Raw genomic sequence first — 57,671 nt, 5'->3', positions numbered from 1 at the left:
TGTTTTGGTTCTGGGCTCACCTGCTAAGGTCGTCAGAGAACTCTCTCAAGAAGAAATAGAGAAGATAAAGACAAATGCTATGGAGTATGTTGAACTAGCTAGATTGATGAAAACCTAAGTTTGAAATGAAGTGGAGGTTTTATGCCTTACGATAAGGAAACGGTTGATAGAGCTAAAAAACTAGGTGTCTTTGACAGAAAATTTGATGCAGAAGCGTTGAAGACTGATGAAGTGGAAAGAAAAAAACTGGCTGAAAAACTGAAAAAATACACTTCTACAAAAGTATCCGAAATGTCCGCTCAAGGAGAGTTAGAACTCGTTGAGCTACCAATAAGGAGGGAAGAGGTTATAGATGTAGAACTTTCACTGTGGGACAGAATATTAATGTTTCTACTTTCTGTCTTTAATATCATGCCATCCAGTGATTACAAGAAGAGCAAGGCACTAAAGAAAATAGAGCAGAAGCTGAGGCGAAGTAAGCCGTGTATGATAGATCCATCGAAAGGTGGATTATCCGGAGAGTTTGGTAGAATCATACTATCACTATATGAGTATGCAAAGACCTTACGATCCATTTTTGACATATTTCTGGAGAATGAGAATTTCTGGAAAGGCATAGGTGTTCAAAAGTCATCCTGTGAATATCTTTTTGAAAGTATTACAGACCTTCCTAATGTTGTTGAGAGATATAAAGAACTAACCACAAGTTTTGTTAGTAATATTGTTGATAAAGCAAAAAGTATGAAAAGTGCCATTAGAGCAATTGAAGATGAAATAAGTGCTATACTATCTTCTATACCAGAAGATCTGGTAAAGCGTGCAGATGGTATTTTCAATAACATAATTAAACTTAGGGAGTTTGCATACTTTGATTTTGAAACAATTGTAAGGAGGTTTACACAGTTTTCAGAACTCAAAAGAGGTAAAGTCAGTTTTAAGTCTATCTCTCCTCAAGGACTTGTAAATCACATTAAGGATCTTGAGAGTATCTTATTATCGTTGGTTGTGGATGATGTGTACACGACTCAGTATATCAATATAATGTTAGACTACATAAACAACTTCTCGGGAGATAATCAGAAAGCGTCAGAAATCAAAAATAAATTATCTCCTAACTTCTTCCAGACCTTGAATGATAATATCAGCAAAATTAATATAGCTGACCTGGTTGCCTACATCTCAAAGGACCCAAATCACAAACCATTTGTAATCAAGACTAACTATTCATTATTCAAAGAATTCTCAAAAGTAATAAATGAAAAATACAAAAGACTAATAATATCAAAGATGGATGAGAAGAATAACAGACTTATAGATAAATATATGACTGTCATTTTTGGCAAGCCTATTGAAATACAAGAATACGGTATATACTCAACAAATGTTAGTAGCCTTTTCTCAAAGTATGGTCTCCCACCATTTCTATACACTAAACTTCTCGGAATATCGGTCATTTTCATCAAAACTATTTGGGAGCCTGATATAAAAGATAAGGTGAATAATTTGATAGTTGCTGGTTCGTTCTCGGATAAACAACTTCAAAAAACGTTCTCTGAATTATACTCAAAAGTGGAGCCTGTTAGGGCTAAAATGGAAGATTTTGTTAAGGCAGTTGAGCAAGGTGGAGAGTATCATATACTGTTATCTAAGTTCATATCCTCCCCATCACTCCTAGCTAACGAATCAAACAAAAAAGTTATAGAGAGAAAGATAATGATAATAAATGGTGTATGCTTTGAATTCCTTAGTGCTTTTAAAGATATCTTCAAAGGAATGTATAAAATACTCAAGTTCATTTCTGATGATATATATTCACCATTCCCTAAAACTGTCATTAACATACACAGGATAGGAGGACAAAATAACAAAGAATTTGTAGAAGGTGTTGAAAGAGCGGTTGAAAAACTTAACGCATTCTCTTCTCTTATAACCATATTTGTTGAGGAATAGTATGAGTTTTAATATAAATTCAATAAGAGATATATTCAAAGAGGATTATATAGGTATCACGGGGAGTGATAATATTCAAGACTTCCCAACACAAGGTGTATCAGGTTATAACAACAACGAATTCGTTGAAATAGGAAGTATTGATAAGAAAGACCAAAGTTTTAAACCTAAAACCATAATATTCTTTGACAGTGTTGTCAGACTGGACTTTGTATTGATGTTTAGGCCATCGGTAGTCGGGTTTATTACGATAGTTCCAGGCTTAATTAAGGTGGAGAGTAACAAACCAGTTGAATTATCCAAATCAGTTGAGTATGAAGTATTGAGATACCTCATCGCACCTAGAAGTGTCCTTAATGACAGAATTGTAAATGGAAGTGTCATAGAAATAGAGAAAAGTATTAAATACACGATATACCCGATTGAGCCTGAGATAAGCAAGGTAAGCGAGTTGTGGGACAAGTATGTTCTTGAGATTTTATTACAGAACATTGAAATAGAATTTATAACTAAAAAGATAGATGAATACTCTGACAACCAGACAATCTTTGTAAAAGATGGAAATCTTCAAGGACTCAATGTTGATAGCCCAAGTGTATTTGGGCATGTAAAAACATTTGATATACCAACTTTCTTACTGAATGATGATATAATCATCAGAAAATCAGAAACTTCAAAGATATATAAAAATAATAATCTCTACAGTTGTTACATCAATTATGGATACAATAGAAAAACTCTTCTAGGTAAAACTGGAACTTTTAACTTCTCAAGATTGGATATGTTAAGTAGTTCTACAGACGATAAGGAGGTTATTAGTAGGTTTAACTTTATTACGAGATACTTACTAAACATGACATCTGTGTTTTCTGATAGTCCAAGGTTTCCGCAGAACTTGCCAGTGATAGAAATGCTTGAGAAATTCTTGAGAAGTGTATCTGGAGAGATAAACATAATAAGGCACAGGATAGTTAAGAATTTGAATACTACTTATTAACAACATCTATTCTCAACGAGTTTGGATAACTCTTTTCAACTAGTTTTAGATACTCAATGAATGAAGATATTAGATCTCTATCTTCTTCCTTCAACATAACCTCAACAAAACCAACACCATTTGATAGTTTAAAATTACCATCTCTTCGCAGGTTGTTGAAGAAATGTATTATTACAAATTGTAATACTCCAGATATTCCTGCACATACTATATCCTCACCTTTCTTGCCGTATCCACTGTGCCCATTCATCTCTATTCTTACCCTGCCTTTATCATACGCTACCTTTACTTCTACCATACTTCTACTAGAGTTTAGAAAAGTGAATTGCTATTCTTTGGTATGCCAAGATGCTGGTATGCTAACTCAGTCGCAACTCTACCTTTAGGGGTTCTCTTTATAAATCCTTTTAGTATGAGAAAAGGTTCAAAAACATCTTCAATCGTGTCTTCTTCTTCTCCTATGCTTGCGGAAAGTGTCTTAAGTCCAACAGGACCTCCCTGATATTTCTCAACAATCACTGAAAGTATCTTCCTATCTACTTCGTCTAATCCTTCCTCATCAATCCCGAGTTTCAAAAGGTATTCTCTAACCTTGCCTAATTCAATCCTACTTACTCCCTCAACTACTGCAAAATCTCTTATTCTTCTTAATATCCTGTTTAGCACTCTTGGTGTTCCTCTTGAGCGTTTTGCTATTTCTTTTATAGCTTCATTTGATATATCAAGACCAAGTATCCTACAGGTCCTTTCGCATATTTCCCCCATATCTTCGTCCGAGTAGAAATCAACCTTTAGAAGTATTCCAAATCTTGATATTAAAGGAGATGTAAGAAGTCCAGTTCTCGTAGTAGCACCAATCAGTGTAAATTTTGGAATGTTAATCTTAATACTCTTTGCACCAGGTCCTTCACCTATCATTACTGAAACTGAGTAATCTTCCATAGCAGAGTATAAAACTTCTTCATAAGAAGGCTTAAGTCTATGTATCTCGTCAATAAATAGAACATCACCTCTCTGAAGGTTTGTCAGTATTGCAACAACATCACCAACCTTCTGGAAAGAGTTAGAGACAGTGTATACGAAATTTGTCCTAAGTTCGTTTGCGATTATTTTAGCGAGAGTAGTTTTACCAAGACCTGGAGGTCCTGAAATTAACACATGGTCAAGAATATCGTTTCTCTTGATAGAAGAATCTATAAACACCTTGAGATTGTTTTTTATACTCTCCTGCCCTATAAATTCATCAAGGTATCTAGGTCTTATTCCCTCTTCGTAGGTATCCTCACCAACTGCCCTTCTTGGAGATAAGATGTCTTCCATAGATGAATTATAAAGATTAATTAAATACCTAGGGAAATTAACTTGTACTAGTTGATAGCAGGAAGTCTAGTTATATCTATAGGATTTTGAAAAACTATTCCTTCTCCTTCTATATAGTTAGGTTTAGTTCCTTCTATAAGCACAAGAACATTTTTGGATCTTGTAATACTACCAAGAGAATATGCTATCTGGTAGATGGAATACAAAACACCTATACTTCCGTATTCATTTATCTCAATCTCTCTTGATAAGTTTATAATTAGAGTATCATCTACAACTCTATAATCAATAATTCTCACTCTCTTGTTGACGAAGGATACTTCATTATCGGAATTCTTGATCTGTTTTAGAGTTTTGAAAACTTCATACAAACTATCTCCATTCAAATCAACCTGCCTTGATGAAAAGACAAGATTATCTCCAGAAACTCTGTAGTAGTAAATCTTTACTCTCTTAACATCTACCTTACTATCTTCTTCATTGACACTATCCTTCTTTATTGAGACTGAGTTTGTAATCTTCTTCTTTTCAAAACTCTCTTGAGTTTTTTCAACAACATTACTCATTTCTAAAGACTTTGAATTGGTCTTTACATAATTTGTATTACTAACCATTGCGTTCAAGGTTGGGTTGTTAGTCCAAACTTGAGTTATATAATTCTGTTCAGATACTAGTGTTCGGTTGTTTTGGATAATATCATAAACTACATATACAACACCTCCGATGGCTACTAGGGATAAGATTAGTATGAGTATTTTTGATAAGTCTCTCTTCCTTTTACTTTTTGATCTAGACTTTGGTTTGGTTGTTACTTTGTCCTTCTGAGGAGGATATTTAGATTTCTTACTACTTGACATACTCTAATATTTACGGAATGACAACTAAAATCATTAGAATGACCTACATGAGTGAAACAGGATCTCTGTCAATTTCTATATAAACCCCCATCTTGTTTCTTAAGTTTTTATACACGATCTCTTGTGCTCTTGTTAGTATCTGTTCATCTTTACTTTTTACGATTATCTGGTGTCTATAATTCCCTGATATTTTGGTTATAGGTGCTGGGAGTAGTGAAGATACTACTATATCGTCTCTACCGTGTGCTATACCGTCTAGTAGAACCTTTGCTGACTTACCTACTTCAATACAATTTTTCTCAATCTCACTTCTGAAGACAAACCTGGTAATCCGCCAAAACGGTGGATATTTGTAAGTCTCTCTTCTCTGTATTTCGTGAGAATAGAAACTTTCGTAATCCTGTTCTACTGCCGTTCTGATACTGTAATGTTCTGTATCTGATGTCTGAATAATTGCTAAACCTTTCTCATCTCTTCTACCTGCTCTACCAATTGCCTGCATCACTAAAGAGAATGTTCGCTCAGCTGAGTAGAAATCAGGTATTCTCAAAGTAATCTCTGGAAATAGCACACAAACAAGATTAACTTGGGGTATATCAAGTCCTTTGGATATTATCTGCGTTCCGACAATCACATCTATATCACCATCTCTAAGAGACTTGTAAATCTTGTCATAGATACCTTTATCTCTGGTAGTGTCCAAATCAACTCTGATTATGTTCTTGTTGTAGAATAAATTTCTAATAATCTCTTCTGCTTTTTCTGTTCCACTTCCTACATCTACCATCTTGCCTGCTCTACATTTTTTACACACAGCCTCATATTTCTCTTTATGTCCGCAATGATGACATTCAAGAGAGTTTGTGTATTTGTGGTAGGTTAGTGTAATATCGCAATTTGGACACATTGGGATATAGCCACAGTTATTACACTTTATGAAATTACTAAAGCCTCTTCGGTTTATGAACACTATTACCTGCTGATTTTGTTTGATCTTATTAGATACGAGAGATATAACTTCAGGTGCTATAACATTGTTTGGCGATAATTTCTTTGAGTCAATTATCTCAACATCAACTTTTTGATATTTTGAAAACTTTTCCTTGAGTTCTAGTAACTTATATACACCATTCTTCGCAAGATAAAAGTCTTCTACTGGAGGTGTTGCTGAACCTAGTAGTAGGGGGATGTTGAAATACTTACACAACCATTTTGCAACTTCCTTTGTTGAGTATCTTGGTGTAGTTGATGATTTGTATGATGTTTCGTGAAACTCGTCTATTATCACTATTCCAAGGTCTTTAAAAGGTAGTAATATTGATGACCTAGGACCTATTACAAACTTCTTAAGTCCTTTTTTGACACTGATGTATATGTTAAATCTTTCGTTATCCGTGAGCCTACTATGATAGACCGCCAACATATCCTTTGGTATGAAACTAAACTTATCAACGAGTTGGGGGGTAAGAGATATTTCTGGAACAAGTAGGAGTGCTGACTTTCCAATGTTGAGAACATCTCTGACTAATTTCTTATATATTTCAGTCTTACCGCTACCAGCAATACCATATAAAACAAATACTTTATAACTTCCCAAACTATTCTTAACTTCTTCATAAACTTTCGTCTGACTGACTGTAAGTTCTGTATTTTCAACAATAGTTTGTTGAATAAATGTCCTCAATTTAGATAAATTTATTCTACTTGAATTAGGAATCATTGTGAAAAGTGCTTCAGAGAGTGTTGATGTATAGTAGTATGATATAAACTTCGCTAGTTCAAATTGAGTCTCGGTGAATACTTCCTCTTTGTCAATAACTCTGATAACTTTTCCTAACTTCTTATCTTTTGGATCTTCACTAGTATCAATAACAACACCTACTACTTCTCCCCCAGAGAATGGAACTACAACCCTTTGAAATCTATTCAGTTGTTTGGATTTGTCAATACTGAACCAGAATGTATCCTCAATAGGTAAATCAATAATGACTTTAGCAAACATAGGATATTAATTAGCTTTTACAAATCAAGGATATAATATCCGTAGCAGTTTATGATCTTTGTGCCTTTATACTCAAATACTCTACTTTCTCTGTTGTCGTATATATGAACATGTCCGTGTAGTAGATATTTCGGTCTGAACTTTTCAATCAATTCAAGGAATGCCTTGAACCCTGTATGAACCACATCGTTTCTATCATGTATTCCGTAGGGTGGTGCGTGGGAAACTACAACATCAACATAAGAGTTGTATATTATCTTATTCACAAAAAGTCTAAAGTATGTTTTTCTAACTTTCCTAAACATCTCTTTTTGAGTATATTGATGCCTTCCATTGTTGTATCTGTTACATCCTTCAAAACCTAAAAATATTAATTTGTTTAAAACAACTACCTTGTTATCGATCTCCATCCCCGCCAAGGATCTAGTGTAATCATACTTACTTTTAAAATCAAATTTTGACGCACCTATGAGTTCTAAAACACCTTCTTTTCTGCTTTCTATAGCATCATAATTATCGTGATTGCCTTGGACAAACAGTAATGGAACATTGAACTTTGAAACGAGGAATTCCAAGTAATCTCTTGGCAAATCCCCACAGGATATTATAAGATCTGGTTTTATCTTGATAGCATCATCAGAGTTATATAAGTATTTATCAACGACATCGCTTACACAGAGTAGTCTCATTCACATTTATTCCTCTGTTTCTTTTATCTTATCCTTAATGTATTTTTCAAATTCATCTTTAGACATCTTATCTTTAAAAATTTCCCACATTGCCTGTTTTAATTCCTCAACAGAATCAAACTTAGCACCTTTTTGTGCCCCCTCTTCAATGTAATAATACTTCTTACCCATATAACAGACCTCCGATAATGTATACATTTATGGTATATCTTAAATGAATAGTCTGTATATTTCTACTATTTTGTTCAGTTCTTTTACCCTGACTTTATCTATGTAAGTGTAATTTCCGAAGAGATCTTTGATTTCCCCTGATGCAAAAAATCCATCACCTTTAACATACTTGCCGACGATATAACTTTCAATTATACCCTCTCCGAAAATGTATGGCAGATTGCCGTATATACTTTCGGTTCTACCTACAAATACTCTCCCACTAGCAATACCAACTTTTAGGACACTTATATTGTCAAAAACATTCTGTTTATAAGCAGAGTATAGAAAATTGACAAACTGTTTAAGGTTATCACCCCAGTCGGTTCCATCTAGCCCCCAGACTATATACATCTCAGTCCCATCAAATCTAGCAACATACCCTTTACTTTCAATAACCTTAGACTCAATCCTAGCGAAGGTTATCTGTATATCATCCATAACTTTTTCAGAGAACTCTGAAAACAGAGAAGGAACATCAAAGAGTTTTAGCCAAACACAGCCACAGAAGTGCTTACCTAACTCAATATCAACTTTCTTGTCTCCTAGATATATTCTAGGGAAATTGTATGATTGCCTACATTCGGATAAAATACCATCAAGATAAACCGAAATTAAACCTATCTCATCGTTAGAGAGAACAGGAACATAACTCTCAAACATTTCTGGAACTTTTAGGATCTTAATGACATACCTCAACTTCAAAGCTAGATTCCAAACGAAAAGTATTAGGGAAGTGATAAATGAAAAAACCACTACATAGATGACAACCATCAGTGACTTCTTTATGTATAATACGGAAATAAGCACAAAGCCTAATCCTACAAGTACATTGAACAACATCACAATCAAGAAAGACAGTAGAATGCTTACAGAATTACGCCGACTGAATGAAAAGAAACCACTGAGTCTTACCTCAAGTAAGGAAATCTTGACTAGATAGTATGATATAAATGCTATAGGTAGCGAAAATACAATAACATTAAAAAAGTTTGTAATATTTCTTGTTGTCCGATACTCATAAGCAGATATTGATACTACGATCAACACAGAGAGTGCCGCGAAAAAAATAGGGACGAATGACAAAAACCTTGAAATGCTCTGAACATCATTAACATCCAATCTTGAAACATCATATTTTCTTATTCTTCTTATGTAAAGACTGACAATACCGAACAAAGCAAGTAGGAGTATAGCACCGCTGATGAGAATAACATTAACCATTAAGGGAAACTTAAAGGTAATTAAGATTTTGAGTATATACAAGTAAGAGAAGATAGATACTATTATTGATAGAACTGATAGGAAGAATTTTGCAAAAATCATACATTCTCCTTCATCTTATTTTCTAGGAACGAAGCGATCTCATTCAATCTCATCCCTCTTGAACCTTTGACAAGCACTATATCCCCCTCTTTGACGAGGTAACCTAGTATATCCGCTATTTCGTTTATGCTTGAGGTGGATATAACATTATTTTTATCCATCCCCTTTTCAATAAGATAATCATGGACTAGAGAGAAATTCTCGCCATAACACAGAATGTAGTCAATATTCTTATTAAGTATGTGGTCAGCTACCTGTAGATGTAGTTTTTGAGAATGTTCCCCTAACTCAAGCATATCTCCAAGAACTGCTATCTTCTTACCTTTAGATTTAGCACTATCCAAAAGGTCAAGAGCCATCATCATAGAGTCAGGATTTGCGTTATATGAGTCATCTATCACTGTAAACCATCCTCTTATAACATTATTCCTCATCTCTGGCAGGGATAGATTTTTGACTATTGACACTAGGTCAGATATTTTAATTCCGAAAAACTTTGCTATCTCAAAGGCGCAAACCAAATTTTCAATATTATGGGTTCCAGGAACCGATGTATCAAACTCAACATCATCGTATTCAAACACAACTCCATCTATTCCTCTATTCTGTATTACTCTAGCTTCTTTAACATCAAAGTAGTGAATATCAAGTTGGAATCTTTTTGCGTTTACTTCAAGAACATCCAAATATCTTGAATTTTTATTGAGAAATACAACTCCTCCTTGTCGTATGCCTTCAAATAGTTCCGACTTTGCTAGTGCTATATTTCTGACAGTTTTTAAAAATTCTATGTGGGCGTATCCTATATTGGTTATGATGCCAACATCAGGCATAATAATTTTTGAAAGTTTCCTTATCTCACCCTTTCTGTTCATTCCGACTTCCAAGACACCTATGTCTGTATCTTCGTTTATCTTTAGAATAGACAATGGAACACCTACATTGTTGTTATAGCTTTTAGGTGAGAATTCTACCTTATACTTGTATGAAAGCAACTGTGCTATAATGTATTTAGTAGTAGTTTTACCGGAACTACCAGTTATCGCTATGATCTTCTTATCAGGCACAAAATCGTTTCTGTAGGCACTACCTATATCCATCAATGCTCTGTAAGTATCCTTGACTACAATGGCATTAGCACTTTCAAAAAGATTAGTATTGGAATTGAAAAAAGCGTCTTCAACAACAAAAGTTGTTACTTTTTTTGATAGACACTCTTTGACGAAGTTATGACCGTCAAAATTTTTACCTCTCAGTGCTACAAAACATTCACCTTCTTTTATATTTCTTGAGTCAGTAGATATACCGCTTATGAGTTTAGGTCCTTTAGAGTATGCAAGCCTACCTCGTGAAACTTTAGCAAGCCAACTGACGGAAACTTCTATCATACAATATCTATTTTAAAAAAGCATAACCTAGACTTTAAAATTATACTGAAGCCTGTAAGTTTGGAATCTTTGAAAAAGTTTATTTATTATTTTTAAAGTATGAAAAGGGTTTTTATAGTATTATTTGCGATCCTAAATACCTTTTCCTTGTGTTTTTCATCTTTTGTTAATCTTTCTGATGTCAAGAGTGGGCAGAAGGGTATAGGTATAACTAGATGGAATAACAACACTCTCAAAGAATTTTCTTTTGAGGTTATAGGTGTCTTCAAGAATAGTCCTAAATCTGGAGTTATAATAGCAAGGATAGATGATGAAGAGATAAGATCTACTGGTGTTGTTGCGGGGATGAGTGGTAGTCCTGTATATATAGACAATAAACTTGTTGGAGCAGTTGCATTCACTTGGACATTTCTAAAAGAACCTATTGTAGGGATAACTCCGATAGAAGATATGATAACTCTTGAAAACTACCTAAAGAACTACGTATCACTGCCAGGCGATTTGAAATATGTAACACCTATACTTTTAAGTGGTGCTTCTAAAATAACCAAAAGCCTTATTGAAAGCACTATGAAAGATAACTTTTTAATAATTGACTCGTTTTCGTCATTTGGTTTGAAATACGAAACAGCACAAAGAGGGTTTAAACCTGGTGATGCAATAGGTATCAATCTAGTCTCTGGTGATATGGAACTTACTGCCATAGGAACTGTAAGTTATGTTGATGGCGATAAAGTTTTTGCACTAGGGCATCCAGCCTTTCTAGGTGGTAAGACATCAGTTCCTATATCAGAGGTGGATATAGTTACAATCGTTCCTAGACAGAGTCTGTCATTTAAACTGGGTGTTCCAAAACAGATTGTTGGTAGTATGGAGTTTGATGGTAGTAGTGGGATATTTGGAATAGTAGGTAAAACGGCACCTACTATCAAAGTGTTTATTGATGTTGATGGACAATACTCCTATAAATACCAAATTGCTAAAGTAAGCGGTATTTTAAGTTCGCTGGTATCTGCTACCATAACAGAGTCGGTTCTGAAGAGCAAAGGTATCTTTGGAGAAGGTAATGTCAAACTTGACTGTAGAGTCTCATTCAAGTTTGAAGGAGTTGATAAAAAATACAACATTGACTTTAGTGATATTATACCTGTCTATCAGATGGGTTATGGTTATGCTATATCCATTCTTGATGTGAATTCTATACTTGACTTTCTAATCTATAACCCTATTTTTAGTGTTGATATAGAAGAAGTGAGAGTTAGGATTGAAACTGAACCGATAGATGTTGGATTTGTTGCGTTTGTAATTCCGTCAAAGGTAGTAGTTTCTCCCGGTGAGGATATTAGAGTAACCGTAGGTATAAAAAAGTTTAGAGACCAAATAATAACAAGAGACTTTAATCTTAAGATACCGAGTTGGGTTCAGAGTGGAACGAGAATAAACATAGGTGCCATTAACAGAGCATCAAGAACTATACAGAAGTTAAACTTATTCCCCGAAACGATAGTTTTTGACACCTATGAAAAGTTATACAATTTTATATCACAGGATTTGAGGACAGATAAACTTGTTCTGTATGTTGAGATTCCCTCATCTGGATACGCGAGTAGTGGATATACCTACAACCTACTTCCAAACTATCTCTCAACAGTCTTCAACATAAGCCCAAAATCTAAAAATATTATACCCTTCATATTAGAAGAAGAAGTCCTAGAAGACTTTCCGATAGGTGGTTTTGCAACGACATCAATATTCGTTAGGTAATTATTCAGGTTTGAAGCTCAAGGGAAATAATTTGAAAAGCTACAACAGAAACTAATATGATTTAAACAGATGGATGGGAATGGTAATAAACAACCACTTGTTGAGGTTGACATTAGTGTAAAAACTGATGAGTTTGAAGGTCCTCTTGGATTACTACTTACACTCATAACCAAAAATAAACTTGATATAACAAGAGTATCACTAACAAAAATAGTAGATCAGTATATTGAATATTCACGAAACAATAAGCCGGAACTTGTAACATCCGCAGAGTTTGTAAGGATAGCAAGTATTCTACTCTATCTGAAAGCTACGACTCTGTTAGCAAAACCTGTTCCAAAAGATGAAGATATGGAAGCAGAAACGGAGGTGTTGCTATCCCAACTAGAGATAATCAAGGAGTTTAGAGTTTTGAGAGACTTACTAAAGAATAAGCGAGCTATTAGACAGATGATGTTGTCAAAGCAGGTTAAAAGAAGCATTATAAAGCATAAAGACTATACTCTCCAGGATCTGGTAAGACTAGCAGTAAAGTATTTCATAAACATACAGAGAGATAGAAAATACCAACTAAAAAGGGATGAGGTAAATATTTCAGAAAAGATAGATCAGATAAAGAAAATACTGAACTCAAGGTATTCATTTAGCTTCTCTGAGCTTGTTATGTCAGAACCAGTTTTACAACAGATAACATCATTCATCGCAATACTTGAGACAACAAGGTCAGAGATTACAAAGCTGCAACAAGAAAAACACTTTGATGACATTCTTGTGTTGAAAAGGTAAAGTCTATGGAAATACTGGAACATACCAAACTCACACCAGTCGGTAGTGTCAATGGTTTTGATTTTCTGAATTCACTTAACCAATACTCAACAATAATTAAAAAGGATAGTAAGATAATAGATAGTATTAATAACTTCTACTGTAGAAGTGTTAGCAAAACTGAAAGTAAGGTGATACTATCTGGTTTCTATGTAAATCAGAATTTCTATAGATCTGCGGGAGTATTGTTTCTGGACAAAAACCTAGATATAGTTTCAGAAAAAGCTGTGTATGACACATTTTCAGAGTTTGTTTGGAGTGATGGGTATGTTGCGGTAGGGAACTTCTACAAGCCTAGTGATGATGTAATGAATGGTGATGTCTTCATAATCAATACGCTTGAGAGGTTAAAACTTCCTGTGATGCTTATGGGTGAATATGAATTCAGAGGTGGTATTAGATATGATAATAAATACTTCTTCTATGGAGTTGATAAGGATAATTACAGAGGTATATTGGTAAGGTTTGAGAATGAACTTGAACTTCTTGAAATAAACATAAACAACGATCTGTGGGAATTTTCAGGGATTGAGGCATATGAGGGTAGGATTGTGCTGGGAGTGAATATGTGGCAAAAATTTGGTTTCAATGGTTTTCTAATGACTCTAGAAAAAGGAGATTATGAAACAATCCAAATACCAGTTAGGTCTTCTTGGTTTGAGGTTGTGGATGTGAAGAAGGTAGATGAAGATATGTTAGTTTCTGTTTTTGACTTTGATGAGAATGTTGGAGTCCTTCTTGAGTTTGACGGAGGTTTCAAGGTGATTGACAAAGTTTTTAACTCGCAATATATTCTATCCTCCGACAAAGTATTTGTGAAGAACCTTTAAGGTGCTACTTTAAAAGCGGCTACTTCTATTTCAATCAGTGAATCCTTTGGTAATCTACTAACCTCTACGGTAGTTCTTACTGGTTTGTGCTCTCCAAAAAACTCTTTATAAACTTCGTTGAACTGCGGAAACTTTGATATATCCTTTATATAAACTACTACCTTGAAAATATCGTTTTTTGAATATCCTAGTTCCGAGAGAATTTTTGAGATGTTGTTTAGCACATTCCGGGTTTGTTCTTCTACTGAATCGCCATTTGCTATTTGCCCTGATAGAAAAAGAAAACCGTTGGGTAAGATAACAGCGGACGAGTAATGACCAACAGGCTTCACTCCACCAATCTCATCAACAAACTTCATAAAGTGTATTTTAAAGAATCCTTTAGCATTCTTGATATTTGTATCCAAGGACATCTACGGAATAGACGGAGTAGCTAGTCTAAGGTTTCTTGAGTGTTGAACTTTAGATGTGGATTTAGGAATTTTCCAAGAATGATAATTTTCATGTTGTCTTGGTTTCTAATACTAAAACTTTCCTTACATAAAAAACATACCAGACTATCACAACTCCAAGAGGAACTGCGACCATTACAAGACCTAGAAGTATATTTACCTGTATGTATGCGAGGGTAGATGATAGGACGACTACAACAGGTAAAAACCACTTGTCTCTAAACTTAAAAGCAAATATCACCGAAAGGACATCAGCAATGTAAAAATATCTCTCGTGCATTCTAGGAAGAAAGTAAGGCTCAACTAAAGCAAAAAGCAAAAACAACATTACTATACTATTCTCATAGTTGTTTTGAACAATCCTTTTGTAGTTGATCAAGAAATAAACTACCAAGGTTATAGTTATCAGAGAAGTTAGGATTATTCCAATGATAGTGATTGTTGAAGAATACTCTCTACCAAAGTCGCTAGGTATAAAGGTATAGATATTTGGAGCGCTTAACGTGACATCTTTGTAAGTTTCAGTTTGATTCAAATATATTGTTGCGAGTTCAACCAAACTTTTACCTGCTATGTAGGAAGGTATTATTGAAACAAAATACACTAGTGGGATGAGTATTGGATAAAATAGGAATCTTACTTTCCTTTCGTATATTAGGTAGTAGAGGGTGATTATTGCAACTGCTGGTAGGATAAAAACTGTTTGTAGTTTGAACGAAAAGGCAACACCTATAAATAAGTAGCCTAAGAAATACCTTTTCTGGATAAAGTTTAACACACCTAAAAGGACAAAGGTTGTGAATATCATATCGGACTGAGCCCAGTAGGAACTGTTCATAATTACGGTTGGTAAAGATAGGACAACAAGAAAAGACAATTTTGAAGCGGGAGTATCTGATGTTAGTCTAAATACTATTCTTGAGGATACGAAGGCAAGGATTATATCAAATATTGTTGAGAGGAGTTTGACTGAATAGAGACCGTGTAGAGGAATAAAAGTCAAAAAATAAATCAGATACAGATACATTGGTGAGTAGTCAGAAAAAGTTTTTGAAAAAGCACTGAAACCTTCAGTTTTAAGTGTGTCATACCATTTGGATATGTGGTATTTGTAGTCCCATGATATCATATCGTAGAAAAGCAGTCTAAACAAGACTACCAAAACCGATAGGAAAAATAAAACTATGTCCTGTCTTTCCTTTAAAAAACTAAAAAGTTTTCTCATACCTGACTAAACTCAACAAATAGTATAAACATAACCTTTTGAGTAATATCAAACTTAATGAACTAAAAAGTAAAGTTAGTAACCAAAGTTGAGTTTCTTCTTTCGTTTGTAGTTTCCGTTGAGAATAGGTGAAAATTCATCCTACAAACGCTTGAAAGAGCAATATGAAGCAAAATTTTGAGACTAGCAAATACTATCTAAAACAAAAAGATGGATAAGCAAAAAGTCTAAATAGTATTATCTGATAATTAAAAATTGGAATTTATTGGCTAATTCAATAGAAATTTTATTTTGTGTGATTGATCTTTTAGACATAGTCTTGGTAAGAAGTATTATAATTTACTAGAGGTTTATGGAGTTTAGTATTAAAAGACTAACTCTTAAGGATAGGGTTTTAGGTATAGACCTTGCAGGTAGCTCTAGGAGAAATACAGGTTATGCGTTCATACGCAACGACAAAACAGTTGTTGGAATTATTCATTCCAACGAAGATATTATACAGATTTCAAGAGATTTTGACTTTGTATTCATAGATGCCCCATTGAGTATTCCTGAAGGAAGAAAGACAATAAACGATAGGAAAGGAAGACACCTAAGGGAATGTGATGTAATGCTCAAAGAACTTGGAATAAAATTCTTTCCTATAACACTGGGACCTATGAGAATGCTAACGGAGAGAGGACTTGTGATAAAAAGAGAACTGGAAAGTATGGGTAAGAAAATTTTTGAGACACTACCGGGCGCCCTGTATGATTACTTTGGAGTAAATAGGAAGGATAAGCATAGTATTATAGAACTATTCCATACATTAGGTCTAGAATTGGAATCTAGAGAATACACTCAAGATGAACTTGATGCTATTGCATCTTTACTGATTGGAATATACCACCTTAACGAAAAATCAAGAGTATTGTCTGGAAAAGATGGTGAGATAGTGATAGTGTAGAATGTGTCAAACCGAAAGGTATTAAAGAAAGGACTTTGAACTAGTAGAATATCTATCAATCAATTCAATTTCTACTAGGTGAGTAAGCAAGATTCTAGACTTTTTACTCAACAAATCCATTTGATCCTACATAGTAGTTATTAATCCAGACTCTTTGACCTTCCACGCAAGGTGAGAGAATTTAGAACAACACTTATAGAACTCAAAGCCATTAAAACTTCCGCTATTGAAGGTGTTAGAAGCCCAATAAATGCAACTGGTATGGCGATGAGATTATAGACAAAAGCCCAGACAAGATTTTGAATTATCTTCCTATCCAATGTCCTTGAGAAATCTATAAGGAATTTTAAATCTTTTAAGTTTTTAGATGTTATTACAAAGTCTCCTATACTTGCTACGATGTTGTCTTTACTTGAAAACACAACCCCTATGTCTGATGCACTCAGACTAGGAGTATCGTTTATTCCATCCCCTACATACATTACAATTCTACCTTGATTTTGAATGTTTTTAACAATCTCCAGTTTCTGGTGAGGTAAAAGGGAACAATAATACTCTTCTATTCCTGTTTTGTTTGAGATATCTTCTGCAACACTACACTTATCACCAGTTAGCATTATGATCTTTCCGTAGGTTTTCAAGTATTCTATAATATCTCTTGCTTCTTCCTTGAGAGTATCGCTAAAATAAACTTTACCTATTTTGTGCCATTCGTTACTATCAAAAAGGAATATATCTGAAGATGTTGTCTTGTCTTCTTCCTTTGACCTTTGTATTTTAAATCGCTTCCCATCAACTATACCTTCAATACCTTCCCCCGGTAGAACCTTAAATTGATCTACTTGACTAGTTTCTTCAGAGACATCGGCGAAATTATCCTTCAGGTAATCCTTTAAGGCTATGGAAAGAGGGTGTTCAGATAGAGAGGAGAGATAAAATATGTTTCTTGCATATCTACTGTCAAGTGAAATTTCAACCACTCTGGGTTTTCCAACGGTAAGTGTTCCAGTTTTGTCAAAAATGAATGTATCTACCCTTTTAAATAATCTGACTTTTTCAAAGTTTCTTATGATTATTCCTTTTTTAGATAGTATTCCTATCGCGACTGCTAGTGCAGTTGGTATTGCAATGCCCAAAGCACATGGACAGGCAATCACAAGAACTGAAACAAAACTTACAATACCTCTGTTAAGATCACCTATACTTATCCAAAATATTAGCGAGAATAAAGAAACAAATAGAACAACAGGCACAAGATATTTAACGAAAGCATCTGCTATGTTTTGTATAGGTAATTTTGAATACTTTATATCTTCAACGAGTTGTATCGTTTTGTAGAGAAGGGTATCTTCAATTTTTTTATTTACTCTTACCTTGAGAAAACCATCAATGTTATAACCTCCTGCAAAAACTTTATCTCCTCTCTCTACAACTCTAGGTTTTGCTTCGCCTGTTATAAAGGATTCTTCAATGCTACTCTTCCCCTCAATCACAACACCATCAATTGGTATTCTCTCTCCCGACTTGATAACAACGATATTCCCTTCCCTGACTTCACCTATATCCTTCTTTACTTCTTTACCATCCTCTATTATAGTTGCGTGGTTTGAGAAAATTTTATATAACTCTTTTAGTGACCTAACAGCACTTTCTGAAAGTTTTGTTTTGATATAGTTTCCTAGAATAAATACATCCATCACTATTACTGCCTCAACTGAAAAATCACCTATCTGAAATACCTTGTTCAGAAAGAATGTTAATAATGCCGATAAAGACCCTATAGACACAAGACTATCAGTGTTAGGTGATAAATAAAGTAGTGACCTAATGCCGTTTTTGTGTATTCTAAAACCTACTACTATGACAACGGAGGCTGACAAGACAAAAGTTAGGACTTCTAGCAAAGTATTGTGAATATGAATTCCAAACATTTTAAGAACCATGAAAATGAAGAGAGGTAGGGATAGAAAGAACGCTAAAAATACTCTTCTTCTTTCAACATCAAGTCTTACATTATCTTCTAGTGGCGCTAGGTCATATCCAAAATCTTTTAGTTTTCTTCTAATATCAGACAGGTTAATACTTGTTTTTGCGGATATATGTGCTACTGCTGTTGTGAAATCAACTTTTACTTTATAAACATCAGGAGAGGTTAGTATAATTTTCTCAACAGTTCTAGCACAGGAGGTGCAACTCATTCCTGATATCTGAAACCTTAAGTCAATCATAGTTGTTGAGAAATCCTTCTGTAGTTTCTTATTGCTTTTAGCACTCCTTCCTCATCATCCATTACAAAAGGTCCGTACCTAACGAATTGTTCTTTTAGCATTCTACCCTCTACGAATAATATGAAGGTATCTGGTTCCATTAATACCTCAACCTTACCAGTATTCAGAAGTGCGATCATTCCCTCACCAACATCTGAACCATTAACATCAATTCTACCTTCTGAAACGACTATAAAACCGTTGTGTTCTTCATTTATGTCTATGTTGAAAGTTGATTTTCCAAGAGACCTGACGGATATATATTTTGACAGTTGTTTGCTGTAATTATTCTGACTAATATTACCATACTTACCTGCTATGATGTTTACCTCAATATCATTTTCTCGTAGTGTTATCTGGTGATAGTTTTTGTAGTAGGGTTCTGATTCTCTTAAGTTTGATGGTATGTTTATCCACAATTGAAATCCCCAAAGTAGTTTGTTGTCAGTGGCTATTGGCATTTCAGAATGAACTACTCCTGAACCTGTGTTCATAAACTGAATATCACCACTTGATATTTCTGACCTTGATCCGGTTGAGTCGCTATGGACTATCTTTCCTGAAACAAGGTATGTGATAACCTCAAAACCTGCGTGAGGGTGAATTGGGAATCCTTTTTGATATTCTTCAGGTTTATCATTCTTGATCTCATCTAGAAGCAAGAATGGGTCAAAATAGTTAGGTTTGTATCCAATGTATCTCCTAATGTATACTCCTCCCCCCTCCATCGTATCAATTCCTTTGTGTATGTCAATAACATCAGAATACTTATTCATTACCTTAAGACTACTATTGGCTTTGCAGATTCAGGAGACGGAGCTTGGGAATATTTAATGTTGAACTTAATCTGAATGATAAAGTTTTTTGTGGGTATTATTTTACTCTCTTCCATCAATGCTAAAAACTCATTAAGAAACTCAGGTTTAAGAGACCTTGAATTATACCTTTCAAGTATCTCGTTGAAGACTTTACTACCTTTAGGAAAAACCTCAACTATTCCTTTCAGTTGATATCCATCAAATACTTTACCGCTCCAGTCAAACAACGAAACACTTACTGATTTTGAATTTTTCATATAATCAGCAACTTCTTGCTTACTCTCAAAGAACGACAAGGTATTTGAAGATAAGTCAATATCTACAACAAACTTTGGTTCTGCTATAGGATAGTCTCCTTTACCTATATAACCGAAGGCTATGATTCCTTTGTTTTGTTTGAGAAGTTCAAGAACTTTATTATCAATTATATTGACATCCATAATTAGCCTCCATATAATTCAAATTCTTCTACTGAGACTTCAGTAATAGCGAGAGGTTTAGGAAACCCAATCTCTTGAACCATTTTTGACAACTTTTCGTATATGTCTCCAGAAGTGTAGTTTTTGGCATAACCTTTGATTTTCAGAAACCTAACTTTACCCTTAACGTCATTATCCCATTTTGAAATACAAACCTTTGGATTTTTCTTGAGGTTATACAAAGTTTTGTTAGGAAATCCTGAAACGAAAAATAGTTTATCATCATTAGTTTCAAGTATAAATCTTGGTGAAAGGTTGATTATTCCAAACTCGCTAGCGGTTGCGACTATGGTTATACCGTTACCTTCCTTCAAAAAGTCAATTGCTTCTTTTGATAATTTCATAAAAGTATCTCCAAGTCTTTATAAATATAGACTATATAACCTTATGGTGTCAATTTCAATTTATTTTATTTAAGTCCAATGAAGTCTAAAATTCACGATTAGGTTTTTTGGATATTTCAACTTAAGGTATTTCACAATCTTCTTGTCCTCTTGTATATGTTGCATATCATCTCTCATCCTTTTGGTGTTGTTTTGAAAAGAAAGAAAAGAGAAAGAAAACAGAGGAGCAAGAGGTGTGATATACTAAAAATATCCATTCCCATAACCTTAAACTATTTTATGAAGCATCTCTCAAAAAACTTTAGACTTTATTGACCCATATTAATTAACTTGAAACACTTATTAATTTCTATCTATACTTTTAGATATGAAATCTTTTGTAGTTGTATTTGTTATAACGTTATTGACTATATTTTTTATACCCTATATTTCGTCATCTTTTACTTTGGACTATAAGTTTTCAACGAACAACATCTATAGGCTAAAGGTATATACAAAACAAGATATTTATATAGATGGGTTGTTTTTTAGAACTGTAGAGGCTATGTCAAAAATAACTATGCAACCATATAGATATTCTATACAGGACGGTGAAAACTTTGTAACCGTGAAGTATATGTTCTACTATATGACAAGAAAGCAGAATGTAGATGTTGAATATAAACTATCTAGGGTTGATGAGGTTGATTTCATGATAGATAGGTATGGGAATATGAAAGTCTTAGCTGATAGTTACCTTCCTCCTAGAAGGGGAATACCTAGTTTTGGTAGGTCTCCAGTAGCCAGAGGTTACAAGTGGCAAGCGCTAGGTGAGGATATAATAACCGAGAAGGATGAGATAGTTAGGGTTAGAAATGTTGTTAATTATAGTGTTGATGATATTGTTATGAAGGGGGGTAGGAATTTAGTGATATTCAACGCAGAGTATAACTTCTTCTTCAATAATCCTGGGGGTAAGTATATAAAAGATATAAAGTTCAGTTCTTCAACAAAATACAGTTGGGATATTCAAAATGGCATATTTTCTGAGTATAGAGAGATATTTGACATAACTAAAACCTACCTGTCTGGCTATCCATATAGTTCAACAAGACATCAAGGAACATCTGTAGGTGTTATGGAGGTGATCCCTGTAGATGTAGCAAAACAATACAAACTCGCTAGAGAGATTGAAAAACTGAGTTCTGATGTTTCTGTTTCACCTCCTGAAGATAACGAAATAAAAGTTAGTATATCAGACATACTCTTTGATACAGGAAGTTATAACATAAAACCTAGCTATAGGGAAATGTTGATCAAATTAGCAGATATCCTCAAGAAGTACGATGAGGTTGATATCGTTGTAGAAGGGCATACTGATGATGTTGGATCAAGAGAATTCAATTTGACTCTTTCGGATAACAGGTCTAAGGTAGTCGCTAATGTTTTAATTCAGAGCGGTATAAAACCAGACAAAGTGTCTTACAGAGGTTATGGTCCTGACAGACCAGTAGTTCCTAACACAAGTGATGAGAATAGAGCTAAAAACCGTAGAGTTGAGATAAAACTAATATGGGGAAAATAAATTAAGTTTATAATTAATCATAAGTAGGAGGATTTATGATAATAAAGAAGCAGAAAGAAATAAAACCCCTTAATATTGCTATAGTTTCAGATATCATAGACCATTTTTTCACAAGGGGGATAGACTTTTTAAATTTTGAAAATTTCTTTGTATGCGATTTATCCAGAAATCTGAGAGATTTGGGACATAATGTTATTCTAGTGTTTCCATGGCATAAGAGTATCGAAAGTAGTAATAATTTTCGTGATTTCAAGTATATCTCCTCTGAAAAAATAACTGTAGCTGAAAGAGATGGAAGAGAAGAGAAAGAGATAGAAATAAGAAGCCACGAATGTTCCAAAATGAATTTTATCTTTGTAAACGAACCACTTCTATCTAATAGAGAAGGCTTTACAGTGGATCCTAGTAATGGTTTCTTCTATCCTGATAACCTTCAAAGATTTTCAATCTTCTCCAAATCTGCTCTTGAGTCGCTTAAGACAATTCCATTCAGACCAGATGTCATACATGTGATAGGTAAGTGGGCTAGTATAACATCAATATACGCAAAAACATTGTATAAGTATGATAATTTTATTAATAAGTCAAAGGTAATATTTACATTACCTTCACTTGACGATATGCCAATATTTACACCCGAACAGTATCCAATTTTAGGTATAGATTGGAGATACTACAGCTACGAGTATCTAGAGTTCTACAACAAGGTAAACATAGTAAAAGGTGCTATCGTCTTTAGTGATGCTACTGTTTTCTGCAGTGCTTCTTACATTGAGGAGATCAAGCGAGAAGAGTTCGGCAACGGTCTTGAGGGGCTCATAAACCAAAAGGTTATTGAAAACAAGATAAAGTACGTAATACCTGGAGTTAATTCTTCATTCACACCAAAAGATAATCCTATTCTATCAAAGAAAGGTTTGAATTACACCAAAGATAACATAGGCAACAAATATAAGATTAAGTCGCTAGTATGTAAAAGAATTAAATTTGACGAGAGTAGTATATTACTACTCTTTGTAGGTAAATTTACAGAGAAAACAGGAATATCATTAATTTATGAAGTTCTTAGCGATCTTATCTCTAAAAACAAAATATCACTAATACTAATAGGCAAAGGAGATGATTTTAGAGAAGTTGCTATAGATGAAATTGCAAAGTCAAATCCATCAAAAGTATACTGGGTAAAAAATGTTCAAGAAGATGAGATAATAGAATACCTAATCGCATCTGACATTGTATTGATACCATCTATGGTGGAACCTAGTTCTATACTACACATGGTTTCAATGCTTTTTGGAACGGTACCTCTCGTTAGGGGTGTTGGTATTCTAAATGATATAGTAAGAGATAAGATAAATGGATTTAAGTTTTACGAATACTCACCCCAAAGCTTTAGGGACAAGATTTTGGAGGCAGTTGATATTTATTACAAAAACCCCAAACGATGGAGAAAGATAGTAGATACAGCCATGAGATCCGAATTTTATTGGTCTGAATCGGCTAAAACCTATGTTGAAGAAATTTACAAAACTAGCAAAAGATAACAAAGGTTTTTCAGTAATAGAGGTTATTGTAGCAATACTTGTAGTTTCTATCATGATATTCTCTGTGGTTGAAACTTACAGGTATGTTGTATCGCTAACCAGTAAGTCAAAAGTCATTTATGAAAACATAAACCTCGTAAAACATGTATACAACAAGATACTATTAGAAAATACTATATTTTACGACAAAGCGAAATTCAATACCAATATTAGTGGAACTTTCGTAGAGGTAGAAGTGACAACTATTTATTCCACTAACCCTAGAATGTATAATGTAATTATATTTACAACCAACAGCGACAGTAAGTTTAGCGTTTCTACTTCTATTTATGATTTTTAGGGAGACAAAGGTCCCCCTAGAGATCTATTTCTTGTAATAACTTGCGTTTTTTTCTATATATGATTTCATATTGTCTGGAACATCTTCAAGGGGGAAGATAGCACTAACGGGACATGCTGGTTCGCAAGCGCCGCAATCTATACAATCATCAGGGTTTATGTACAGATGATCCACATTAGCGTAGTCTGCTTCGTCTGGTCTTGGATGTATGCAGTCAACTGGGCATACCTGAACGCAAGAAGCATCTTTAACACCTATGCAGGCTTCGGTAATTACTCTTGGCATAGAAACCTCCTAAGCGGGAAACGGGACTTGAACCCGCGACCCTCGGCTTGGGAAGCCGATGCTCTACCTACTGAGCTATTCCCGCAACTCAACATAGAGAATTATATAAATTTATAGGATTGCTTTCAACAATATTATGACTGAAGCAATAAAGTCTAAAATTTTTTGTGAGATGTTTCATAAATAAGAAATTAGGAATAGTATGCACTAACACTAATATATTGGTGCAACATTAGTTCAAAATTGTAGTGCATCTTAATTGATATATACCATTAAAACATAATTTTAAATAGACCTTCAGCATATAAAAACCAAAATATTTTGGTTTATGATTAATCTTAACTATACAAAATGGTCTCAAAGATAATATCTATTGGATGGTATAGTAATTGTATATTGTTTTAATGAAAAATCTCCTTTAGGGAGACAGAGAGGTGATTTATGAGGCTATTAGCGTTAGTGGGGTTAACCTTGGTTGTGTTAGCATCCTTCGTAGCAGTTGAGGATGCTGGTGCTTGGAGAGTATTCCAGGCGTTCTACTGGGATGTGCCAAATGGATGGTATACAACTGTCCAAGGTAAAGTTGCTGAGCTTGCTAGTGATAAACTTGAAGTCATTTACCTACCTCCTCCTTCAAAGGCTATGAATGGTGGATATTCCATGGGATACGATCCCTACGATTACTATGATGTAGGTCAGTATAACCAGAAAGGCACAACAGCAACAAGGTTCGGAACTCAATCGCAACTGAGGAGTTTAATATCAAGCATAAAATCCTATGGTATGAGGGCGATGGCGGACATCGTTTTAAACCATAGAGCCGGTGGAGATTCTCAATACAATCCTTTCACCGGTGGCAACACTTGGACTGACTTCTCAAAGGTTGCCAGTGGTAGGTTTAGAGCTAGTTATTGGGACTTCCATCCTAATGACATACACGCAAGTGATAGCGGTGTTTTCGGTGGTTATCCTGATGTATGCCATGACAAAGTTTATGTCCAGACAAACATAATAGCATGGCTTAATTGGCTTAAGAACAGTGCTAATGCTGGGTTTGACTTCTGGAGGCTTGACTACACGAAGGGATTTGCTCCTTGGGTTGCGGCGTATGTTTATGACAACACTGGACAACCATTCATAGTAGGAGAATACTGGGATGGTAATAGAGATACACTTGCTTGGTGGGTTGATACTGCTAACAGAGCAGGTGTAAAGACTTTTGACTTTTCATTACTGTATGTTTTGCGAGATATGGCATTAGGTAATGGATACTATGATATGAGAGGATTACAGTTTGCTGGACTTGTAGGTATTAGACCTACTAAGGCTGTTACGTTTGTTGGGAACCACGATACTGATCCGATAACACAGAATAAGATGATGGCTTATGCATATATACTTACTGCTGAAGGAGATCCGACAGTGTGGTGGAAGGATTACTATGATTATGGACTTGCGAGGAGAGGAACAGCAAGGGGAATACAACAATTATTATGGGTTAATTGGAGGCTAGCGGGTGGTTCAACAACCATCTTATATGCAGATAATGACCTATACATAGCACAGAGAAATGGGTATGGTTCTAACCCAGGACTTGTGATAGTAATAAACGATAATGGTGTTCAATGGAAAGGTGCTAGAGTTAGGACAAAGTGGGCTAACACTGAACTTAATGTCTATGCTTGGGATGGTAAGGATACCGCAAGACCGAATAACAAGTGGACTGACGGAAGTGGGTATGCTGACCTTTGGGCGGCACCTTACGGATACGCAGTCTACGCTCCAAGAGGGTATTAATAACTAAAGGGGGTTTTATCCCCCTATAATCACTTAACTCCTTTACAAATTCATCCTAACTAACCATACACTGATATAAATTAATTAGTTAAAAAACCTAATCAATCTAGGATTGAAATTCTGTTTAACTCAATATCATTATTGGGATACAGAAGTTTGACGGATTCCTTGTATAAAGACCTCAAAGCAACCATCTATTAAATGTTTATAGGTATCATAATATCTTAAACCGTCAAGAACTCAGTTATAATACGGAGACCAAATGTTAAATTGCTTTTATGTAAGGTTTTTCTGTTCATACTTCATTGATTCCATTATTATACTAAGATCCTTGTCTCCTCTGCCAGAGAGATTCACTATTACTATGCTATCTTTGTCCAACGAGGAGGCAATCTTGGTAGCGAAATAAACCGCATGAGCGGACTCTAACGCGGGAATTATCCCCTCTTTTTGAGATAGTGTCATTACACCTTCAAGTGCTTCTGTATCTCTTACGAATGTGTATTCAACGCGACCTATTGACTTTAGATAGGAATGCTCTGGTCCTACTCCAGGATAATCAAGTCCTGCCGAGATAGAATGTGTCTCTGATACCTGACCATACTCATCGTAGAGTAGGTAGGATTTTGCACCGTGTAAAACACCAACCTTTCCAAACGAAAGTGTAGCAGAGTTTTCACCTATACCATCACCAATTCCACCTGCTTCAACGCCAATTAGCCTAACATTCTTTTCTTTTATGAAATCATAGAATATACCTATCGCATTACTGCCACCGCCAACGCAAGCAACTATAACATCTGGAAGTCTTCCTTCCATTGCGAGTATCTGTCGTTTTGTTTCTTTACCTATAACAGACTGAAAATTTCTCACTATCGTAGGATATGGATGAGGTCCTACAACCGAACCTATTACATAAAGAGTATTGTTGACATTCGTTATCCAATCTCGCATTGCTTCGTTGATAGCGTCTTTGAGTGTTTGACTACCTTTTTCAACGGGAACTACCTCAGCCCCGAGAAGTTTCATCCTAAAAACATTAGGTTTCTGTCTTTCTACATCAACCTTTCCCATGTATATGACGCATTCTATACCAAGCAGAGCACAAGCAGTAGCAGTTGCAACACCATGCTGTCCCGCTCCAGTTTCCGCTATGACTCTTTTCTTACCCATCTTCTTTGCTAGTAAAACCTGTCCTAATGCGTTGTTTATTTTGTGCGCTCCAGTGTGTAATAGATCCTCTCTTTTTAGGTATATCTTTGCTCCACCACAGTGCTCGGTAAGGTTTTTAGCAAAATACAGAGGTGTAGGTCTCCCTGCATAGTTATTCAAAAGATATTCAAGTTCTCTTTTGAATTCTTTAGTCTTCGCTATCCGGTAGTATGCTTCTTCTAGTTCAGTTATGGCAGGGTAAAGGACCTCAGGTATGTATCTACCTCCAAAATCTCCAAAACATCCTTTTGTCATAACAATACCTCAGATTAAAAACATCGCTTTTCAGTTGATAGTCACCAAAACAGGATTATAAATAATAAGTCAAAACCAAACTGTCAAGCAATCTTCTAAAAACTAAACGGATATTAGTTAGGTTAATCGCAGTCTTACTATAATAGTAAGAAAAACATTCATACTCTATCAGAATTATATCCAAATTACCCTAACATCCAGTTGTATTTATTATTCATTTATCAGATATCCTTGAGAAATGCTATTATTTATGTAGACTTTTAACAGAATATCTATGAGTGTATTTACATTACGAACATTTTGTATATCCGCATGATTTACAGATATAACAACCATTTTCATAAATAAGTGTTATTTGGCTACAACTAGGACACTTTTCCATCTTTGGATTGACCTTTGATACTTTTCCATTTCCTCCATTTGATGCTATAGAACTATGATTTTCAATTTCATCGTCTGATTGTTTTGTATCTGATATTCTTTCTTGGTAAGCATTTTTGTGGATTATTGATAATGCTTTTGCAACGGCATCAGGTATTGAATGTAATGCTATTCCCTGATCCCAGAATGTCTCATCACCTTTTATCCCCTCAAGTTGTCTTATCACACTGTCAATACTTCCTCCATCTTGTAAGTATATACTTATGAGTCTTCCTATTGCTTCTGCATCTGCCTTTTCATTACCACCGCTTTTACCTATGTTTATAAACACTTCCTTTATCTGTCCTTCTGTATCTTTATTAACCGTAACATAAAGAGCACCTTGCGGAAGTCTAAATTTAAGCGTCTCACCTGACATTATTCTCGGTCTCTTGAATTCAGATTTTTCTTTGCTCTGCTTCTCTTTTGCTTTATCTTCTGTTATAAGCACTCCTTCTCTGCTACCTTCCCTATATACTGTTATTCCTTTACAACCCAGTTTCCAAGCATAGAAGTAAATATCACTTATGGTTTTCTCAGTTGTAGATTCAGGTAGATTAACTGTTGATGATATACTGTGATCTATATGTTTCTGTATTGTTGCTTGCATCTTAACTCTGAAATAAGGGTCTATCTGGTGTGCCGTAACGAAGAAACTCGGTAGATCTTCCTCGTGTTGGATACCAAACTTATCCATATATCTCTGAACCAGAGGATGATAAACCTTGAAGAACTCTTGACTAAGGGACTCACTTCTTCTTATGTAAGAGAGAGCAAAAACTGGTTCTATTCCACTAGTGACACCCGCAAGTAGTGCTCCACTACCTACGGGAGGAACTGTAAGAAGTGCAACATTTCTGAGACCATGCTTCTTTATTCTCTCTATAAGGTTCTTGTCTAATTTCTTAATGAAAGGTGATTGTAAGTGTTTTTTTGCATCAAAGTTTGGGAATGTTCCTTTTTCTATTGCTAAATTAACACTCTCGTCGTAGGCAATATGTTTTATTCTGTTCATAAGGTCATTAACGAAGTCAATTGCTTCCTCACTGTCGTATTTTATCTTCATCTTTATTAACATATCACCAAGCCCCGTAAATCCAACCCCTATTCTCCTACTCCTCACAGAAGCTTCTGATTGTTCTTTAAGAGGGTGTCTTTCATAATTGTATGTTAGCACATCATCAAGGAATCTAACAGTATATCTAACTGCTTTTTCAAGGTTATCCCAATCAACCTCTACATCTTTCTGATATTCGTTCAAAACAAACCTCTCAAGGTTTATGTTACCTAGACAACAATCACCGTAAGGTTCAAGAGGTATCTCACTACAGGGGTTGGTAGTAAGTATGTGCATATCATTATACTCCGATGTAGACATATTTCTCATAGTAGAGTAGAATATCACTCCAGGTTCTGCAGATGCCCAAGCATTGTGAATTATCTTATCCCATATTTGCTTTGCTTTAACGATTTTATAGACTCTTTTTTTTCTAATTTCACCTTTATTCACAACATAAAAGTAAGTTTTGTCAGGGAAGTGATAGAAACTTCTTTTTGAAACATCTATCTCAACAAAATCCTCTCTTTTTCTTAGAAAACCCACGATTTCTTGAATATCAGTAGTTCCAAATTCTTTTAGAAAATCACTCTCTCTCATTAAGTCAGGATACCAAAGTTCCCAATTTTCATCTCTTTGGACTGCTTCCATAAACTCATCGGTTATAAGGACTGATATGTTTGCGTATCTGACCTTTATTCTCAATGGATCATTCTTTATCACTATAAATTCTTCAACATCTGGATGAGCGCAATGTATAGTGATCATTAACGCTCCTCTTCTACCACTTTGACCGATAGTTCCTGTTGTCAGAGAGTATAGATCCATAAATGAAACTGAACCTGTTGATGTATAAGCAGAGTTTTTAACTGGAGACCCCTTCGGTCTTAAGACCGATATATCAATTCCAACGCCACCACCATAACTGTATGTTCTTGCCATCTCTTTCATTGCTTCGTAGATGTCTTCAATGCTATCACCTTTTATGGGGATTACATAACAATTAAGTAAGGTTGCCTTTCTTTGAGTTTGACCAGCTCCAAACATTATTCTACCACCCGGAACCATTCTAAAGTCTTCCAAAAGCCAGTAAAACTTTTCCTCCCACTCTCTTTGCTTCTCCTCCGTTGGCTCAGCGGAAGCGATGGCTCTAGCAACTCTCTTCCACATCTCTTCAGGAGTTTTTTCTATTATGTTCCCATTGTAATCTCTTAATGCATACTTTTCAGCGAAAACTCTGCTTCTAAGTTCATCTCCACCAAACCAGTCCAGAGTCTCCTTTGATATTTCAATACTTTTCATATTCCCTCCCCATAATAAAAGTTTAAATAATTTGTATGTAAATCCAAAAATTGATTCTCTTTAAACGGCAACTCGTTTAGAGCTCTTTAGGATTGAAATTATCTCTTTTATCTGCTCACGGAGAGATAGATTTTTCTTGATCATTGAGTCAATTCTTTCGTAAGCCCTCATAGCGGTGCTATGAACTTTACCAAACCTACTTCCTATTTGCGAGAATGTTAGGTTCGTAAGTCTCTTTGCAAGATACATACTAATCTGCCTTATCGTTACAATGTCTTCTCCCTTATCACCTGAAATTATATTGTCAATACTAGTTTCGTAATATTTAGAAACAGCCTTAAGTATATCATCTACCGTGTAGGTGATCTCAACGAACTCCTTTTCTTCTCTCTCAACCTCAATAATATCTTTCAGAAGTGTTTTGAGAGTTGAAATATCAAGACTTCCCTTCTTAAATGATAAAAAAGCACATACTCTATTTACTGCGGACTCTAAAGCTCTTACACTACTAACTATAGACTCTGCTATGAAATTCAGAATCTCTGCCTCCAACTCTATACCTTCTTCCTTGAACTTTCTCTCAAGTATATTCAATCTTGTTTCAAGTTCTGGTTTTTTAATTTCTACAACCAATCCCCCCTCAAACCTACTTATTAGCCTATCATCTATTTCTTCAAGTTCCTTAGGTGGTCTATCACTCGTGAAAACCATCTGCTTCCTATCTTGTGCCAATTTATTGAAAGTGTGAAACAATTCTTCAATCGCTTGTCTCATAGTTGACTTGAAAAACTGGACATCATCTATGAGTAAAATATCTACCTCCCTATATCTCATCCTAAAAGAATGGATACTCTTTGAACTCAGTGCTTTGAAGAATTCGTTTGTGAACTGCTCACTGGTTACATACACGACTTTCTTTAATCTTTTGGTCTTATTTATCTCGTTTGCTATAGCATGTAAAAGATGTGTCTTACCTAAACCTACCTCACCATATATGAAAAGTGGATTGTAGCTCTTGCCCGGGTATTTACTTACTTCTAAAGCTGAGTGATATGCAAAGTCATTACTGGGACCTATAACAAACGATTCAAATGAGTATCTTGGGTTTATGTTTGGCAGACTATTGAGATTTGTTTCAATACCTTTATTATCAAACTCATTTGATGTGTTTAGAATGCTTGTATCACAAGTTGAATTATCTTCTTCTCTAATTAAACCTGTCTTTCTTGAGCGAGTTTTCTCAGACTTTTCCACTGGTTGCTTGAGGTTTTCCTTTGTTGCTTTAGTAGATTGATTTACATTGGTATTATTAACTTGATTGTGAGTTGTATTACCATTAGTTGAGTTCAATACTAGCTCTACCTCAACATCATAATACTTAAAAGTTGATATTATCCTATCAAGATAATTTTTCTCAATCCAAGTTTTGGTGAATTCATCGTTCACAGATATCACAAATTTGCCATTCTTATAGTATGGCTTGACTTTTGAGAGAACAACTTTATCAAATTCATTACCGATAGTAACGATATTTACAAACTCCTCCCATACCCTCAAAAGTCCTTCCATAGCTTCACCTTATGTTAAGGTAAATATATTTATAAAAAATCCTAGCCTTTTTTAGCAACACTAATTTTGAAACTAAATTATGAATATCATCAAAGATTACAACGCATTGTATCATTGGAATAAACTTGTGATTCTGTCTTCAATGTAAAAGTATGTTTGTATAAATCTATTGAAGTCTTTTCTAAACTTATATCAATAATTAATATTACAAAATACTTTGGTTTTTTACCACTAGATCCATAAATTTATTTATCATTTTGTAGGTATTGTTCGTTGAACCATAGGATTTTGATATGTTTATTATCTCATCTATAACTACTTTAGGAGTATTATCCCCCATAATATACATTGTTATACCTAGCATAAGTAGTGCTTTATCTATTGAAGATAGTAGTTCTGGATTTTTTACATAAAATTTGTTTAAGATATTAATTATCTGCTCATGCCTTGAGAAATAGGTGTTCAGTATCTTTCTTGCGTATGTTAATATGAAATCTTTGTTTCTATATTCAATCTCTCCTTCAAAAACTCCTTCAACCCACTCAAACTTAACTATATTCTCGGGTTCTAACCCCATAATGTGCTGATATATCCCGTGTAAAGCAATCTCTCTTGATATCGTCTTGTCAAATTTCATATCATAAATTATCAGAGAATATGTCTGATAATTACTATTTGTGAGACTATGAAAGTCTATTTTCTAATGTGTAATTCTAATATCGGTGCATTATCTTGATATTAAGAAAGTATGTCTCAGTATATCCTTTTGAGGGTGCTTACACTACAATGTCTAGCAACATTAGTTTGTCCAAATTTTAAGGAATAAAACTATACTAGTTTGATATGATATTTCAAAAAAGTTATTAATCAAAGTATGTTTCTGTTAAAATGTTTTTAGAACTAGGAGGTAGTTAATGGATGTATCGGTAAAGGAGTTCTATGACATAAGGATACATGGAAGAGCTGGTCAGGGGGCTAAGACAGCGGCACAACTTATTGCAGAAGCTGCTATTGACATTGGTATGTATGCTCAATCTTTTCCGGAGTTTGGTGCAGAAAGAACTGGTGCTCCTATGAAGGCTTATACTAGAGTTTCAAAATCCAAGATAGATATTCACTATCAGATAACTAAACCTGATGTGGTTGTCGTGATGGATGAGACTTTGTTCAATGCTGATAATGTTCTGGATGGTATCAAGAAAGACGGTGTTGTAGTAGTAAATACTAACGAGAAACCTGATACCATTAGGAAACGATATAATATTCCAAGCGAGGTTAAAATTTATACACTTGATGCCACTGGAATCGCACTTAGTCTCTTTGGTAGAGATTTTGCTAACATACCTCTTCTTGGTGCTGTTGTCAAACTTACTGGTGTCATAGACCCCGATAAAGTGAAATCCGTTATAAGGAGTAAATTCATCAAGAAGCTCGGGGAGGATGGTGTAAGTAAAAACATAACTGCCTTTGAAAAAGGTATGAACGAAATTATAGGAGGGTAATATGCTGGCTGTAAGCAAAGATATAAAAACAATAAACCTTAACATAGGTGGATATGCAGAGGGCTCAACTGCTTTGAATAACAAGACGGGTGGTTGGAGAACATTTAAGCCTGTCTTGAGCAGAGATAAGTGTGTGGATTGTATGATATGCTGGATATACTGTCCAGACGATAGTATAGTGGTTAAAGATGGTAAAATGATAGGTTTTGACTACGAGTATTGTAAGGGATGCAGGGTTTGTGCTAATGTATGTCCAAGAAGTGCCATTGAGATGGTTTCTGAAAGATAGAAAAGATAAACTGAAAGAGGTATAATTATGGTTGCTGTGAAAACTATTAGAAAATCTTTAACTGGTGCGCAGGCTGCTGCCGAAGCGATGAAACAGGTAGATGTTGATGTAGTTGCTGCGTATCCTATAACACCACAAACTCCAATAGTTCAGGAATATGCTCAATTTGTTGCTGATGGGATTGTGAATACCGAAATGATACAGGTTGAGTCTGAACATAGTGCTATGAGTGCAGTGATAGGTGCTGCTGCCTCTGGTGCCAGGGCAACAACTGCTACATCAGCGCAGGGACTTGCATATATGTGGGAGATGGTTGGTATTGCCTCTACACTGAGATTACCTATCGTTATGAATATAGTTAATAGAGCCTTATCAGGACCTCTCAACATACACTGTGACCATTCCGATGCAATGTCAATAAGAGACCTTGGATGGATAATGCTCTTCTCTGAAAATCCCCAAGAAGTTTATTACAACAACATTCTTGCCTTTAGAATAGCAGAGGATCCAAGAGTATTTCTACCGGTAGCAGTAAATCAGGATGGGTTTATAACGAGTCATTGCGTTGAAGCAGTTGATGTCCTTGAAGATGAGTTTGTGAAAAAATTTGTTGGCGATTATAAGTATCCATATACATTACTAGACTTTGAAAATCCAATATCGGTTGGTGAATGGGCTATGCCATCACATTACTTTGAGTTTAGGGTTAGCGTCCAAAAAGCGATTGAAGACTCTGTTCCTGTGATTGAAGAGATATTTGATAAGTTCTATCAAGAGACAGGCGTAAAATTTGATTTCTTTGAGGGTTACAGAGTTGAAGATGCTGATATTGTTTTCATATCAATGGGCTCAACATCAGGAACTGTTAGGTATGTTGTGGACAGAATGAGATCAAAAGGTGGTAAAGTTGGTAGTATCAATGTAAGAGTCTTCAGACCGTTCAGGATTGATAAACTTCTTAACATAATACCTAATGCCAAATACCTTGTAGTTATGGATAGATCGTTGTCTTTCGGGACAACTGGTTCGCCTCTCTACCAAGATATAACATCAGGACTTTATAGCAAAGACAGGTGTCTTTTGGTAAACAACTATGTTTACGGTCTTGGGGGGAGAGATATTACAGACACTGATATAGAAGAAGTCTATGAACACGCTCTGTATTCAATGTCTGAAGGTATATCTGGACAGGTTGTGTATGTTGGATTGAACCCATCTTTTGTAAAAAAGTAGGAGGTATGGTATGCCTGTAAATCTTAAGCAGATTGCTGGAGTAGAGCTTAAATTCACGAAAGGTCATAGAATGTGTGCAGGTTGCGGTGTTGCAATCTTTGTTAGGGAATTATCTGCAGCGGCACAGGATTTAGGTATTGATCTTGTGTTTTCAAACGCAACAGGCTGTTTGGAGGTTACAACAAGCGTTTATCCAGAAAGCTCTTGGAAATATCCTTGGATACATTCCGCTTTTGAGAATGCTTCTGCAACTATATCCGGAGTTGAAAGAGCATATTACGCACTAAAGGCAAAGGGTAAGATAAATCACGACAAGAAGGTAAAATTCGTTGCTATTGCTGGAGATGGTGGAAGCTACGATATAGGTCTTCAGAGTATGTCAGGAGCAATGGAAAGAGGACACAATATACTTTTTATATCATACGATAACGAAGCATATATGAACACTGGATACCAAAGAAGTAGTGCAACACCTCTCTACGCTAATACAACAACAGCACCATTCGGAAAGTCTGTTCCAGGCAAGACTCAACCGAGAAAGGATCTTTTTGCTATCGCTGTAGCTCATGGTATCCCGTATGCCGCAACGGTGAGCATATACTACTGGAACGACCTCATAACGAAAGTTCAGAAAGCTCTTACCATAGAAGGACCTACTTTCATACTTTCCATAACACCTTGTATTCCTGGCTGGGCTATGCCAACAGGCGATGCAGTATCACTATCAAAGTCCGCAGTTGAGACAGGTTATTGGCCTCTTATAGAGTATGAGAACGGTGTATATAAATGGAGTCCTTCAAACCCGAAACAACTCAAGCCAATAGAAGAATTTGTATCAAAACAGAAAAGATTTGAAGGAATGCTCAAAAAACCTGAATTAGTTGAACACTTCAGACAGGAGGTTATTCAGAATTACGAAAAGTATAAAAAGCTCTGTGGTGTTGCTTAAAACGTTAAATACCTAGAATCATCTCACTTTTAGAGATATAGGATTATCTTATATCCATATCAAATATTATAGTTATGTTCTAATCCCACAGAATAACAACCAAAGCATTATTACAATCCTAACAGTATCTTTCAAGACATAATTTACTACTTAAATAGAAAGTATGAGTTATTGTTGTATAAAATAAGTTTTCATTGAGGGGAATTTTGTATGTTAGAAAAGGAATTGAAAAGTAGGGTTTTAGTATCCATTGCTATATCTCCAGTTATACTGCTTGTAGCTCTGCCTAATATTAATGCTCCATTCTACATAGGTTTTGTGTATATTTTCTTCATACTGCTTACCAGTATAATACTTTTTGAAGTTTTTAGAATGTTTGAAAGCAAATATTTCTATATACCTAAGTTCAAGAAGATGCTTTTTGTAGTGTTTTCAATAGTTTCTATTATAGTCTTGTCTTCAACAAGCCTGATTAGCACAAGTTCTGGAAATTTTACAATTGATCTTGGATCGGTCTTCATAGTATTTCTATCTACATTCGTTGTTATAGTTTTTATAAACCTTGTTATATCCTCAATCAACACTTCAAAACATAACTACTTGATTGTAGATTCAATATTTTCAACGTTATCTCTCTACATAGTTATATCTTTAGGTTCTATGTTATCCCTGAAGCTAATTGACATAGAAAACAATACATTCTTTCTTGCTTTTAGTATGGGTGTAGGATGGTTTTCTGAAGCAGGGGGTCTAATAATAGGTAGATTGATTGGCAGAGTGAAGCTTTCGTTCCTAGCAAGCCCGAACAAGACACTAGAGGGAACGATAGGAATGTTTGTATTTGGTATAGCTGGTGGCTTGATATTTAAATTGATAACAGAACTCATAGGGTACCAGAGCCATATCTTCATAAAGTCATACTGGGAAGTGGTAGTTATCTCTGTTTTGGTAGTAGTTTTTTGTATATTTGGAGATATAATTGAATCGCTTATCAAACGCTTCTTTGATTACAAAGACTCAAGCAATATACTACAGCCACTAGGAGGAGTGTTTGATGTTTTTGATGGAGTAATGTTTGCAAGCTTTGGCGTTATGATATACTATTTCGCTTTTGTAAATGTAATTTAGGTCAATTATAGCTACTTTCTATATTTTTCATCAGATACAGTTAGTTTCCATCTACCCTTTTGTCTCCTTCTTTTCAGAACCTTTTGTCCTCCCTTTGTAGAAATTCTGGCTAGAAATCCATGCTTTCTGTATCTTTTCACGTTACTAGGTTTATAGGTTCGCTTTGGCATTTTATCCTCCTAACTATGCTGCCTCTTTGGAGAACTTTTCAAACGCACTATCACTTGCGTCTAGATTTGATGATACACTCTGGACATCATCATTGTTTTCAATCTCTTCAAGTAATTTCAAAACTTTTATCGCAGTCTCATCATCAACGCTGGCAGTGGTTTTGGGGATCATTGATATCTCTGAAACTTTTATCTCTATTCCTCTATCTTTTAGTGCTTTTAATACATTAGAAAACTCTTCAACTGGTGTATATATACTTATAACATCACCTTCTTTTTTAACATCTTCAGCGCCGCTTTCTAGAGATATTTCCAGTATCTGATCTTCTGAATACTTTGAAGCATCAACCGATATATAACCTTTCTTTTCAAATATCCAGGAAACACTGCCACTAGACCCTAAACTACCACCAAACTTTGAGAAAATCTTCCTCATTTCCGCTGCGGTTCTGTTCTTATTGTCAGTCAGAACACTTACAAGTATAGCAACACCTCCAGGACCATAACCTTCATATAAAACTTCTTCATAAGTTACACCTTCCAATTCTCCTGTCCCTCTCTTTATAGCCCTCTCAATATTATCAGTAGGCATGTTTGCTTCTCTGGCTCTCTCAATTGCTACTCTTAGTCTTACATTATTGTCAGGATTCCCTCCTCCTATCTTTGCCGCTACTGTTATCTCTTTAGCAAGTTTTGAAAAGAGTTGTCCTCTTTTAGCATCTTGAGCACTCTTTCTATGCTTTATATTAGCCCATTTAGAGTGTCCAGACATACTTACCTCCATCTAACATAATTATAAAATAAAAGTCACATACGATACAAAAAAACTATTAGTATGGTCAATAAGGTCTAAAATTCACAACTAGGTATAGTTTATTCTTATCGCAGTCTCTGTATAGGGATGAGTAAATAATCTTCTTAAACTTGTCTAATGTTTCAGAAACTAACTTACAAATAGTATCCGTAATATAAAAATTTAGGATATCTTAAACTCTATTTATATACTCCTGAATTGGTTTTACTTTGAAAACATTTTCTTTTAATGATTTTAGAGACTCAACGGCTGCATACATAGCAGGAATAGTGGTTATAAGAGGTATTCTATATCTGATAGCCAACTTTCTTATGCTAACCTCGTCTTTAACGGATTTTCTTGTTTTGGTTGTGTTGAATATCATTCCAATTTTGCCGTTCATAATATCGTCAAGAAGGTTAGGTCTTCCTTCTCCTATTTTAAGCGCAAGTTCTGAATGTATATTATGTTGTTTTAAGAAGTTATGTGTCCCAGTAGTAGCAAATATTTTGATACCTATTTCATTCAAGGACTTTGCAATTTTTAGAATTTTCGGTTTATCTCTATCGTCAATTGTAAGTAGAACACTCTTGAAGGATAAGTGTGTTCCTGCGGCAATTTCTGCTTTTGCATAAGCAATTGGAAAGTCTTTATCTATTCCCATCACCTCACCAGTTGATTTCATCTCCGGTCCCAGAACAGGTTCAACTTCAGGAAGTTTCTCAAACGGTAGCACAACCTCCTTCACTGCGTAGTAGTCCAATTTGGGCTCTTCTACTCCTATGCTTCTTATAGTTTCGCCCATAATAATCCTAGTAGCCACTTTTGCCCAAGGTATTCCTGTTGCTTTGGATATAAAAGGAACGGTTCTTGATGCCCTTGGGTTTGCTTCTAGAACATATACTTCTCCATCTTTAACCGCATACTGAATGTTTATAAGTCCTATAACATTCAACTTCTTAGCTATTTTGAAAGTATATTCCCTTATAGTATCTACTATGTTTTTAGGAAGAGAGAAGGGAGGTAATACAGTAGCACTATCACCAGAATGGACTCCAGCTTCCTCAATATGCTCAAGGATACCTGCGATAACAACATCTTCTCCATCACACACTGCATCTACATCAACTTCAATTGCATCCTGAAGAAATTTATCAATCAATATTGGTGTTCCTTCTGAAACTTTTATTGCTTCCTTAGCATAGTCAAGAAATTCATCCTCACTATAGACTATATTCATCGCTCTACCACCTAGAACATACGAAGGTCTTACTAACACAGGATAACCTATCTCCTCTGCCATTTTAAGAGCAACTTCTACACTTGTAGCAGTCCTACTATCAGGTTGTTTGATACCTAAACTCATTAAAAGTTCCCTAAACTTCTCTCTATCCTCTGCTATATCTATGCTTTCTGCAGATGTTCCGAGTATTTTTACACCAGCGTTTCTAAGTTGTTGTGATAACTTTAGTGGTGTTTGTCCTCCGAATTGTAGGATCACACCGATTGGGTTCTCCTTCTCTATAACATTCATAACATGCTCAAATGTAAGTGGCTCAAAGTAGAGTCTAGAAGAAGTGTCGTGGTCAGTTGAGACTGTTTCGGGGTTTGAGTTGATCATTATTGCATCATATCCCATCCTCTTTAACTCTAGAGAACAATGAACACAACAATAGTCAAACTCAATCCCTTGACCAATCCTATTAGGACCACTACCGAGTATTACAACTTTCTTATTCTTGCTATCTACATATTCGCATTCCTCGTCGTAGGTGGAGTAGTAGTAAGGTGTCTTTGCTACAAACTCTGCAGCACAAGTATCTACAATCCTATAGGTAGTATCAACACCAAGGCTTTTCCTGTACTCTCTAACATCCGTTTCAGATTTGCCTGTCTTCAATGCTATCAAATAATCTGTTATCCCAACTTGCTTGTAGTATAACATCTGGTCATAGTCAATATCTTCAAGTTTAGATGGTATAGTATCTTCTACTTCAACGATCTCTCTTATGTTGTTCAGAAACCATCTATCAATTTTTGAGTAGTTGTATATTTCATCAATACTCATGCCAATTCTTAAAGCATCCTTTATGTAAAATATCCTTTCAGGATTAGGTTCTCTAAGTTTTGTTATCACTTCTTGTCTTACTCTGTCAATATTATCAACATAACTAGGATCTTCCGTTAGCATACCTTGGAAGAATTTTCTACCTGTTTCAAGACCTACTATTGCTTTAACGAATGCTTCCTTGAAACTTCTACCGATTGCCATCGTCTCACCAACAGACTTCATCTGCGTTCCTAGTATAGGTATGGAGTCTGGGAATTTTTCAAACGCAAACCTTGGCATCTTGACAACAACATAGTCAAGAGTAGGCTCAAATGATGCTGGTGTTTCTTTAGTTATGTCATTTGGTATTTCATCTAGTGTATATCCAATCGCCAGTTTTGCTGCAATCTTTGCTATCGGGAAACCTGTTGCTTTTGAAGCAAGCGCAGAGCTTCTTGATACTCTTGGGTTCATCTCAATAACCATAAAGTCAAAATTTTCAGGGTTTACTGCAAACTGAATGTTAGACCCACCAGTCTCAACACCTATCTCTCGGATTATCTCTATACTTGCATCTCTTAAGATTTGGTATTGTTTGTCAGTGAGTGTTTGTATCGGTGCTACAGTTATTGAATCACCTGTATGAACACCCATTGGGTCAAAATTCTCAATTGAACACACGATAACAACATTATCCTTCTTGTCTCTCATTACCTCAAATTCAAATTCTTTCCATCCAATCAGAGATTCCTCAACTAGTATTTCACCTATCATTGAAGCTCTAAGACCTCGTTCAGCGATAACTTTAAACTCATCTATATTATACGCAATACCACCGCCAGTTCCCCCAAGAGTAAATGCAGGTCTTATTATTACAGGGAAACCAATATTATTAGCAACTTCTACAGCTTCATCTAGCGAATGAACAGCTTTGCTATACGGACACTTAAGACCTATCTTCTCCATACTCTTTTTAAATAGTTCTCTATCTTCCCCCTTCCTGATTGCTTCAACATTGGCACCTATAAGCTTAACTTTGTATTTGTCCAAAATGCCATTCTCATACAATTTTACCGTAAGGTTTAGTGCAGTCTGTCCTCCTAGCGTTGGCAGGAGTGCATCTGGTCTTTCTCTGTCTATTACCTTCTCAACAAACTCTAGAGTTAGAGGTTCAATGTATGTAACATCTGCTATCTCTGGATCGGTCATTATCGTTGCGGGGTTTGAATTCATTAGTATAACCTTGAAACCTTCCTCTCTCAAAGCTTTACAAGCCTGTGAGCCAGAATAGTCAAATTCACAAGCCTGACCTATGACTATAGGTCCTGAACCGATAACTAGGATGCTGTTTATATCCTTTCTTCTTGGCATACATGACCTTCATGTTCATACCATTATAAATATGATCTTTCTAATCTTTCATCTTATTAGCATATTCTGAGTGGTTCATTAATGAAAATGTTTCATTTGAATACAAGCTATCTCAAAACATTATTAATTAACTGGTTTGTGTAGTGAATTGATATATTAAGAATATCAAAATACTCATACATGCGATATGCTACAATACTCCTTTTGTAGATGGCAATGTGTCTGAAACTATTTTTATGGCGTTTTTGAGAGCTAATGCAAATGATTTAAACACTGACTCTGCTATGTGATGCCTATTACTTCCTCTCACTAGGTCAATATGTAAAGTTATCTTAGCCTCTCTTACAAAGCCTAGAAAGAATACCTCCAATAGTTCCATATCAAATTCTCTTATGTTCCCCTGACTTATATGAGGTGAAATATATAAATACGGTCTTCCACTTACATCTAATGACACTTGGGATAACGCTTCATCAAGAGGGACGGAACCGAAACCGAACCTAGATATACCCTTCTTATCCCCGATTGCTTTGTCAAAACATTTACCAAGGACTATACCAAAATCTTCCACAAGGTGATGAAAATCTACATGAGTATCTCCTTTACACTTAATTATTTCAATATCAATAGAAGAGTGTTTAGAGAGTATTGAAAGTAGATGGTCAAAGAAACCAACACTAGTAGTGCCTCTGAATACTCCACTACCATCTAGATTTACAGAAATTTCTATTGATGTTTCAAGGGTTTCTCTTGATATTTTGGATATTCTCATTAGAAGAACCCCAGTAGCATTAGTATAAGTGCTATTAGTATTAGTCCTCCAGCTGCTATACCTACGAATATGATTATATTTATAGTGTTGTCTTCTTTTGCAATACTTGATTCTTCAAGCCCTTGATCAAGTCTTGGACCTTTTATTATTTCACCTTCGTACTTCTTGATCTTTACATTATCTTCTTCTATTGATTTTCCATAGACACCGGGACCAATGCTTGTAAGAATAACATAATTTTTACCTACAACTTTTATTTGTTCTACTGTTGAAGGAATAGGTCTCTCTTCATTCGTCTGAGGTGATATAGCACCGAGGAGTTCTTTAAAGTATTGACCTCTTTGTGTTTTTTCAGTAATCCTCGTTAAAACCTTGTCTCCGGGTTTTAGTTCATAGACAGGAACTCCTGTTATAGGTGATAGAACCAGAGCAGCCTCAAGAACAATAGAGTTTTGGGGGAGGTTGAACTCATCTGCATCTTGCTTTGATGATTGTTGGGCTTGTTGTAGTTTTTTATCTGATTCCTTTTTTATTCTTTTTATACTGATCTCTTCAATCTCCTCCTGACTTATCGTTTCAATCTCTACATCAATAGAGACATTTCTATCTCCAGTTGGTCTTTGTAAAACATTCTGGATAAATTCTGCAATCTTAGGTGTAGCATTTTTGTTTATGAAATATATAATCTCATCAACTCTATCTTTTGACTTTAGTTCATAATCTATCGCTTTCTGTATATCGTTGGTTATACTTATTGAATACTCACCCTTCCATTTTATATTAACTATTTTCTCCTCAAAATCATGCCATGGCATCTGAGGATTATTCTCATATATTGAACTGAAATGTGATGAAGCAACTTGGATTTTTTCTAAACTTTTTGATAGAAGATTGAAAGATATAAAAGCCAGTCCAAAGGTGTTCGTGCTTACAGCCTTAAACCTACATTTTATAACACCATAAGCAGGTATTGCTGACTCTGGCATTCTTAAACCTCACCTCTAGAAATTTTCGGAATAACCATTGTATATCTGAATTGTAAATAAAAAAACTTATAACTGTAAAACAAATTTCACAAAGGTCAGCAAAGCATAAAAACTTGAGCATATAGAGTTGATAATAAATACTTCTTGGTGAGAAAAATATTTGGGAAAAATTTACAATTAATTCCCGATTCTAGTCAAATAACACAACTGAAGCGTAAATACACCTTTTTCAAAAATTTTACGATGCCTTATCCGACCAGTTTTTGATACTACAAAAATACTTCTGTTAAAATAAAGAGTATTATCTGGGGGTAAATGTATGATAGATGCTAGTTTGAGTAGGTTAGTCAAGGATCCTATTACGAGGAAAGTTTTAAAAGAATACAGAGAAGGACTAGATTACAAATCTATAAAATCATCTTTCGCAAGACATCTCAAGTATTCAATGGCTAAAGACGAGTATTCAGCCACTGAACTTGATAAACTTTTTAGTCTCGCTCTTTCTGTAAGAGACAGACTTATTGAGAAGTTAATAAAGACACAACAAACATACTACGAGGTTTCTGATACTAAGAGGATCTATTATCTATCTTTGGAATTTTTGATAGGTAGAATGTTGATAAACAATATGATTAATCTCAGGATTGACAAAGAAGTTAGGAAGGCGATGGATGATCTGGGTATTGATATAGATAAACTAGCTGAACTGGAGGAAGATCCTGGTTTAGGTAATGGCGGACTAGGTAGGCTAGCTGCTTGTTTTCTTGACTCATTGGCTACTCTTGAATATCCCGCTTACGGTTACGGTATAAGGTATGAGTTTGGAATATTTAAGCAAGTATTCCAAAACGGCTATCAGGTTGAAAAACCTGAAGAATGGCTTAAATTTGGTAATCCTTGGGAGTTTGAAAGACCAGAGTATTCTGTCACTGTTAAGTTTTATGGTAGGGTTAATTCTTATGTTAAGAATGGTGAGTTGAAGTTTGAATGGGTTGACACCCGGGATGTTCTTGCAGTTCCTTATGACACTCCGATAGTTGGATATGATACTAACACTGTCAATACTTTGAGACTCTGGGCTGCTAGAGCATCTGAAGAGTTTGACTTACAGATATTTAATCATGGAGATTATGTAAAAGCCGTTGAAAATAAAAACCTATCCGAAGTTATATCAAAAGTTTTATATCCTAATGACAACATATATGAAGGTAAAGAACTTAGATTGAAGCAAGAGTATTTCTTTGTCTCTGCATCACTACAGGATATTATAAGGAGATTTAAGAAACAGTTTGGCAATAACTTTGAGTTATTCCCAGATAAAGTTGCTATACAACTTAACGATACTCATCCTGCACTAGCTATACCTGAACTTATGAGGATACTTGTTGATATTGAGGAAATACCTTGGGACAAGGCTTGGGATATAACTGTAAATACCTTCGGATACACTAACCACACAGTGATGCCTGAGGCTCTTGAGAAATGGGAGGTTAGTCTGTTTGAAAGATTATTCCCTAGACATCTTCAGATAATAAACGAGATAAATAGAAGATTTTTGAATAAAGTTTCAGCAACCTTCAACGATATCAACAAAATAAGGAATGTGTCAATATTTGAGGAAGGACCTTCAAAGATGGTAAGAATGGCTAACTTATGTGTAATAGGCTCACATTCTGTCAATGGTGTTTCAGAACTACATACTAATATCCTAAAGAATAGTGTTATGAAAGACTTCTATGAAATATTTCCAGACAAGTTTAACAATAAAACAAATGGCGTAACTCAAAGAAGGTGGCTTCTGCTCTCAAATCCAGGGTTAGCTAGTTTGATTACCGAAACGATTGGCGACAAATGGGTAAAGGATCTGTACGAACTTAGAAAATTAGAAAAGTTCGCAGATGATAGAGCGTTTTTGGATAAATTTTACTCTGTCAAGCAAAATAACAAAGAGAAGCTTGCTAGATATATAAAAGATGTTTGTGGTGTCAAAGTTGATCCAGTGAGTATGTATGATGTTCAAGTGAAGAGACTACACGAATACAAGAGACAGTTACTTAATGCTATGCATATAATATACCTTTATACGAGACTTAAAGATGATCCAAATCTTGACATATACCCCAGAACCTTCATATTCGGTGCTAAGGCAGCTCCTGGATACTATATGGCTAAACTAATAATCAAGCTGATAAATAGCATAGGCGAGACCATCAATAGGGACAAAAGTATAAAGGACAAAATAAAAGTTGTTTTTATACCTAACTATAATGTTTCCCTGGCAGAGAAGATAATTCCTGCTGCTAATGTTAGTGAACAGATTTCTACTGCTGGTAAAGAAGCGTCTGGAACTGGTAATATGAAATTTGCCTTAAACGGAGCTATCACGATTGGAACGCTTGATGGTGCTAATGTTGAAATAATGGAAGAAGTCGGTGAAGAAAATATATTTATATTTGGTCTGAAAGCTGAAGAAGTTGCAGAGTTGAGAATGAGTGGCAGATATAGTCCTTACGATATATACAATTCAAATCCAGATATAAAAAGGATTTTAGATATGATAATTGGTAGTTATTTCGCTCCCAAAGAGCCAGGGATATTTGAGCCTATATACAATTCGTTGCTGTTTGGCAGAGGGGGGAGTGCCCCTGATGAATACTTTTTACTAGCAGACTTTGAGGATTACAAGAATACACACGCTAAGATTGATGCTCTATACAGAGACAAATATGAATGGAATAGAAAAGCATTGTTAAATACGGCTAGAATGGGTAAGTTCTCAAGCGATAGAACCATTAAAGAATACTGCGAAGAAATATGGAAAGCTAAACCAGTAAAAGTTAGAATTGATTAGTCAGTATTTGATTTTGAAGGGGGATGTCCCCCTTAACATTTAGTTATTTAACTAAGTTCTTAAGTTTACTGCCTACCTTTATTGTAGGATAATCCTTCGCTGGTATGGTTATCTTTTGCTTCGTTTTAGGATTGATTGCAGTTCTTGAAGACCTTTTTTTGACAGAGAGAGTCAAATAGCCAACTATTGATAGAGTATTCTTACTCTTAACTGCCTTCTCCATTTCCTCAAGAAAAGCATCAATGACTTGAGAGACAGTCTTTTGACTCAACTTAGTTGAGTTTGCAATATTTCTCACAAGGTCTTTTTTGTTCATACAGAACCTCCTTTCAAATACAATCCTATTTTATTTATAAGTGTTTTATTTGTCAAGAAAATAACGATCTTTATGTGTATATAAGCATTTCTAACCCCCTTTTCCCAAAACTTTATTGTAGTTAATTTGTTCTGGAATCATCTAATTTGATTTGATATGAATACAAAAAACATAGATTTTTGATATTCTATAAAAGTCATTTTCATAATTAAACACTAGTGAGGTAAAATCATGAGTAAGTTTAAGTCAAGAATTGATAAGCTTCTCATATCTACTGGGGGTAATCCTTTTATAACATCCAAGTCAGAAGACTTGTTCTATTTCTCAGGTTTTACGGGAGATTTTGGATATATAGTTCTTGATAATCAAAAGTCACACTTGATAACTGTTAAAATGTTTGAGGAAGAGGCAATGAATTTCGTGGATAAATCTCTTTTTGATATACACATAGTTGAAAAAAAGGATATCTTTTCCAGAATAGTTGATGTATTGTTAGGCATAGGTTCAGAAGATATATATATATGCTCAAATGATACTAGACTCAGTGGATTCATATCAGTTGTAGAGTGTGCCAAAGACAAAAAGCTTTTCGGATTGAATAAAAAGCTACTATCCCTACGGGATGACCATTTCTCAATAGGCAATATAAAAGTATTTTTCAAGGAAGAGATAACACAAAAGGTGAGAGCTATAAAAGATGCCGATGAGATAGAAACTATCAAGAATAACATTCTTTTATCAGATGAAGGATTTTTGTATATACTTAAAGTTGTAAAGTCTGGAATGACTGAACTTCAGGTTTCTGCGGAGTTGGAGTATTACCTAAAGTCAAAGGGAGCAGAAGGAATGTCGTTTCCTACGATAGTAGCATCGGGGAGCAGGTCTTCAATGCCTCATGCAAGGTCATCCAACAAAGTAATCTCAAACGGAGAGCCAGTAGTAATTGACTTTGGAATAAAAAAAGATATGTATTGCACCGATACAACCAGAACTATCTTCATAGGACAACTATCACAGAAACTTAAAGATACATACAATGTAGTTCTTGAAGCATTGAATGAAGGAATAGCGAGTGCTAGAGCAGGAATAAGTGTTGGTGAGGTTGATAGAAAAGTAAGGAGTGTGATTCAGAGAAATGGACTTGGAGACTACTTCATACATTCAACGGGGCACGGCGTTGGGCTTGAGATACACGAATACCCATACCTATCACAATGGAATAATTACGAACTCCAAGAAGGTATGGTTGTAACGATAGAACCTGGGATATATATACCGGGTGAATTTGGAATAAGAATTGAAAACATGGTTTTGATAGGTAAAAACTCGTGTGAAGTTCTAACAAATTTAAAAACTGACCCAGTGGTAATATAAAATTTGGAGACTTTTACAAACAAATAACACTTTACTAAGTGGAGGAGTGTATGTTTGAAAGTAAAACTTTTAGAGTTGATAAGCACAGATATATATCGTACTTTGAGACTGGTAATGGGAAAGATATTATTCTCTTCATACACGGGTGGCTTACATCCAAGGAAAGTTGGATACCTATAATCCAGAGTATGAGTAAAAAAAAGTACAGGATAATCGCAGTTGATCTACTCGGACATGGTGATAGTTCAAGGTCACTCAAGTTAAGGTTTGATACTCAAGAAAACATTTCAATTCTTACCAAACTCGTTATGAAACTTGGTTTGAAAAACATCACAATCATCGGTCACTCAACAGGTGGTAAAATTTCACTCTTCCTGGCAAGTAAGTTATGTTCAATATCAAAAACCCTTGTCAAGAAGGTCATTCTACTTAATTCAATAGGCTCTTACGAGTTTTGGAGAACACTACACCCGATATTAAAGATTAGTTTCCTACAGCCAATTAGGTTTATGTTTGGTATCTTCACTTTGTCTATCTTCATAAGGCTTTATTTTAAGAAGTTTCTATTCTTTCTACCTATTTCTAGTACTCTAAAAGAAAACATATCAAAATACCTATCAGAATATACATCAAAACACTTTGAGTCTATTAGGAACAGAATTTGTGCTTTGAGGATTACAAAGAATATCTTTGATGTTTTCGTTGAAGACATAGACAGGACACTACTACCTGATGTTGAAATAATATGGTCAGACAAGGATATGCTTATACCTATCCAGGTCCAATACAAGTTCTCAATACTTTTCAAAAAGCAAGTTCATATAATCAAAAACGCGGGACATATGACGCCTATTGAAATACCAGAAAAGATTGCTAAACTAATGGAAAAACTCATCCAAAGCTAGGTCAAAGTTAGTAAATATTCTCATCTTTGCTCTTTACACATACTTAAAATCATAGGCTCAACTAGATCAAAACTTAATACGGTGTCATCTATAATTTTGTAGAAAATTAAAACTATGAACCTAACTACAAATTACTACTAATACAACATTAGACATTAACCATATCCACCACTGATCTTAACATCACTAAGAGAACAAAACAGAATCTTTAATAACTTCAGTTCTCAAGTACACCAACGATCATATTTTCATCAACGAAGTATTTTCTAAAAGCTTGGCTCACATCATCAAGACTAACTTCTTCAATTATGCTCATAAATCTATCAAGTTCCTTGTAGTTTCCGAGAACTACTTCGCTCCAACCTATTGAACCTGCTATACCATGATTTTTTTCAAAGTCAAACACTCTGTCTGCCTTTATTTTCCTTTTCACTATTTCTAGTTCTTGAGATGTAAATTGTCTATTTGTAAGCGAGTAAATGCTAGACATTAGTTCTTCCCTCAACTTTGATAATTCAACACCTGGGTTTGCGATAGCAAAAAAGTATGCTAAAAACGGATACTTACCAACCATAACACTCCCATCTACTGACGAAGCTAGTTTCTTATTCACAACCAGATCCTGATACAATCTTGCAGCCCTGCCATCAGACAGAAGGTATGATAATACCTCAATCGTGGCTACTTCCTTCGGAGACATTCTATACGATGGTGTTCTGAAACCAACTATCACGGCCTTTGAATTAGCATCCTTCCTTGTTGTCTTAAATTCCACCTTACCACTGTTAAATTCAGATACATTTACAACTTTACTCTCAACCTGATAAGGGTTTTTAGATGTCTCATTGAATATACTGATTATCTCCTTTTTCAAACTACTTTTGTCTATATTACCGACTACGACCAGTATAGCGTTCTTAGGCGAGTAGTAGGCGTTGTAGAAATCCAAAAGGTCTTTAGGAGTAAGTTTCTTTATATCTTCCTCCCAGCCGATTATAGGTCTTCTGTAATTTATCTTCTTAAACGAGTTGTAGATGAAGTCTTCAAAGAACTGCCCAAAAGGATTATCCTCATACCTCATCCTTCTCTCTTCCAGTATAACTCTCTTCTCACTGTTAAATTCCTTCTCATCAATTACGATGTCAAACATTATTTCTTTTATCATCTTTAGAACTTTTAGAGTGTGTTCTGAAGGAATATCAGCAAAATACATCGTGTAATCCCACGAAGTCGCAGCGTTATCACTACCACCTAGAGCTCGTATGGTTTTTGAAAACTCTCCCGGTTTTAGATTTTTCGTTCCTTTGAAAGCCATATGTTCAAGAAAGTGTGCTATACCTGATTTCCCATCAACCTCGTCAATCGCTCCAACTCTATACCATACTTGTATTGACACGATGGGTAGAATATCTCTATCAACCAGCACAACCTTAAGACCATTGTCAAGATAAAACTCTTCAATATCCAACCCCATAACCATCTCCCCATAAGACAAATCGGTAAGAAATAAAACTAAAATCAAAAGACAAAACCTCACAAACATATATTAAAATCATAATAAAATCTACTTGCTTCTTACAAAAACTTCCAAATAGAAGTATAAAATTTGCAGCAAGTTCAAGGTTTTCTCATCCCTTCTTAACCTCTAATTTGAGACAAATGTCCATCCTTCTAAAGAAGTATCTAGAAGATGGTATGAAGTTAGATTTTGAGAGTAATGAACACTATAAAGCATTCAATCCATAAGGTATGGATTTCAAATATGAACAATATCGTTGTCAATCAATCTAGCATTACCTATATAGACGGCTAGGGCAATCACCACAGTTCCTTTTTCTGGAATTCTGTCAATTTTCTCAAGTGTTTCTGGTTCAACTATTTCAATGTAGTCAATTCTAGACTCAATTGAAGATATCATCTTAACCATCTCATTCTTTATCTTACTAACATCTTTCTCACCAGATAGTATAAGATCTTTTGCTTTTTGAAGTGATTTGTATAGGATACTAGCATTCTTTCGTTCCTCAGGGGATAGGTAAGTATTCCTTGAACTCATAGCAAGTCCGTCTTCTTCTCTGACGATCGGCATAACTACAATCTCTATAGGAAAGTTAAGGTCTTCAACCATTCTTTTTATTATTTTTGCCTGCTGATAGTCTTTCTGACCAAAGTATGCTCTATCAGGTTGAACGATGTTGAAAAGTTTTGCCACAACTGTCGCAACACCTCTAAAATGTCCCGGTCTTGACAACCCGCATAGGTGATTAGGTAGTCTCTCCAAATCCACATAGGTTTCATAACCTTCTGGATACATATCCTCAACGGAAGGATGGAATATATAATCAACACCTTCCTTGTCTAGTAATTCTTTATCTCTCTCAAAGTTTCTTGGATACTTATTAAAGTCTTCCTTCGGACCAAATTGCTTTGGATTTACAAATATACTCACGACAGTTACATCGTTCTCTGACTTGGATCTTCTAACAAGGGATAAGTGTCCTTCGTGTAAAGCACCCATCGTAGGAACAAATCCGATGGATTTACCAGACTTCTTGATGTTTAACATTTCTCTCTGTATTTCAGAAGGCTTTTGAATAACCCTCATATTATTTTTTTCTCCTCACCTTTCAAAAGCCTCTTTATGTTTGATGAATGCTTTATTATTATGAATACCATCACAACGAATGCTGAAGCAATCAGAACATAGTTGTTCGCTATACTGTTATTTAAAATATGATAGACTAGTAGGAATGAAAAGACGGCGATAGTTGAAGCGATTGAACTTATAGATACGATCCTGAATATCGCTATGAATATCCCGAAAACGACTGCACCTATAAGCACGCCAACTGGTGTGAGAACAGCAAAGACCCCGAGCGAAGTGGCAACTCCCTTTCCTCCTTTGAAGCCGACAAAAGGAGAGAATATATGCCCAAGTATAGAAGCAATCCCTATGAATACATACGCTTCAGGTAAAAAGAAGTTTAAAAGTTTTGAATGGTAGATATAGGAAGAGGCTAAAGTAGGTATAGCACCTTTGAGAGCATCAAGAACAAGAACCAAGATACCCCATCCCTTGCCTACAACTCTAAAAACATTCGTAGCACCAATATTCCCGCTACCTTCTTTAGTTATATCAACCCCCTTAAGCGAGGCAACTATTTTACCGAATGGAATACTACCAATCAAGAAAGAGGAAATTATAAAAACTATATCCCAGATCATATAAACTCCTTACTTCTCTATTACTTTTGGAACTACGATGAATTCACTTTTTCGTTTAGGAGAGTTTTTCAGCATATCCTCAACTTTACCACTCTCTACAACTATATCCTCTCTTGGTTCATTTATGATGTTTATAGGGTAGGGTGAAGGTTCTACACCTGATGTGTCTAGTTCGTTGATCATTTCAACAAATGAGACTATGTTTGAGAATTCTTCCGTGAATTTTTCTAGTTCTTCTTCGGAAAATCTCAGTCTTGAAAGTTCAGCAACTTTCTTAACAATATCCTTTGTCATACTACTGCCCCTCTATAACTTTTTCAACTTTCTCCTCTGCCCCTGAAAGAGACATTATGCTTTTTGAATGCTCATAGGAATACTTTGCAACCAATGAAGTATCAATGTATTTCCTAAAGCCAAGAAAAGGTATTTTTGAGAAGAAGAAGAGAAACGATCCAAACAGAATGAAAAGAACCCAACCACCAAGCAAGGCACCTAGTATCCTGTTTATTATTCCTACTCTAAATAAGTCTATCAGGTTCTTGAGCAATAGATAAATTATGAAAAACACAATTAGAGATACAACCATAATGGTTAAGACTGAAACCGCATAAGATATATCTTTTCCAACACCAACGTATTCAAAAAACGACGACAGAGGTGTTCCAAAAGCATCTATCAGGATTATTGTAGCAACTATACCTATCACCAAGACTAATATACCTATAAAACCTTTTCTAGCACCCCATATTATACCTATTAGGGTGAGTGAAAGAAGTATAATATCCAAAACATTCATAAAAGAATTATTTTGAAAATATCCAGTGCTTTTCAAATTAGTCTAAACTAAACTTAAGATGAAAGATTTCTAATTTTTTATATAAAATTCTGATGTGCTTGGAGGATACTATGAGAAAGGTTATTTACATTTTGGTTTTACTAATACTTACCACTAGTACATTTGGCTTTAAGGAGGCGATATACAACAAGGGACTTGAGGTAGGAATAGGATATGCTTTTGGTGGTTTTGGTTTTGAAGTAGGTTTTGAAAGAAAGATAAGCCAGAATATTGACTTATATCCTTGGATTAGGTTTGGAGGCATAGGTGGATACTACACATATACTGATGTTAGATATGATAGATCTTTTGGGATTGGGTTTCAAGTAGATTTACCTATTTCTATCTACTCACAATCTTTCTTTACGATAGCAATCTCTCCTCTCGTTGGAGCAGACATAGTATTCATACCTAGAGAAACAGTATTTTGGCTTGATTTTGGTGCTTATGGTTTATTTTCATTTGACTTGAGAAAAGAGAAGATACCTCTTTCTATCTCATTTGGTGTAGGACCTGATCTGTATTTTGGAAGAAACTTTGGCTTTGGTGTATATTGGGTTCTAGCTTTTTCATTCTATATAGAAGATCTGGTTATACAAATAGGTGGTAACTCTAAATTTGCAGGTTTGGCACTCAAGATAACAAGTATATCTTTCTAATATTATTTAAATAATTTCCTTTACAAGATGAATCGAAATAACTTCCTTACCACCTGTAATAACTGATAGTTTGCCTAGAAACCATTTTAGAAACTCGTATTTGATATTCCTGTCGGTCTTAATGTTATCATTACCTTTTAGGATTGATATTATAAATACTTTAGTTCTATCACCTATGTTTTCGTTCTTTATGTAAGGCAAAACACCTTGTATTTTCAGTAGTGAGATTAGAAACTTTGACACAACAATAAAATCTTCTTCATCACTATCAGAATTCACAAGAGCATTCAATGACATAACCAAAAGGTTATATAAATCCTCGTCAAATACCTCGTAGGGTATAACTAGATTGCTCACTTCAGATATTAGGATTGAATAGTATAACTTGGATGTTTTAATTTTTAGATGATCAAAGAAGTTTTTAACCATTTCGGCTTCTTGAAGTGATGGAATTTTCTCTGGGTTTGGGGAATACCTTACAAGACCTCTTATAACATTACACATATTCACAATGTTTGAAAACCTACTTTTGAAACGGTTGGCACCATAAAGCGCTAGATTAGACTTGCCAATCTCAGGTGATAGGATAACAACAATCTTATCAAAATCTCCAATATCCTTGGTTCCCAAAACGATCCCTGTTATTTTCTGAAATCTTTTCAGATACATACCTAATTCTAAAATAAACTCTAGATGTATATATAATAAATTATACTGTTCCGAAGATGTGGAAAGATAGTGTAATATAATTGTATAATAACTACATAAGGTAGATGAGTAATGAAAAAGGGATTTTTAAGGTTGTTATTACTGGTTTTAGCATATGCTATTACTTCAGTGATTATCTACATGGCTCTGACCAATACAGGTTTATTTAGCAAAAGGATAGAGTCTAGAATAAAGTCTGTTTTTTCCCAGATTGTTAAAAACTTTGATAACAAACTATCAAATTGTAAATCAATAACAGAAACTATCTCAAAAGACCCCAACATTAGCTTAATATTCTTCCAAACGGAAATCGGTGGTAACAGAAGAGAGTATATTAATTACCTATCTAGATTACGAAGTAGCGTAAAGAACATGTATAAGATAGTACTTGTTAATAAGGAAGGTAAGTTCTTGATATCATCAGATTACTTTGATAGCGATTTTAGAGAATTTAGACTCGTGGAGAAGTATCTGAAAAAAAAAGATTTTACTTTCTTTGGAAATTTTGATGTTATTTACTCTGTTACGAGAATCTACGACCAGCGGGGTGTTGAAAGAGGGTATGTTGCGATAGGCTGGTATAAGGATTTTTTTGAACAATCATACTTTGACTCTAGAGACCTCAAATTCGTTCAGGATCTAATACTCATAAATGCACCAGACAAACTTACAAAAGAGTCTATATACGAAAACTCATCTCTACTGGAAAAGAAAGCACTGATAACGGAGAAGATAGACAATCATAATCTTAAACTACTGTTTTTCAGGTATAGTATTGGTCTTGATGCAATTAATATTTTAACAATAGTTCTTTCACTAGTTTTTGCTCTGATAATTACAATCTGGTTCATAGTCAGTCTGATAGGTGAGAAGAATTCACAGATTTTAGAAGAGGTCAAAGATACTTTTCTATCGGAGGTAGAGGGAAATTTGGCTAAGGAGTATGGTAGTTCTGGCACTAATATTGGAAGTATTGAATATAATACTCCATACGATGTGAGAGAATTACCTCAAGTTGAAAGTAGTCACGAGTATGAAACTATTGAGACCGATATTGTTCCTTTCAGAGATGAAATAGCGGAGAGGAATGTTGCTACGGTTAGTGAAATTTTTGAATACCTGAAGGAGACTTTGAGAATATCCAAGGTAATGTTTATGAGAAGAGTTGAGGATGGTTTTATTCAGGTTGTATCTGAAGGTTTTGAAACAGAAGACTTCGCTATATACTTTTCTGACAAGGTTTGGCAAAAATTTCTGTCAAACCATAAAGCAGTATCAATAAAAGGTAATATAAAGGAACTTTATGAACTTGGAGATAGAATAAAAGATGATCTCTTTGAGATCATCATATTTCCAATTATAGACTCATTTGGAGATGTAAGATATTTATTCGTAGTAGGTAGAAAATGGACAGAAAATGAACAAGGGCTAGCAGCAAAAAAAGAAGTCTTCTCAAGGATAAAAAATGTCATAATTAATGTATAGGCTAGACTCTATTCTTACTTGAAAGAAGTTTATCTTCAATTCTTACTAACATACTTTTGCATACAATAGGGAGAATTTCTAATCATCTTTACAGATACACTAATTCACACCTCTAGTAAGGTAAATTTCTGAAAGGTTGCGAAAAGTAAAATTCTTTAAATTAAGTTTGTTGAGACTGTATAGTGTTAGATTTGGTTCCTCTTTGCTTCTTCAATCTTTTCAACTATCCTTACAGGAAGAAGCGGGTCAAAGAAGTTAGAAGTCCCTATCTGGACTAGTGATGCTCCAGCAAACATAAATTCTAGAACATCTTCGTATGATGTAATTCCTCCAACTCCTATAACTGGTATTGAAACTGCTCTACATATCTCATAGACATGTCTTAGGGCTATAGGCTTTATAGCAGGACCTGAATAGCCGGCGAATATGTTTTTGAATACAGGTTTTCCAGTCTTTATATCAATTTTCATACCGAGTATTGTATTTATTGCGGTTATACCATCTGCTCCCTCTGATTGGGCAATCAAAGCATTGTTAACTATGTTGGGAGTATTAGGACTTAATTTTACCCAAAAAGGCTTCTTTGACACTTTCTTAACAGATCTCACAACCTCCCTGACATTATCTTCATTACTGTCAAAAGTAATTCCCCCCTTCTCCACATTAGGACAGGAAAGGTTAAGTTCAATAAAACTGATACCGTCAATCGTTGAAGCTTCTTCCACAATTTCCCTAAACTCACCAACACTCATTCCTGCTACGCTAACAACTATGTTAGTTTGAACAATATTTAAAACTTGTGGAAGTATTTCGTCCTTAAACTTTCTAATACCTGGATTTGCCAAACCTATGGAGTTAAGCATGCCACCGATTGTTTCAACAATCCTAGGTGGCTCATTACCTTTTCTCTCCTGTAGTGTTATCGTCTTAAAAACAATTCCTCCAAGTATTGATAAGTCATAAATATTTGAAAGTTCTAATCCAAACGAGGCAGTTCCAGAAGCAAGAAGTATAGGATTTTTGAACTTAACACCACTAACTACAGGTGAAAAGTTTAGCATAATAGTCGCTACTGAAATATATCTGTCAATACCTGCGCGTCTGCAGGCGGTGAGAAGAAAAATTCCCTATCATCAATTTCAATATTTACACTACTGTAAGATACACTGATTGAGAGTTGCTCTCTAGTGACGGTAGTTCCACTTATTGATAAGACAAGCCCCCTTCTTGAGGATACTAACTTAGCACTGCTGAACGTAGTAAATACATCTGGCTTTGGTTTTAGATTAAACGAAAAAGTTTTATCATCATATTTATCCATAGTTATTATGTACTCACTGTTATACTTATCGTAAGGATTTATAATCTCCGAAACATATATTACTCTATCACCTCTTTTAGGAAGTAAAGGTTGTTTTATAACGGTATTGTTACCTTTTATGAATATCCACATAGAATTGCCATCACTGATTAGGTCAATCTGCGAAGGTTGGTAGAAATTTATCTTTAACTTGTTTGGCATTTTATACTTTATGGTTCCGGTATAAGTTTTGTTACCTATCTTTATCGTTATAGAACCTGTAAAGGTTTTGATTGAATTATAAGCATTCTTGAGTTCTCTAATTGCAACATCCGCAGTTATTGAAGGAAAAACCACATTTGAGATAAACAAAGTCAAAACAATAATTAAAAATCTTATCATACACTCCTGAATTTTGAAAGATGTTTAACAATACCTAAAAGTTTGCTCTCATTTAAGTAGTAAAAAATTAATCCTAATCAACTAATGTTATCCCTTTTGTGAGTTTAACTTCTTTTACTTTAAACTTATCCAGTTCCTCACCCAATACCTTCAAACTCTCAACAACCAAAGGCAACCTCTCACTTGCACTCCTCAACACCTCAACAGCCTCCCTCATCACCCCATACACCTCACTAAACCTATCATTCAAATTACCTGTAGCATCACTTACCTCATACACAGCCCTCACAACCTCCTCCATACCCACCTTCCCCTCCTCAACAGCTACCCTTAT

General features: G+C 35.0%; 55 protein-coding genes and 1 tRNA gene (1 of these 56 running past the window's edge). 21 read left to right on the top strand and 35 right to left on the bottom strand.

Annotated elements, in window-relative coordinates; all coding sequences use genetic code 11:
• The 3 genes in view from NZ579_01575 to NZ579_01565 are tightly spaced (at most 23 nt apart) and all read left to right on the top strand, a layout consistent with a single transcriptional unit that may run on beyond the window.
• On the top strand, positions 1 to 118 hold the 3' portion of the coding sequence (locus NZ579_01575) for a gamma carbonic anhydrase family protein (protein ID MCS7298635.1). 389 nt of this gene lie to the left of the window's left edge; only the last 118 of its 507 coding nucleotides appear in the window; its start codon lies off the left edge, out of view; it ends in the stop codon at positions 116 to 118.
• 23 nt (positions 119 to 141) lie between these two features.
• Positions 142 to 1,950, top strand: a complete 1,809-nt coding sequence (locus NZ579_01570; GenBank protein ID MCS7298634.1) for a DUF5312 domain-containing protein — start codon at positions 142 to 144, stop codon at positions 1,948 to 1,950.
• A 1-nt stretch (position 1,951) separates the two neighbouring features.
• Positions 1,952 to 2,947: a hypothetical protein gene (locus NZ579_01565; GenBank protein ID MCS7298633.1), complete on the top strand. Its 996-nt coding sequence runs from the start codon at positions 1,952 to 1,954 to the stop codon at positions 2,945 to 2,947.
• On the opposite strand, the gene NZ579_01560 is transcribed toward NZ579_01565, so the two are convergent.
• The 8 genes from NZ579_01560 to murF are packed head-to-tail and all read right to left on the bottom strand — an operon-like array spanning position 2,937 to position 10,739.
• On the bottom strand, positions 2,937 to 3,245 hold the full coding sequence (locus NZ579_01560) for a ribosomal-processing cysteine protease Prp (GenBank protein ID MCS7298632.1): 309 nt from the start codon (positions 3,243 to 3,245) through the stop codon (positions 2,937 to 2,939). The genes NZ579_01565 and NZ579_01560 overlap by 11 nt on opposite strands.
• A 14-nt stretch (positions 3,246 to 3,259) precedes the next feature.
• Entirely contained in the window at positions 3,260 to 4,267 is a 1,008-nt protein-coding gene (ruvB, locus tag NZ579_01555; protein MCS7298631.1) for a Holliday junction branch migration DNA helicase RuvB, read from the bottom strand.
• Between the two features lie 47 nt (positions 4,268 to 4,314).
• Positions 4,315 to 5,124, bottom strand: a complete 810-nt coding sequence (locus tag NZ579_01550) for a GerMN domain-containing protein (GenBank protein ID MCS7298630.1) — start codon at positions 5,122 to 5,124, stop codon at positions 4,315 to 4,317.
• A gap of 43 nt (positions 5,125 to 5,167) precedes the next feature.
• Positions 5,168 to 7,126, bottom strand: a complete 1,959-nt coding sequence (gene priA, locus NZ579_01545) for a primosomal protein N' (protein ID MCS7298629.1) — start codon at positions 7,124 to 7,126, stop codon at positions 5,168 to 5,170.
• A gap of 17 nt (positions 7,127 to 7,143) precedes the next feature.
• Positions 7,144 to 7,815 (bottom strand): metallophosphoesterase, encoded by a 672-nt coding sequence (locus NZ579_01540; GenBank protein MCS7298628.1) that lies wholly within the window; start codon positions 7,813 to 7,815, stop codon positions 7,144 to 7,146.
• 6 nt (positions 7,816 to 7,821) lie between these two features.
• Positions 7,822 to 7,986 (bottom strand): hypothetical protein, encoded by a 165-nt coding sequence (locus tag NZ579_01535; protein ID MCS7298627.1) that lies wholly within the window; start codon positions 7,984 to 7,986, stop codon positions 7,822 to 7,824.
• Between the two features lie 39 nt (positions 7,987 to 8,025).
• Positions 8,026 to 9,351 (bottom strand): hypothetical protein, encoded by a 1,326-nt coding sequence (locus NZ579_01530; protein MCS7298626.1) that lies wholly within the window; start codon positions 9,349 to 9,351, stop codon positions 8,026 to 8,028.
• On the bottom strand, positions 9,348 to 10,739 hold the full coding sequence (gene murF, locus NZ579_01525; protein MCS7298625.1) for a UDP-N-acetylmuramoyl-tripeptide--D-alanyl-D-alanine ligase: 1,392 nt from the start codon (positions 10,737 to 10,739) through the stop codon (positions 9,348 to 9,350). The genes NZ579_01530 and murF overlap by 4 nt, the downstream gene beginning before the upstream one ends.
• Before the next feature lie 99 nt (positions 10,740 to 10,838).
• On the opposite strand from murF, the gene NZ579_01520 reads away from it, so the two are divergent.
• The 3 genes from NZ579_01520 (at position 10,839) to NZ579_01510 (ending at position 14,158) form a co-directional block, all read left to right on the top strand.
• Positions 10,839 to 12,503 (top strand): hypothetical protein, encoded by a 1,665-nt coding sequence (locus NZ579_01520; protein MCS7298624.1) that lies wholly within the window; start codon positions 10,839 to 10,841, stop codon positions 12,501 to 12,503.
• A gap of 69 nt (positions 12,504 to 12,572) precedes the next feature.
• Complete coding sequence (locus tag NZ579_01515; protein ID MCS7298623.1) at positions 12,573 to 13,289, top strand: segregation/condensation protein A; 717 nt, start codon at positions 12,573 to 12,575, stop codon at positions 13,287 to 13,289.
• 5 nt (positions 13,290 to 13,294) lie between these two features.
• The gene (locus tag NZ579_01510; protein ID MCS7298622.1) at positions 13,295 to 14,158 is read left to right on the top strand and encodes a hypothetical protein; all 864 of its coding nucleotides are present in this window, start codon (positions 13,295 to 13,297) and stop codon (positions 14,156 to 14,158) included.
• Here NZ579_01510 and NZ579_01505 read toward each other — a convergent pair.
• The gene (locus NZ579_01505; protein ID MCS7298621.1) at positions 14,155 to 14,517 is read right to left on the bottom strand and encodes a RidA family protein; all 363 of its coding nucleotides are present in this window, start codon (positions 14,515 to 14,517) and stop codon (positions 14,155 to 14,157) included. The genes NZ579_01510 and NZ579_01505 overlap by 4 nt on opposite strands.
• A gap of 142 nt (positions 14,518 to 14,659) precedes the next feature.
• Positions 14,660 to 15,835 (bottom strand): hypothetical protein, encoded by a 1,176-nt coding sequence (locus NZ579_01500; protein ID MCS7298620.1) that lies wholly within the window; start codon positions 15,833 to 15,835, stop codon positions 14,660 to 14,662.
• Between the two features lie 352 nt (positions 15,836 to 16,187).
• On the opposite strand from NZ579_01500, the gene NZ579_01495 reads away from it, so the two are divergent.
• Positions 16,188 to 16,781 (top strand): DUF429 domain-containing protein, encoded by a 594-nt coding sequence (locus NZ579_01495; protein ID MCS7298619.1) that lies wholly within the window; start codon positions 16,188 to 16,190, stop codon positions 16,779 to 16,781.
• Positions 16,782 to 16,921: 140 nt separating this feature from the next.
• Here NZ579_01495 and NZ579_01490 read toward each other — a convergent pair whose 3' ends face one another.
• The 4 genes from NZ579_01490 to NZ579_01475 are packed head-to-tail and all read right to left on the bottom strand — an operon-like array spanning position 16,922 to position 20,689.
• Positions 16,922 to 19,009, bottom strand: coding sequence for a cation-translocating P-type ATPase (locus NZ579_01490; protein ID MCS7298618.1), 2,088 nt, complete (start codon positions 19,007 to 19,009; stop codon positions 16,922 to 16,924).
• The gene (locus tag NZ579_01485) at positions 19,006 to 19,824 is read right to left on the bottom strand and encodes a pirin family protein (GenBank protein MCS7298617.1); all 819 of its coding nucleotides are present in this window, start codon (positions 19,822 to 19,824) and stop codon (positions 19,006 to 19,008) included. The genes NZ579_01490 and NZ579_01485 overlap by 4 nt, the downstream gene beginning before the upstream one ends.
• Entirely contained in the window at positions 19,824 to 20,306 is a 483-nt protein-coding gene (locus tag NZ579_01480; GenBank protein MCS7298616.1) for a hypothetical protein, read from the bottom strand. The genes NZ579_01485 and NZ579_01480 overlap by 1 nt, the downstream gene beginning before the upstream one ends.
• A gap of 2 nt (positions 20,307 to 20,308) precedes the next feature.
• A complete protein-coding gene (locus NZ579_01475) occupies positions 20,309 to 20,689 on the bottom strand; it encodes a pyridoxamine 5'-phosphate oxidase family protein (GenBank protein ID MCS7298615.1) in 381 nt (126 codons plus the stop codon).
• Positions 20,690 to 21,056: 367 nt separating this feature from the next.
• On the opposite strand from NZ579_01475, the gene NZ579_01470 reads away from it, so the two are divergent.
• Genes NZ579_01470 through NZ579_01460 form a run of 3 tightly spaced genes read left to right on the top strand, consistent with a single transcriptional unit; the run spans position 21,057 to position 24,137 of the window.
• Entirely contained in the window at positions 21,057 to 22,253 is a 1,197-nt protein-coding gene (locus NZ579_01470; GenBank protein MCS7298614.1) for an OmpA family protein, read from the top strand.
• 35 nt (positions 22,254 to 22,288) lie between these two features.
• Complete coding sequence (locus tag NZ579_01465) at positions 22,289 to 23,797, top strand: glycogen/starch synthase (protein MCS7298613.1); 1,509 nt, start codon at positions 22,289 to 22,291, stop codon at positions 23,795 to 23,797.
• Positions 23,763 to 24,137, top strand: a complete 375-nt coding sequence (locus NZ579_01460) for a prepilin-type N-terminal cleavage/methylation domain-containing protein (GenBank protein MCS7298612.1) — start codon at positions 23,763 to 23,765, stop codon at positions 24,135 to 24,137. The genes NZ579_01465 and NZ579_01460 overlap by 35 nt, the downstream gene beginning before the upstream one ends.
• A 24-nt stretch (positions 24,138 to 24,161) precedes the next feature.
• On the opposite strand, the gene NZ579_01455 is transcribed toward NZ579_01460, so the two are convergent.
• Both NZ579_01455 and NZ579_01450 read right to left on the bottom strand, forming a co-directional pair.
• On the bottom strand, positions 24,162 to 24,422 hold the full coding sequence (locus NZ579_01455) for a ferredoxin family protein (protein MCS7298611.1): 261 nt from the start codon (positions 24,420 to 24,422) through the stop codon (positions 24,162 to 24,164).
• A 12-nt stretch (positions 24,423 to 24,434) separates the two neighbouring features.
• Positions 24,435 to 24,507: transfer RNA gene (locus NZ579_01450), tRNA-Gly, on the bottom strand.
• Between the two features lie 356 nt (positions 24,508 to 24,863).
• Here NZ579_01450 and NZ579_01445 point away from each other — a divergent pair.
• Positions 24,864 to 26,219, top strand: a complete 1,356-nt coding sequence (locus NZ579_01445) for an alpha-amylase family glycosyl hydrolase (GenBank protein ID MCS7298610.1) — start codon at positions 24,864 to 24,866, stop codon at positions 26,217 to 26,219.
• A 276-nt stretch (positions 26,220 to 26,495) separates the two neighbouring features.
• Here the strand turns inward: NZ579_01445 and trpB are convergent, their stop codons facing one another.
• The 4 genes from trpB to NZ579_01425 all read right to left on the bottom strand — a co-directional run bounded on the left by trpB (position 26,496) and on the right by NZ579_01425 (position 32,671).
• A complete protein-coding gene (gene trpB / locus NZ579_01440) occupies positions 26,496 to 27,686 on the bottom strand; it encodes a tryptophan synthase subunit beta (GenBank protein ID MCS7298609.1) in 1,191 nt (396 codons plus the stop codon).
• A gap of 289 nt (positions 27,687 to 27,975) precedes the next feature.
• Positions 27,976 to 30,465, bottom strand: coding sequence for an adenosylcobalamin-dependent ribonucleoside-diphosphate reductase (locus NZ579_01435; GenBank protein MCS7298608.1), 2,490 nt, complete (start codon positions 30,463 to 30,465; stop codon positions 27,976 to 27,978).
• A gap of 60 nt (positions 30,466 to 30,525) precedes the next feature.
• Complete coding sequence (gene dnaA, locus NZ579_01430; GenBank protein MCS7298607.1) at positions 30,526 to 32,034, bottom strand: chromosomal replication initiator protein DnaA; 1,509 nt, start codon at positions 32,032 to 32,034, stop codon at positions 30,526 to 30,528.
• A 205-nt stretch (positions 32,035 to 32,239) separates the two neighbouring features.
• Positions 32,240 to 32,671 carry a transcription antitermination protein NusB gene (locus NZ579_01425; GenBank protein ID MCS7298606.1) on the bottom strand — a complete coding sequence of 144 codons (432 nt, stop codon included), beginning with the start codon at positions 32,669 to 32,671 and terminating at the stop codon, positions 32,240 to 32,242.
• A gap of 277 nt (positions 32,672 to 32,948) precedes the next feature.
• Between NZ579_01425 and NZ579_01420 the strand changes: the two genes are divergently transcribed.
• From NZ579_01420 to NZ579_01400, 5 genes are all read left to right on the top strand, one after another.
• Positions 32,949 to 33,536 (top strand): 2-oxoacid:acceptor oxidoreductase family protein, encoded by a 588-nt coding sequence (locus NZ579_01420; GenBank protein MCS7298605.1) that lies wholly within the window; start codon positions 32,949 to 32,951, stop codon positions 33,534 to 33,536.
• A gap of 1 nt (position 33,537) precedes the next feature.
• The gene (locus NZ579_01415) at positions 33,538 to 33,825 is read left to right on the top strand and encodes a 4Fe-4S binding protein (protein MCS7298604.1); all 288 of its coding nucleotides are present in this window, start codon (positions 33,538 to 33,540) and stop codon (positions 33,823 to 33,825) included.
• A 27-nt stretch (positions 33,826 to 33,852) separates the two neighbouring features.
• A complete protein-coding gene (gene porA / locus NZ579_01410) occupies positions 33,853 to 35,058 on the top strand; it encodes a pyruvate ferredoxin oxidoreductase (GenBank protein MCS7298603.1) in 1,206 nt (401 codons plus the stop codon).
• Between the two features lie 10 nt (positions 35,059 to 35,068).
• Complete coding sequence (locus NZ579_01405; protein MCS7298602.1) at positions 35,069 to 36,007, top strand: thiamine pyrophosphate-dependent enzyme; 939 nt, start codon at positions 35,069 to 35,071, stop codon at positions 36,005 to 36,007.
• Between the two features lie 210 nt (positions 36,008 to 36,217).
• Complete coding sequence (locus tag NZ579_01400; protein ID MCS7298601.1) at positions 36,218 to 37,135, top strand: phosphatidate cytidylyltransferase; 918 nt, start codon at positions 36,218 to 36,220, stop codon at positions 37,133 to 37,135.
• Positions 37,136 to 37,146: 11 nt separating this feature from the next.
• On the opposite strand, the gene rpmH is transcribed toward NZ579_01400, so the two are convergent.
• The 5 genes from rpmH to NZ579_01375 form a co-directional block, all read right to left on the bottom strand.
• Positions 37,147 to 37,305 (bottom strand): 50S ribosomal protein L34, encoded by a 159-nt coding sequence (gene rpmH, locus NZ579_01395; protein MCS7298600.1) that lies wholly within the window; start codon positions 37,303 to 37,305, stop codon positions 37,147 to 37,149.
• 13 nt (positions 37,306 to 37,318) lie between these two features.
• Positions 37,319 to 38,077, bottom strand: coding sequence for a YebC/PmpR family DNA-binding transcriptional regulator (locus NZ579_01390; protein ID MCS7298599.1), 759 nt, complete (start codon positions 38,075 to 38,077; stop codon positions 37,319 to 37,321).
• 214 nt (positions 38,078 to 38,291) lie between these two features.
• Positions 38,292 to 41,519: a carbamoyl-phosphate synthase large subunit gene (carB, locus tag NZ579_01385; GenBank protein MCS7298598.1), complete on the bottom strand. Its 3,228-nt coding sequence runs from the start codon at positions 41,517 to 41,519 to the stop codon at positions 38,292 to 38,294.
• A gap of 190 nt (positions 41,520 to 41,709) precedes the next feature.
• Positions 41,710 to 42,291, bottom strand: a complete 582-nt coding sequence (gene hisB / locus NZ579_01380) for an imidazoleglycerol-phosphate dehydratase HisB (protein MCS7298597.1) — start codon at positions 42,289 to 42,291, stop codon at positions 41,710 to 41,712.
• Positions 42,291 to 43,277 carry a hypothetical protein gene (locus NZ579_01375; GenBank protein MCS7298596.1) on the bottom strand — a complete coding sequence of 329 codons (987 nt, stop codon included), beginning with the start codon at positions 43,275 to 43,277 and terminating at the stop codon, positions 42,291 to 42,293. The genes hisB and NZ579_01375 overlap by 1 nt, the downstream gene beginning before the upstream one ends.
• A gap of 319 nt (positions 43,278 to 43,596) precedes the next feature.
• Here NZ579_01375 and NZ579_01370 point away from each other — a divergent pair, with 319 nt between their 5' ends.
• Positions 43,597 to 46,128, top strand: coding sequence for a glycogen/starch/alpha-glucan phosphorylase (locus NZ579_01370; protein MCS7298595.1), 2,532 nt, complete (start codon positions 43,597 to 43,599; stop codon positions 46,126 to 46,128).
• Positions 46,129 to 46,171: 43 nt separating this feature from the next.
• On the opposite strand, the gene NZ579_01365 is transcribed toward NZ579_01370, so the two are convergent.
• Positions 46,172 to 46,444 (bottom strand): HU family DNA-binding protein, encoded by a 273-nt coding sequence (locus NZ579_01365; protein ID MCS7298594.1) that lies wholly within the window; start codon positions 46,442 to 46,444, stop codon positions 46,172 to 46,174.
• A 231-nt stretch (positions 46,445 to 46,675) separates the two neighbouring features.
• Between NZ579_01365 and NZ579_01360 the strand changes: the two genes are divergently transcribed.
• Together NZ579_01360 and NZ579_01355 are read left to right on the top strand one after the other, a co-directional pair.
• Positions 46,676 to 47,818, top strand: coding sequence for an aminopeptidase P family protein (locus NZ579_01360; protein MCS7298593.1), 1,143 nt, complete (start codon positions 46,676 to 46,678; stop codon positions 47,816 to 47,818).
• A gap of 50 nt (positions 47,819 to 47,868) precedes the next feature.
• Positions 47,869 to 48,723 (top strand): alpha/beta hydrolase, encoded by an 855-nt coding sequence (locus NZ579_01355; protein ID MCS7298592.1) that lies wholly within the window; start codon positions 47,869 to 47,871, stop codon positions 48,721 to 48,723.
• A 217-nt stretch (positions 48,724 to 48,940) separates the two neighbouring features.
• On the opposite strand, the gene NZ579_01350 is transcribed toward NZ579_01355, so the two are convergent.
• The 5 genes from NZ579_01350 to NZ579_01330 all read right to left on the bottom strand — a co-directional run bounded on the left by NZ579_01350 (position 48,941) and on the right by NZ579_01330 (position 52,744).
• A complete protein-coding gene (locus NZ579_01350) occupies positions 48,941 to 50,197 on the bottom strand; it encodes an insulinase family protein (protein MCS7298591.1) in 1,257 nt (418 codons plus the stop codon).
• Positions 50,198 to 50,479: 282 nt separating this feature from the next.
• Positions 50,480 to 51,328, bottom strand: a complete 849-nt coding sequence (panC, locus tag NZ579_01345) for a pantoate--beta-alanine ligase (protein ID MCS7298590.1) — start codon at positions 51,326 to 51,328, stop codon at positions 50,480 to 50,482.
• Positions 51,325 to 51,948 (bottom strand): glycerol-3-phosphate 1-O-acyltransferase PlsY, encoded by a 624-nt coding sequence (plsY, locus tag NZ579_01340; protein MCS7298589.1) that lies wholly within the window; start codon positions 51,946 to 51,948, stop codon positions 51,325 to 51,327. The genes panC and plsY overlap by 4 nt, the downstream gene beginning before the upstream one ends.
• Before the next feature lie 9 nt (positions 51,949 to 51,957).
• Positions 51,958 to 52,242, bottom strand: a complete 285-nt coding sequence (gene gatC / locus NZ579_01335; GenBank protein ID MCS7298588.1) for an Asp-tRNA(Asn)/Glu-tRNA(Gln) amidotransferase subunit GatC — start codon at positions 52,240 to 52,242, stop codon at positions 51,958 to 51,960.
• A gap of 1 nt (position 52,243) precedes the next feature.
• Positions 52,244 to 52,744, bottom strand: coding sequence for a CvpA family protein (locus tag NZ579_01330; protein MCS7298587.1), 501 nt, complete (start codon positions 52,742 to 52,744; stop codon positions 52,244 to 52,246).
• A 110-nt stretch (positions 52,745 to 52,854) separates the two neighbouring features.
• Between NZ579_01330 and NZ579_01325 the strand changes: the two genes are divergently transcribed.
• Positions 52,855 to 53,442 (top strand): hypothetical protein, encoded by a 588-nt coding sequence (locus NZ579_01325; protein MCS7298586.1) that lies wholly within the window; start codon positions 52,855 to 52,857, stop codon positions 53,440 to 53,442.
• Between the two features lie 6 nt (positions 53,443 to 53,448).
• On the opposite strand, the gene recO is transcribed toward NZ579_01325, so the two are convergent.
• Positions 53,449 to 54,111: a DNA repair protein RecO gene (recO, locus tag NZ579_01320; protein MCS7298585.1), complete on the bottom strand. Its 663-nt coding sequence runs from the start codon at positions 54,109 to 54,111 to the stop codon at positions 53,449 to 53,451.
• Between the two features lie 111 nt (positions 54,112 to 54,222).
• Here recO and NZ579_01315 point away from each other — a divergent pair, with 111 nt between their 5' ends.
• Positions 54,223 to 55,635 carry a cache domain-containing protein gene (locus tag NZ579_01315; protein MCS7298584.1) on the top strand — a complete coding sequence of 471 codons (1,413 nt, stop codon included), beginning with the start codon at positions 54,223 to 54,225 and terminating at the stop codon, positions 55,633 to 55,635.
• Positions 55,636 to 55,820: 185 nt separating this feature from the next.
• Here NZ579_01315 and NZ579_01310 read toward each other — a convergent pair whose 3' ends face one another.
• The 3 genes from NZ579_01310 to NZ579_01300 form a co-directional block, all read right to left on the bottom strand.
• Complete coding sequence (locus tag NZ579_01310) at positions 55,821 to 56,696, bottom strand: dihydroorotate dehydrogenase (protein MCS7298583.1); 876 nt, start codon at positions 56,694 to 56,696, stop codon at positions 55,821 to 55,823.
• Positions 56,697 to 56,704: 8 nt separating this feature from the next.
• A complete protein-coding gene (locus NZ579_01305) occupies positions 56,705 to 57,337 on the bottom strand; it encodes an outer-membrane lipoprotein carrier protein LolA (protein ID MCS7298582.1) in 633 nt (210 codons plus the stop codon).
• A 73-nt stretch (positions 57,338 to 57,410) separates the two neighbouring features.
• The coding region (locus NZ579_01300; GenBank protein ID MCS7298581.1) for a hypothetical protein at positions 57,411 to 57,671 on the bottom strand (261 nt) is incomplete at its 5' end.

This window comes from Spirochaetota bacterium (assembly GCA_025061835.1).
GTDB lineage: Bacteria > Spirochaetota > Brevinematia > DTOW01 > DTOW01 > SKYB106.
The sequence above is the reverse complement of the archived record's forward strand: the minus strand, read 5'-3'. Positions and strand labels throughout refer to the sequence as shown.

Coding starts and splice junctions, on each gene's coding strand:
- NZ579_01570 (MCS7298634.1), top strand. CDS start 142: ATGCCTTACGATAAGGAAACGGTTGATAGAGCTAAAAAACTAGGTGTC.
- NZ579_01565 (MCS7298633.1), top strand. CDS start 1,952: ATGAGTTTTAATATAAATTCAATAAGAGATATATTCAAAGAGGATTAT.
- NZ579_01560 (MCS7298632.1), bottom strand. CDS start 3,245: ATGGTAGAAGTAAAGGTAGCGTATGATAAAGGCAGGGTAAGAATAGAG.
- ruvB (MCS7298631.1), bottom strand. CDS start 4,267: ATGGAAGACATCTTATCTCCAAGAAGGGCAGTTGGTGAGGATACCTAC.
- NZ579_01550 (MCS7298630.1), bottom strand. CDS start 5,124: ATGTCAAGTAGTAAGAAATCTAAATATCCTCCTCAGAAGGACAAAGTA.
- priA (MCS7298629.1), bottom strand. CDS start 7,126: ATGTTTGCTAAAGTCATTATTGATTTACCTATTGAGGATACATTCTGG.
- NZ579_01540 (MCS7298628.1), bottom strand. CDS start 7,815: ATGAGACTACTCTGTGTAAGCGATGTCGTTGATAAATACTTATATAAC.
- NZ579_01535 (MCS7298627.1), bottom strand. CDS start 7,986: ATGGGTAAGAAGTATTATTACATTGAAGAGGGGGCACAAAAAGGTGCT.
- NZ579_01530 (MCS7298626.1), bottom strand. CDS start 9,351: ATGATTTTTGCAAAATTCTTCCTATCAGTTCTATCAATAATAGTATCT.
- murF (MCS7298625.1), bottom strand. CDS start 10,739: ATGATAGAAGTTTCCGTCAGTTGGCTTGCTAAAGTTTCACGAGGTAGG.
- NZ579_01520 (MCS7298624.1), top strand. CDS start 10,839: ATGAAAAGGGTTTTTATAGTATTATTTGCGATCCTAAATACCTTTTCC.
- NZ579_01515 (MCS7298623.1), top strand. CDS start 12,573: ATGGATGGGAATGGTAATAAACAACCACTTGTTGAGGTTGACATTAGT.
- NZ579_01510 (MCS7298622.1), top strand. CDS start 13,295: ATGGAAATACTGGAACATACCAAACTCACACCAGTCGGTAGTGTCAAT.
- NZ579_01505 (MCS7298621.1), bottom strand. CDS start 14,517: ATGAAGTTTGTTGATGAGATTGGTGGAGTGAAGCCTGTTGGTCATTAC.
- NZ579_01500 (MCS7298620.1), bottom strand. CDS start 15,835: ATGAGAAAACTTTTTAGTTTTTTAAAGGAAAGACAGGACATAGTTTTA.
- NZ579_01495 (MCS7298619.1), top strand. CDS start 16,188: ATGGAGTTTAGTATTAAAAGACTAACTCTTAAGGATAGGGTTTTAGGT.
- NZ579_01490 (MCS7298618.1), bottom strand. CDS start 19,009: ATGATTGACTTAAGGTTTCAGATATCAGGAATGAGTTGCACCTCCTGT.
- NZ579_01485 (MCS7298617.1), bottom strand. CDS start 19,824: ATGAATAAGTATTCTGATGTTATTGACATACACAAAGGAATTGATACG.
- NZ579_01480 (MCS7298616.1), bottom strand. CDS start 20,306: ATGGATGTCAATATAATTGATAATAAAGTTCTTGAACTTCTCAAACAA.
- NZ579_01475 (MCS7298615.1), bottom strand. CDS start 20,689: ATGAAATTATCAAAAGAAGCAATTGACTTTTTGAAGGAAGGTAACGGT.
- NZ579_01470 (MCS7298614.1), top strand. CDS start 21,057: ATGAAATCTTTTGTAGTTGTATTTGTTATAACGTTATTGACTATATTT.
- NZ579_01465 (MCS7298613.1), top strand. CDS start 22,289: ATGATAATAAAGAAGCAGAAAGAAATAAAACCCCTTAATATTGCTATA.
- NZ579_01460 (MCS7298612.1), top strand. CDS start 23,763: ATGTTGAAGAAATTTACAAAACTAGCAAAAGATAACAAAGGTTTTTCA.
- NZ579_01455 (MCS7298611.1), bottom strand. CDS start 24,422: ATGCCAAGAGTAATTACCGAAGCCTGCATAGGTGTTAAAGATGCTTCT.
- NZ579_01445 (MCS7298610.1), top strand. CDS start 24,864: ATGAGGCTATTAGCGTTAGTGGGGTTAACCTTGGTTGTGTTAGCATCC.
- trpB (MCS7298609.1), bottom strand. CDS start 27,686: ATGACAAAAGGATGTTTTGGAGATTTTGGAGGTAGATACATACCTGAG.
- NZ579_01435 (MCS7298608.1), bottom strand. CDS start 30,465: ATGAAAAGTATTGAAATATCAAAGGAGACTCTGGACTGGTTTGGTGGA.
- dnaA (MCS7298607.1), bottom strand. CDS start 32,034: ATGGAAGGACTTTTGAGGGTATGGGAGGAGTTTGTAAATATCGTTACT.
- NZ579_01425 (MCS7298606.1), bottom strand. CDS start 32,671: ATGAAATTTGACAAGACGATATCAAGAGAGATTGCTTTACACGGGATA.
- NZ579_01420 (MCS7298605.1), top strand. CDS start 32,949: ATGGATGTATCGGTAAAGGAGTTCTATGACATAAGGATACATGGAAGA.
- NZ579_01415 (MCS7298604.1), top strand. CDS start 33,538: ATGCTGGCTGTAAGCAAAGATATAAAAACAATAAACCTTAACATAGGT.
- porA (MCS7298603.1), top strand. CDS start 33,853: ATGGTTGCTGTGAAAACTATTAGAAAATCTTTAACTGGTGCGCAGGCT.
- NZ579_01405 (MCS7298602.1), top strand. CDS start 35,069: ATGCCTGTAAATCTTAAGCAGATTGCTGGAGTAGAGCTTAAATTCACG.
- NZ579_01400 (MCS7298601.1), top strand. CDS start 36,218: ATGTTAGAAAAGGAATTGAAAAGTAGGGTTTTAGTATCCATTGCTATA.
- rpmH (MCS7298600.1), bottom strand. CDS start 37,305: ATGCCAAAGCGAACCTATAAACCTAGTAACGTGAAAAGATACAGAAAG.
- NZ579_01390 (MCS7298599.1), bottom strand. CDS start 38,077: ATGTCTGGACACTCTAAATGGGCTAATATAAAGCATAGAAAGAGTGCT.
- carB (MCS7298598.1), bottom strand. CDS start 41,519: ATGCCAAGAAGAAAGGATATAAACAGCATCCTAGTTATCGGTTCAGGA.
- hisB (MCS7298597.1), bottom strand. CDS start 42,291: ATGAGAATATCCAAAATATCAAGAGAAACCCTTGAAACATCAATAGAA.
- NZ579_01375 (MCS7298596.1), bottom strand. CDS start 43,277: ATGCCAGAGTCAGCAATACCTGCTTATGGTGTTATAAAATGTAGGTTT.
- NZ579_01370 (MCS7298595.1), top strand. CDS start 43,597: ATGATAGATGCTAGTTTGAGTAGGTTAGTCAAGGATCCTATTACGAGG.
- NZ579_01365 (MCS7298594.1), bottom strand. CDS start 46,444: ATGAACAAAAAAGACCTTGTGAGAAATATTGCAAACTCAACTAAGTTG.
- NZ579_01360 (MCS7298593.1), top strand. CDS start 46,676: ATGAGTAAGTTTAAGTCAAGAATTGATAAGCTTCTCATATCTACTGGG.
- NZ579_01355 (MCS7298592.1), top strand. CDS start 47,869: ATGTTTGAAAGTAAAACTTTTAGAGTTGATAAGCACAGATATATATCG.
- NZ579_01350 (MCS7298591.1), bottom strand. CDS start 50,197: ATGGGGTTGGATATTGAAGAGTTTTATCTTGACAATGGTCTTAAGGTT.
- panC (MCS7298590.1), bottom strand. CDS start 51,328: ATGAGGGTTATTCAAAAGCCTTCTGAAATACAGAGAGAAATGTTAAAC.
- plsY (MCS7298589.1), bottom strand. CDS start 51,948: ATGATCTGGGATATAGTTTTTATAATTTCCTCTTTCTTGATTGGTAGT.
- gatC (MCS7298588.1), bottom strand. CDS start 52,242: ATGACAAAGGATATTGTTAAGAAAGTTGCTGAACTTTCAAGACTGAGA.
- NZ579_01330 (MCS7298587.1), bottom strand. CDS start 52,744: ATGAATGTTTTGGATATTATACTTCTTTCACTCACCCTAATAGGTATA.
- NZ579_01325 (MCS7298586.1), top strand. CDS start 52,855: ATGAGAAAGGTTATTTACATTTTGGTTTTACTAATACTTACCACTAGT.
- recO (MCS7298585.1), bottom strand. CDS start 54,111: ATGTATCTGAAAAGATTTCAGAAAATAACAGGGATCGTTTTGGGAACC.
- NZ579_01315 (MCS7298584.1), top strand. CDS start 54,223: ATGAAAAAGGGATTTTTAAGGTTGTTATTACTGGTTTTAGCATATGCT.
- NZ579_01310 (MCS7298583.1), bottom strand. CDS start 56,696: ATGCTAAACTTTTCACCTGTAGTTAGTGGTGTTAAGTTCAAAAATCCT.
- NZ579_01305 (MCS7298582.1), bottom strand. CDS start 57,337: ATGATAAGATTTTTAATTATTGTTTTGACTTTGTTTATCTCAAATGTG.